The sequence below is a fragment of the Acinetobacter sp. LMB-5 genome (genome assembly GCF_001541635.1).
GTDB classification, from domain to species: domain Bacteria; phylum Pseudomonadota; class Gammaproteobacteria; order Pseudomonadales; family Moraxellaceae; genus Acinetobacter; species Acinetobacter pittii.
This window is the reverse complement of sequence record NZ_LRDR01000014.1, coordinates 1-57,276: the sequence shown is the minus strand read 5'-3', so window position 1 is coordinate 57,276 and position 57,276 is coordinate 1. Positions and strand designations below refer to the sequence as shown.

58 protein-coding genes and 2 pseudogenes are annotated in these 57,276 nt (G+C 40.1%); 35 read left to right on the top strand and 25 right to left on the bottom strand.

Annotated elements, in window-relative coordinates:
* Positions 1-39: 39 nt before the first annotated feature.
* The gene (locus AW165_RS16565) at positions 40-906 is read left to right on the top strand and encodes a cysteine ABC transporter substrate-binding protein (protein WP_024433324.1); all 867 of its coding nucleotides are present in this window, start codon (positions 40-42) and stop codon (positions 904-906) included.
* A gap of 50 nt (positions 907-956) precedes the next feature.
* Here the strand turns inward: AW165_RS16565 and AW165_RS20180 are convergent.
* Both AW165_RS20180 and AW165_RS16560 read right to left on the bottom strand, forming a co-directional pair.
* A pseudogene (locus AW165_RS20180) lies at positions 957-1,077 on the bottom strand (hypothetical protein).
* Between the two features lie 76 nt (positions 1,078-1,153).
* A complete protein-coding gene (locus AW165_RS16560; RefSeq protein WP_013198198.1) occupies positions 1,154-2,089 on the bottom strand; it encodes a LysR family transcriptional regulator in 936 nt (311 codons plus the stop codon).
* Between the two features lie 91 nt (positions 2,090-2,180).
* Between AW165_RS16560 and AW165_RS16555 the strand changes: the two genes are divergently transcribed.
* Entirely contained in the window at positions 2,181-2,819 is a 639-nt protein-coding gene (locus AW165_RS16555; protein ID WP_060466456.1) for a LysE family translocator, read from the top strand.
* Between the two features lie 88 nt (positions 2,820-2,907).
* Positions 2,908-3,028 (top strand): annotated as a pseudogene (locus AW165_RS20175) (hypothetical protein).
* A 423-nt stretch (positions 3,029-3,451) separates the two neighbouring features.
* Here the strand turns inward: AW165_RS20175 and AW165_RS16550 are convergent.
* The 5 genes from AW165_RS16550 to AW165_RS16530 all read right to left on the bottom strand — a co-directional run bounded on the left by AW165_RS16550 (position 3,452) and on the right by AW165_RS16530 (position 9,005).
* On the bottom strand, positions 3,452-5,413 hold the full coding sequence (locus AW165_RS16550; protein ID WP_060466455.1) for a family 2A encapsulin nanocompartment cargo protein cysteine desulfurase: 1,962 nt from the start codon (positions 5,411-5,413) through the stop codon (positions 3,452-3,454).
* Positions 5,388-6,320 carry a family 2A encapsulin nanocompartment shell protein gene (locus AW165_RS16545; RefSeq protein ID WP_001107594.1) on the bottom strand — a complete coding sequence of 311 codons (933 nt, stop codon included), beginning with the start codon at positions 6,318-6,320 and terminating at the stop codon, positions 5,388-5,390. Before AW165_RS16545 ends, AW165_RS16550 begins: the two co-directional genes overlap by 26 nt.
* A 240-nt stretch (positions 6,321-6,560) precedes the next feature.
* Positions 6,561-7,502, bottom strand: coding sequence for a serine O-acetyltransferase EpsC (gene epsC / locus AW165_RS16540; RefSeq protein ID WP_081410703.1), 942 nt, complete (start codon positions 7,500-7,502; stop codon positions 6,561-6,563).
* A gap of 18 nt (positions 7,503-7,520) precedes the next feature.
* A complete protein-coding gene (locus AW165_RS16535; protein WP_000992236.1) occupies positions 7,521-8,030 on the bottom strand; it encodes a rhodanese-like domain-containing protein in 510 nt (169 codons plus the stop codon).
* Between the two features lie 237 nt (positions 8,031-8,267).
* The gene (locus tag AW165_RS16530; RefSeq protein ID WP_060466453.1) at positions 8,268-9,005 is read right to left on the bottom strand and encodes an SDR family oxidoreductase; all 738 of its coding nucleotides are present in this window, start codon (positions 9,003-9,005) and stop codon (positions 8,268-8,270) included.
* A 125-nt stretch (positions 9,006-9,130) separates the two neighbouring features.
* On the opposite strand from AW165_RS16530, the gene AW165_RS16525 reads away from it, so the two are divergent.
* Positions 9,131-10,051, top strand: a complete 921-nt coding sequence (locus AW165_RS16525) for a LysR family transcriptional regulator (RefSeq protein WP_060466452.1) — start codon at positions 9,131-9,133, stop codon at positions 10,049-10,051.
* A 37-nt stretch (positions 10,052-10,088) separates the two neighbouring features.
* On the opposite strand, the gene yghU is transcribed toward AW165_RS16525, so the two are convergent.
* From yghU to AW165_RS16510, 3 genes are all read right to left on the bottom strand, one after another.
* Positions 10,089-10,949: a glutathione-dependent disulfide-bond oxidoreductase gene (yghU, locus tag AW165_RS16520; RefSeq protein WP_060466451.1), complete on the bottom strand. Its 861-nt coding sequence runs from the start codon at positions 10,947-10,949 to the stop codon at positions 10,089-10,091.
* Between the two features lie 33 nt (positions 10,950-10,982).
* Positions 10,983-11,609: a glutathione transferase gene (yfcF, locus tag AW165_RS16515; protein WP_060466450.1), complete on the bottom strand. Its 627-nt coding sequence runs from the start codon at positions 11,607-11,609 to the stop codon at positions 10,983-10,985.
* A gap of 120 nt (positions 11,610-11,729) precedes the next feature.
* Positions 11,730-12,635: a LysR family transcriptional regulator gene (locus AW165_RS16510; protein ID WP_029424439.1), complete on the bottom strand. Its 906-nt coding sequence runs from the start codon at positions 12,633-12,635 to the stop codon at positions 11,730-11,732.
* Between the two features lie 110 nt (positions 12,636-12,745).
* On the opposite strand from AW165_RS16510, the gene AW165_RS16505 reads away from it, so the two are divergent.
* Entirely contained in the window at positions 12,746-13,177 is a 432-nt protein-coding gene (locus AW165_RS16505) for a CidA/LrgA family protein (protein WP_060466449.1), read from the top strand.
* Between the two features lie 12 nt (positions 13,178-13,189).
* Positions 13,190-13,879: an LrgB family protein gene (locus AW165_RS16500; protein WP_002157453.1), complete on the top strand. Its 690-nt coding sequence runs from the start codon at positions 13,190-13,192 to the stop codon at positions 13,877-13,879.
* A gap of 7 nt (positions 13,880-13,886) precedes the next feature.
* Here the strand turns inward: AW165_RS16500 and AW165_RS16495 are convergent, their stop codons facing one another.
* Complete coding sequence (locus AW165_RS16495) at positions 13,887-15,377, bottom strand: PLP-dependent aminotransferase family protein (RefSeq protein ID WP_060466448.1); 1,491 nt, start codon at positions 15,375-15,377, stop codon at positions 13,887-13,889.
* A gap of 114 nt (positions 15,378-15,491) precedes the next feature.
* Between AW165_RS16495 and AW165_RS16490 the strand changes: the two genes are divergently transcribed.
* Both AW165_RS16490 and AW165_RS16485 read left to right on the top strand, forming a co-directional pair.
* Positions 15,492-16,127 carry an FMN-binding negative transcriptional regulator gene (locus AW165_RS16490; RefSeq protein ID WP_060466447.1) on the top strand — a complete coding sequence of 212 codons (636 nt, stop codon included), beginning with the start codon at positions 15,492-15,494 and terminating at the stop codon, positions 16,125-16,127.
* A gap of 42 nt (positions 16,128-16,169) precedes the next feature.
* Positions 16,170-16,763, top strand: coding sequence for a GNAT family N-acetyltransferase (locus AW165_RS16485; RefSeq protein WP_060466446.1), 594 nt, complete (start codon positions 16,170-16,172; stop codon positions 16,761-16,763).
* A gap of 3 nt (positions 16,764-16,766) precedes the next feature.
* Here the strand turns inward: AW165_RS16485 and AW165_RS16480 are convergent, their stop codons facing one another.
* The 3 genes from AW165_RS16480 to AW165_RS16470 form a co-directional block, all read right to left on the bottom strand.
* Positions 16,767-17,759: an AraC family transcriptional regulator gene (locus AW165_RS16480; RefSeq protein ID WP_060466445.1), complete on the bottom strand. Its 993-nt coding sequence runs from the start codon at positions 17,757-17,759 to the stop codon at positions 16,767-16,769.
* A gap of 39 nt (positions 17,760-17,798) precedes the next feature.
* Positions 17,799-18,629 carry an oxidoreductase gene (locus AW165_RS16475; RefSeq protein ID WP_060466444.1) on the bottom strand — a complete coding sequence of 277 codons (831 nt, stop codon included), beginning with the start codon at positions 18,627-18,629 and terminating at the stop codon, positions 17,799-17,801.
* Positions 18,630-18,789: 160 nt separating this feature from the next.
* Positions 18,790-19,977 (bottom strand): MFS transporter, encoded by a 1,188-nt coding sequence (locus tag AW165_RS16470; protein ID WP_060466443.1) that lies wholly within the window; start codon positions 19,975-19,977, stop codon positions 18,790-18,792.
* A gap of 406 nt (positions 19,978-20,383) precedes the next feature.
* Here AW165_RS16470 and mdcA point away from each other — a divergent pair, with 406 nt between their 5' ends.
* Genes mdcA through madM form a run of 9 tightly spaced genes read left to right on the top strand, consistent with a single transcriptional unit; the run spans position 20,384 to position 27,689 of the window.
* Entirely contained in the window at positions 20,384-22,063 is a 1,680-nt protein-coding gene (gene mdcA / locus AW165_RS16465; protein ID WP_060466442.1) for a malonate decarboxylase subunit alpha, read from the top strand.
* The gene (locus tag AW165_RS16460; protein WP_060466441.1) at positions 22,063-22,947 is read left to right on the top strand and encodes a triphosphoribosyl-dephospho-CoA synthase; all 885 of its coding nucleotides are present in this window, start codon (positions 22,063-22,065) and stop codon (positions 22,945-22,947) included. The genes mdcA and AW165_RS16460 overlap by 1 nt, the downstream gene beginning before the upstream one ends.
* Positions 22,948-22,949: 2 nt before the next feature.
* Positions 22,950-23,249 carry a malonate decarboxylase subunit delta gene (locus AW165_RS16455; RefSeq protein ID WP_060466440.1) on the top strand — a complete coding sequence of 100 codons (300 nt, stop codon included), beginning with the start codon at positions 22,950-22,952 and terminating at the stop codon, positions 23,247-23,249.
* Complete coding sequence (locus AW165_RS16450; RefSeq protein ID WP_060466439.1) at positions 23,242-24,093, top strand: biotin-independent malonate decarboxylase subunit beta; 852 nt, start codon at positions 23,242-23,244, stop codon at positions 24,091-24,093. The genes AW165_RS16455 and AW165_RS16450 overlap by 8 nt, the downstream gene beginning before the upstream one ends.
* On the top strand, positions 24,090-24,917 hold the full coding sequence (gene mdcE, locus AW165_RS16445; protein ID WP_060466438.1) for a biotin-independent malonate decarboxylase subunit gamma: 828 nt from the start codon (positions 24,090-24,092) through the stop codon (positions 24,915-24,917). The genes AW165_RS16450 and mdcE overlap by 4 nt, the downstream gene beginning before the upstream one ends.
* Positions 24,908-25,516, top strand: coding sequence for a malonate decarboxylase holo-ACP synthase (locus AW165_RS16440; RefSeq protein ID WP_060466437.1), 609 nt, complete (start codon positions 24,908-24,910; stop codon positions 25,514-25,516). The genes mdcE and AW165_RS16440 overlap by 10 nt, the downstream gene beginning before the upstream one ends.
* Positions 25,517-25,528: 12 nt before the next feature.
* Positions 25,529-26,467, top strand: coding sequence for a malonate decarboxylase subunit epsilon (gene mdcH, locus AW165_RS16435; protein WP_060466436.1), 939 nt, complete (start codon positions 25,529-25,531; stop codon positions 26,465-26,467).
* Positions 26,468-26,515: 48 nt separating this feature from the next.
* Positions 26,516-26,932: a malonate transporter subunit MadL gene (gene madL / locus AW165_RS16430; RefSeq protein ID WP_060466435.1), complete on the top strand. Its 417-nt coding sequence runs from the start codon at positions 26,516-26,518 to the stop codon at positions 26,930-26,932.
* Positions 26,925-27,689 carry a malonate transporter subunit MadM gene (gene madM, locus AW165_RS16425; protein ID WP_033849713.1) on the top strand — a complete coding sequence of 255 codons (765 nt, stop codon included), beginning with the start codon at positions 26,925-26,927 and terminating at the stop codon, positions 27,687-27,689. Before madL ends, madM begins: the two co-directional genes overlap by 8 nt.
* Before the next feature lie 37 nt (positions 27,690-27,726).
* On the opposite strand, the gene AW165_RS16420 is transcribed toward madM, so the two are convergent.
* The 5 genes from AW165_RS16420 to AW165_RS16405 form a co-directional block, all read right to left on the bottom strand.
* Positions 27,727-28,659 carry a LysR family transcriptional regulator gene (locus tag AW165_RS16420; RefSeq protein WP_060466434.1) on the bottom strand — a complete coding sequence of 311 codons (933 nt, stop codon included), beginning with the start codon at positions 28,657-28,659 and terminating at the stop codon, positions 27,727-27,729.
* Between the two features lie 100 nt (positions 28,660-28,759).
* Positions 28,760-30,178 carry a PLP-dependent aminotransferase family protein gene (locus AW165_RS16415; RefSeq protein ID WP_060466433.1) on the bottom strand — a complete coding sequence of 473 codons (1,419 nt, stop codon included), beginning with the start codon at positions 30,176-30,178 and terminating at the stop codon, positions 28,760-28,762.
* Positions 30,179-30,276: 98 nt separating this feature from the next.
* The gene (locus AW165_RS19465; protein WP_005076466.1) at positions 30,277-30,411 is read right to left on the bottom strand and encodes a hypothetical protein; all 135 of its coding nucleotides are present in this window, start codon (positions 30,409-30,411) and stop codon (positions 30,277-30,279) included.
* A gap of 14 nt (positions 30,412-30,425) precedes the next feature.
* A complete protein-coding gene (cydB, locus tag AW165_RS16410) occupies positions 30,426-31,433 on the bottom strand; it encodes a cytochrome d ubiquinol oxidase subunit II (protein WP_060466432.1) in 1,008 nt (335 codons plus the stop codon).
* On the bottom strand, positions 31,426-32,871 hold the full coding sequence (locus AW165_RS16405; RefSeq protein ID WP_005076460.1) for a cytochrome ubiquinol oxidase subunit I: 1,446 nt from the start codon (positions 32,869-32,871) through the stop codon (positions 31,426-31,428). The genes cydB and AW165_RS16405 overlap by 8 nt, the downstream gene beginning before the upstream one ends.
* Before the next feature lie 643 nt (positions 32,872-33,514).
* Here AW165_RS16405 and AW165_RS16400 point away from each other — a divergent pair.
* The 4 genes from AW165_RS16400 (at position 33,515) to AW165_RS16385 (ending at position 38,994) form a co-directional block, all read left to right on the top strand.
* Positions 33,515-34,333, top strand: coding sequence for a hypothetical protein (locus AW165_RS16400; protein WP_002114561.1), 819 nt, complete (start codon positions 33,515-33,517; stop codon positions 34,331-34,333).
* A gap of 134 nt (positions 34,334-34,467) precedes the next feature.
* A complete protein-coding gene (locus tag AW165_RS16395) occupies positions 34,468-35,763 on the top strand; it encodes an acyl-CoA dehydrogenase family protein (protein ID WP_060466431.1) in 1,296 nt (431 codons plus the stop codon).
* A 177-nt stretch (positions 35,764-35,940) separates the two neighbouring features.
* Positions 35,941-37,332: an LLM class flavin-dependent oxidoreductase gene (locus tag AW165_RS16390; protein ID WP_060466430.1), complete on the top strand. Its 1,392-nt coding sequence runs from the start codon at positions 35,941-35,943 to the stop codon at positions 37,330-37,332.
* Between the two features lie 195 nt (positions 37,333-37,527).
* Positions 37,528-38,994 carry an MFS transporter gene (locus AW165_RS16385; protein WP_060466429.1) on the top strand — a complete coding sequence of 489 codons (1,467 nt, stop codon included), beginning with the start codon at positions 37,528-37,530 and terminating at the stop codon, positions 38,992-38,994.
* A 61-nt stretch (positions 38,995-39,055) separates the two neighbouring features.
* On the opposite strand, the gene AW165_RS16380 is transcribed toward AW165_RS16385, so the two are convergent.
* Positions 39,056-40,240, bottom strand: a complete 1,185-nt coding sequence (locus tag AW165_RS16380) for a hypothetical protein (protein ID WP_060466428.1) — start codon at positions 40,238-40,240, stop codon at positions 39,056-39,058.
* A gap of 441 nt (positions 40,241-40,681) precedes the next feature.
* Here AW165_RS16380 and tauA point away from each other — a divergent pair, with 441 nt between their 5' ends.
* From tauA to tauD, 4 genes are read left to right on the top strand one after another with little or no spacing between them, the layout of a single operon-like run.
* Positions 40,682-41,722, top strand: coding sequence for a taurine ABC transporter substrate-binding protein (gene tauA, locus AW165_RS16375; RefSeq protein WP_081410701.1), 1,041 nt, complete (start codon positions 40,682-40,684; stop codon positions 41,720-41,722).
* Positions 41,723-41,731: 9 nt separating this feature from the next.
* Complete coding sequence (locus tag AW165_RS16370) at positions 41,732-42,526, top strand: taurine ABC transporter ATP-binding protein (RefSeq protein WP_060466426.1); 795 nt, start codon at positions 41,732-41,734, stop codon at positions 42,524-42,526.
* Positions 42,523-43,392 (top strand): taurine ABC transporter permease TauC, encoded by an 870-nt coding sequence (tauC, locus tag AW165_RS16365; RefSeq protein ID WP_057062502.1) that lies wholly within the window; start codon positions 42,523-42,525, stop codon positions 43,390-43,392. The genes AW165_RS16370 and tauC overlap by 4 nt, the downstream gene beginning before the upstream one ends.
* An 8-nt stretch (positions 43,393-43,400) precedes the next feature.
* Positions 43,401-44,282, top strand: a complete 882-nt coding sequence (tauD, locus tag AW165_RS16360) for a taurine dioxygenase (protein ID WP_060466425.1) — start codon at positions 43,401-43,403, stop codon at positions 44,280-44,282.
* A gap of 67 nt (positions 44,283-44,349) precedes the next feature.
* On the opposite strand, the gene AW165_RS16355 is transcribed toward tauD, so the two are convergent.
* Positions 44,350-45,084 (bottom strand): aspartate/glutamate racemase family protein, encoded by a 735-nt coding sequence (locus tag AW165_RS16355; protein WP_060466424.1) that lies wholly within the window; start codon positions 45,082-45,084, stop codon positions 44,350-44,352.
* On the bottom strand, positions 45,081-46,550 hold the full coding sequence (locus AW165_RS16350) for an NCS1 family nucleobase:cation symporter-1 (protein WP_060466423.1): 1,470 nt from the start codon (positions 46,548-46,550) through the stop codon (positions 45,081-45,083). Before AW165_RS16350 ends, AW165_RS16355 begins: the two co-directional genes overlap by 4 nt.
* A gap of 398 nt (positions 46,551-46,948) precedes the next feature.
* Between AW165_RS16350 and AW165_RS16345 the strand changes: the two genes are divergently transcribed.
* Positions 46,949-47,689 carry a GntR family transcriptional regulator gene (locus tag AW165_RS16345; RefSeq protein WP_060466422.1) on the top strand — a complete coding sequence of 247 codons (741 nt, stop codon included), beginning with the start codon at positions 46,949-46,951 and terminating at the stop codon, positions 47,687-47,689.
* A 50-nt stretch (positions 47,690-47,739) separates the two neighbouring features.
* On the opposite strand, the gene AW165_RS16340 is transcribed toward AW165_RS16345, so the two are convergent.
* A complete protein-coding gene (locus AW165_RS16340; RefSeq protein WP_005802433.1) occupies positions 47,740-48,630 on the bottom strand; it encodes a LysR family transcriptional regulator in 891 nt (296 codons plus the stop codon).
* Positions 48,631-48,827: 197 nt separating this feature from the next.
* On the opposite strand from AW165_RS16340, the gene AW165_RS16335 reads away from it, so the two are divergent.
* The 3 genes from AW165_RS16335 to AW165_RS19455 all read left to right on the top strand — a co-directional run bounded on the left by AW165_RS16335 (position 48,828) and on the right by AW165_RS19455 (position 51,716).
* Positions 48,828-49,514 carry a hydrolase gene (locus AW165_RS16335; RefSeq protein WP_001043290.1) on the top strand — a complete coding sequence of 229 codons (687 nt, stop codon included), beginning with the start codon at positions 48,828-48,830 and terminating at the stop codon, positions 49,512-49,514.
* Positions 49,515-49,623: 109 nt separating this feature from the next.
* Positions 49,624-51,498, top strand: a complete 1,875-nt coding sequence (locus AW165_RS16330) for an amidohydrolase (protein ID WP_002114254.1) — start codon at positions 49,624-49,626, stop codon at positions 51,496-51,498.
* Between the two features lie 56 nt (positions 51,499-51,554).
* On the top strand, positions 51,555-51,716 hold the full coding sequence (locus tag AW165_RS19455) for a DUF1427 family protein (protein WP_000784879.1): 162 nt from the start codon (positions 51,555-51,557) through the stop codon (positions 51,714-51,716).
* Positions 51,717-51,785: 69 nt separating this feature from the next.
* On the opposite strand, the gene arsC is transcribed toward AW165_RS19455, so the two are convergent.
* Positions 51,786-52,214: an arsenate reductase (glutaredoxin) gene (gene arsC / locus AW165_RS16325; RefSeq protein WP_060466421.1), complete on the bottom strand. Its 429-nt coding sequence runs from the start codon at positions 52,212-52,214 to the stop codon at positions 51,786-51,788.
* 84 nt (positions 52,215-52,298) lie between these two features.
* Here arsC and AW165_RS16320 point away from each other — a divergent pair, with 84 nt between their 5' ends.
* The 3 genes from AW165_RS16320 to arsB are packed head-to-tail and all read left to right on the top strand — an operon-like array spanning position 52,299 to position 54,151.
* Positions 52,299-52,628, top strand: a complete 330-nt coding sequence (locus tag AW165_RS16320) for a metalloregulator ArsR/SmtB family transcription factor (protein WP_060466420.1) — start codon at positions 52,299-52,301, stop codon at positions 52,626-52,628.
* 4 nt (positions 52,629-52,632) lie between these two features.
* The gene (locus tag AW165_RS16315; protein WP_060466419.1) at positions 52,633-53,106 is read left to right on the top strand and encodes an arsenate reductase ArsC; all 474 of its coding nucleotides are present in this window, start codon (positions 52,633-52,635) and stop codon (positions 53,104-53,106) included.
* A gap of 10 nt (positions 53,107-53,116) precedes the next feature.
* Complete coding sequence (gene arsB, locus AW165_RS16310) at positions 53,117-54,151, top strand: ACR3 family arsenite efflux transporter (protein ID WP_060466418.1); 1,035 nt, start codon at positions 53,117-53,119, stop codon at positions 54,149-54,151.
* A 73-nt stretch (positions 54,152-54,224) separates the two neighbouring features.
* Here arsB and AW165_RS16305 read toward each other — a convergent pair whose 3' ends face one another.
* Positions 54,225-55,142 (bottom strand): LysR family transcriptional regulator, encoded by a 918-nt coding sequence (locus AW165_RS16305; protein WP_060466417.1) that lies wholly within the window; start codon positions 55,140-55,142, stop codon positions 54,225-54,227.
* A gap of 101 nt (positions 55,143-55,243) precedes the next feature.
* Here AW165_RS16305 and AW165_RS16300 point away from each other — a divergent pair, with 101 nt between their 5' ends.
* From AW165_RS16300 to AW165_RS16290, 3 genes are all read left to right on the top strand, one after another.
* Positions 55,244-55,804 (top strand): chromate transporter, encoded by a 561-nt coding sequence (locus AW165_RS16300; protein WP_032006700.1) that lies wholly within the window; start codon positions 55,244-55,246, stop codon positions 55,802-55,804.
* Positions 55,804-56,325: a chromate transporter gene (locus AW165_RS16295; RefSeq protein WP_060466416.1), complete on the top strand. Its 522-nt coding sequence runs from the start codon at positions 55,804-55,806 to the stop codon at positions 56,323-56,325. Before AW165_RS16300 ends, AW165_RS16295 begins: the two co-directional genes overlap by 1 nt.
* 180 nt (positions 56,326-56,505) lie before the next feature.
* Positions 56,506-57,276: thioredoxin family protein (locus tag AW165_RS16290; RefSeq protein ID WP_155859646.1), on the top strand; the 771-nt coding region annotated here is incomplete at its 3' end.

Below are 57,276 nucleotides of genomic sequence, written 5' to 3'. Positions count from 1 at the left end.
TTTTAAATAAGACTTTTACAAGAACGATAGGGTGAAATAATGACAACATTAACATTTCAAAACGTGAAGCATATTTTAGCTGCATCTTTCCTGAGTTTGGGTTTAGTTGCATGTGACAAAGGAACTCAATCTACTGAAAAAACGGCCGATACCACACAAACTACGTCAAGTATTGAACAGATCAAAAAGAATGGTGTGGTACGAATTGGTGTATTTAGTGATAAACCGCCGTTTGGATATTTAGATGCTCAAGGTAAAAATCAGGGTTTTGATGTAGAGATTGCTAAGCATGTCGCTAAAGATCTGCTGGGTGACGAAAACAAAGTTGAGTTTGTTTTAACTGAAGCGGCTAATCGTGTTGAATATTTAAAAGCCAATAAAGTGGATATTATTTTTGCCAACTTTACCGTTACACCAGAACGTAAAGAAGTAGTCGATTTTGCTAAGCCTTATTTAAAAGTTGCTTTGGGGGTGGTTTCTCCTAAAAGTCATCCGATTACCGATGTTGCTCAACTTAAAGATAAAACTTTGTTGGTGAATAAGGGTACAACGGCTGATTCATTCTTCACCAAGACTCATCCTGAAATTAAACTACAAAAGTATGAGCAAAACACTGAAACTTTTGATGCTTTAAAAGATGGTCGTGGTGCTGCGCTTGCACATGATAACTTGCTGGTTTTAGCTTGGGCTAAAGAAAATCCAAATTACACCGTTGGCATTACCAATTTAGGTGAACAGGACTTAATTGCACCAGCAGTGAAAAAAGGTGACAAAGAGTTATTGGACTGGTTGAACCAAGATTTAGAGAAACTGGCTAAAGAAGGCGTGATTCATCAGGCTTATGAAAAAACGTTAAAACCAGTCTATGGCGATACGATTAATCCAAAAGATTTATTGGTTGAGTAGTTGTGCTCATAGCCTCTAATGATTAGAACTCTAGATAGTATTTGCTTGAGCTAGGATTCATCTACAGCCTGCCCATAATTTATAAAGATAATATTTTTGCAATATTTTTTTATAGATGGAAACAGTGGTCAGGTTCTGTAGATGAGAAAGTTTTTTGGTTACTTTTTTCAAAAAAAGTAACAGAATTAACTGAGTGCTTTAGAGGTTAAAAGGTAGGATTCCATCGTGCTAATTCCTTGACTCTATATTACTTTAACTTAAATAAAGTCGGCTCTGCTGCTAATTTATCAGCCAAATATTGAATCAATACACTCAATTTAGGCGGGACATGCCGTGTCGGTGGGTAAAGTAACCACAGCCCGCCACTATAATAGGTTTTAAAATACCAATCTGGTAAAACCTGAACTAAGCTACCTTGTTGTAGTGCATGACGTGCAACGAAGTACGGCAAGCTCGCAATACCTAAATGCTGTAATGCAGCACTCAAACGCACACCTGTATGGTTTGCAGCATAACGACCACGCACAGCCACACTGATCGATTTGTTTCCTTGTTGAAATTTCCATTTTGAGTCACTGGCTTGTTCGCCCAAGTAAATACATTCATGCTGCTTTAAATCATGAGGGTGGTTCGGTGTGCCATGCTTTGCCAAATATTCAGGCGTAGCACAAACCAAGTGATCAATATCAATCAGCTTTCGACCCATAAGGCCACCCGGTGGTTGCTCTGTAATTCGAAGTGCTAAATCGACTCCATCATCAATGAGGTCTACATAGCGATCTTCTAAAAGCATCTGTATATCAATTTTCGGGTAGCGTTCTAAAAATTCGGGTAAATGCGGATGAATCATAAAATGCCCCACAGCTTTCGGAACACTCATGCGAATAATACCTTCTGGCTCGACATGAAATTGCCCAGAACTTTCCATGACTGCTTGCGCCGCATTTACCATATCTAAACAACGTTGATAAACCTGTTGTCCGCTTTCACTTAAACGAAGTTTCCGTGTGGTCCGATAGAGTAAGCGGGTGCCTAAAGCACGTTCTAAACGGGCAATCGCGCGGCTCACAGCAGAAGGCGTAGTCCCGAGTTGCCTTGCGGTTTCAGAAAAGCTTTCCGACTCGACAACCTTAACGAAAGTCGCCATTTCATTTAACAGAACCAGACTTTGATTTGTGCTCATGAGGCAAAAGTTATTTGGATTTTAATTGGATTATCGCGTCTAAAAAATCGCAATACAATCTTTTAGGTGATTTTCAGGAAACTAAATTGTTATGTGGCAGTTGTATGGACATGAGTTTTTAACGCTAGCTCTTATTCACTTTATGGCAGTGATTTTACCGGGACCAGATTTTGTAGTTACAGTAAGACAAAGTATACGTTATGGCTACTTAATTGGATGTCTGACCGCAATTGGTATTGGCGTTGGGATTTCAGTGCATGTGTTTTATACACTGGTTGGTATTGGTTTTTTAATTCAACAAAGTGAATGGCTCATGTCACTTATCAGAACAGCAGGAGCAGCTTACTTGCTATATTTAGGATGGCAGTGTTTACGTAGCCAGCCGAATACCACTATTGAGATTAATGGCCAAGCAGACAGTGATACACCGAGTTTATTTAAAGCGTTTACAATGGGTTTTCTTACCAATGCGTTAAACCCCAAAGCCACCATCTTTTTTCTGGCAATTTTTACGACGATTGTAAGTACGACCACACCAATGAAAGTTCAGGTTTTTTATGGTGTGTGGATGTGTATGGTCAATGCCATCTGGTTTATGGTGGTGAGTGTGCTGTTTGCTCAGCCTATCGTACGTAAAAGATTTTTGGAGTTTGGGGTTTATTTTGAGCGAGTGATGGGAGTTTTATTAATTGGGATTGCGTTGAGATTGATTTGGGGTTTGTTTAATTAAGTTGGTTTTATTTATAAGTGGATGGACTGTCGCGACGGAGTCTTACCGTTTATACATCAGAAGAACGTAGTTAATTCTGTTACTTTTTTTGGAAAAAGTAACCAAAAAACTTTGTCATCTACAGAACCTGTTCACTGTTTCCATCTATCAGAAAATATTGCAAAAACATTATTTTTATAAATTATGCGCAGGCTGTAGATGACTCTTAGCTCGAGCCGAAGGCTAACCTAGAAATCGAATTTTAAATAATAAGACTCCGCCGTTATAACCACTAATGACTTTTAGTTTAACCTAAAGCTATTCACAAGCTCTTAGATAGCACGACAGAGTATTATCGCTTAAAGTTTTAATTTCTTCAGTCGCCTTCGGCTGGACTTACTTTGGTTTCGCTCAAAGTAAGCAAAAGCATTGTCATCTGCAAAACCTGTCGACTTATTTCATTTAACTAGTATTTCACAGAAACAGAATCTTTTTGATGCTACGCAGGTTGCAGACGACTTTTGCTCGAGTACATGTAGTGCTAGAACTATTTGAGTTTTAATAGTTTCCTTATTGAAAAATTGAATTTTAATGATGGCAAATTAATTATAAAAAAAGACCGCTCGAAAGCAGTCCTTTTTGCAAAAATAGATTTAACTGGTACGCTTGTTACGCGTAAGTTGATGTAAAACCGACACCAATAAATCAATTTCTTCAGTCGTATTATAAAAAGCCAAAGATGGACGAACAGTCTGTTCGACGCCAAAGCGACGTAAAATCGGCTGAGCACAGTGATGACCTGAACGTACGGCAATACCATGTTGATTTAAAGCTTTACCGACTTGTTCAGTTGAATAGCCTTGTAAAGTAAAGGACATAACACTGGCTTTGTGATGTGCGGTTCCGATCAGGCGTAAACCTGACACACTACTCAGCGCATTTTGACCATATTCGAGTAGATCATGTTCATAGCGAGCAATGTTATGAATGCCTAGACTTTCGACATATTCAAGTGCAGCACCTAAACCAACAGCATCGGCAATGTTTCCAGTTCCAGCTTCAAACTTGTTTGGTGCAGGTTGGTAAACTACTTGTTCGAAGGTCACATCCTGAATCATGTTACCGCCGCCTTCCCAAACAGGCATGCTTTCTAACAACTCTGGTTTTGCATAGACCGCGCCAATGCCTGTCGGCCCAAACACTTTATGTCCAGAAAACACAAAAAAGTCTGCATCAAGGGCTTGTACATCGGTAGGGATGTGCGAAACAGATTGCGCGCCGTCAACTAACACACGAACACCTTTGGCATGCGCAATTTTAATGACTTCAGCAACAGGTGTGACTGTTCCTAAAGCATTCGAAACTTGAGTAATCGACAGCAGTTTAGTGCGTTCATTAATCAGTTTTGGTAACTCTTCTAAAATAATCTGACCTGTGTCATCCACAGGAATGACTCTTAATTTAGCTCCAGTTTTTTTAGTGAGTTGATACCAAGGCACAATATTGGCATGGTGTTCTAAATGAGAAACAATAATTTCATCACCTGCGCCAATATTTTGCTCACCCCATGTTTTTGCAATCAGGTTAATGCCTTCGGTTGTTCCTCGAACAAAGATAATTTCTTTAGAAGAGGGTGCACCAATAAATCGGGCAACTACATTTCTTGCATGCTCATAGGCATCAGTTGCACGAGCCGCTAACTCATGTGCAGCGCGGTGAATATTTGAGTTTTCATGCTGATAAAAATAAGCAATCCGGTCAATCACGCGCTGCGGTTTTTGTGTGGTCGCAGCATTATCCAACCAAACTAGAGGGCGACCATTGACGCGTTCCTGTAAAATTGGGAAATCACGACGTATGGCATGCACATCGAGTGGTTGAGCACCGCTTGCTACAAAAGTGGGTTGCGATGGTTGATAGTGACTATAATTTTGTCCAGTTTGAGGCAAGTCTAAAAAATAAAATGCAGAGCTTGCCGAGCTTTGGGGAGGCTTGTTCGTTGCAAAACGATCTTCCGTCAGCAATGATTTCAGTTGGTCACCATGTGGCAATTGAAAAGACTGTGCAACTGAATAATTATCTTCAACACCTTTAACAGACGGTTCTGCTGTATTGGGAGCAGAAAAATCATTTAAAAAATAATAAGGTGATTCACCTGCACCAGTGGGTAAGCTGGGTTCAATGCGTGGCACGTTGGGTTCACTATGAGCAGCTTGTGGCAAATGTGGTTCAAATGGTGGGCGTGGCAAATTAGCTCCACCAACCACAGGCGCAGACGCTACAATTCGACGTTCAGGGTAGTCTGGCAAATTTGGAATATGCTCAGGATATTCCGGATTGAGACTTTTCTGAAAGGCGATATTGGGCGCACGACCACTGAGAGCAGAGAATGGTTCACCCGGTTGTGGAGGGTGCGGTGGCGCTCCGACAGGTAAGTCCAAGTTAAGGCCCGATGAAGAAGTCGAACTGCTTGAGCTTGGTAATGCTGAAAAAAACTCATTAGCAAGTCGAGCAATTGTGGACTCATCAGGGAAGTTGGCTGGTGGGTTAACACCAGTCACTTCAGGCCCCGTTGGACTACCTTGCAGATTACTTGTAGTTAACTGGGTAGTCATGATATTTGTCCACCTCCACATCATCTAATACTGCCAACGCATCATCAGTGAGTACTGCAAGTGAGCAATATAACGAGATTAGATACGACGCAATCGCGTTACGGTTGATTCCCATAAAGCGTACTGAAAGCCCTGGTGACTGTTCACCAGCAAGACCTGGTTGGAACAAACCAACAATCCCTTGACGCTTTTCACCTACACGAAGCAGCAAGATTTTAGTTTTGCCATCTTCTACAGGAATTTTATTTGATGGAATGAGTGGAATACCGCGCCATGTAATGAATTGCGAACCGAACAGACTAACCGTTGGAGGCGGTACACCACGGCGTGTACATTCACGTCCAAATGCTGCAATCGCATCAGGGTGTGCTAGGAAAAATCCCGGTTCTTTCCAGACTTTACGTAGCAAATCATCAAGATCATCTGGAGTAGGTGGGCCATTTAAAGTCGAAATACGTTGGTCATCTGTCACACTTGCCAGTAAACCGTATTCAGGGTTATTGATAAGCTCACTTTCTTGACGTTCTTTAATGGTTTCAATCGTTAAACGGAGCTGTTCTTTAATTTGGTCGTGTGGGCTGCTGTAAAGGTCAGCAACACGTGTATGCACATCTAAAACAGTAGATACACCATTTAAAAAGTATTCGCGTGGCTCAGGGTCATAATCGACAAAAGTTTGCGGTAAAGTTGCTTCATCACGTTGTGTACAAGCCACCTGAATATCATCGGTATTATTGACACGGTTTAGGCGATAAATACCTGCTTCAACAGGAATCCACTGAAGTAAGTGAGTCAGCCAGCGGGGAGTAATTGTAGAAAGCTGGGGAGCTGTTTTGGTTGCATTGGCCAGTTGACGGGCCGCATGGTCCCCAAGTGCAAGTTGGGCTTTATCTGTATTTTTCGCCATGAATCATTTTTCCTTATTACATTGGCTTTTTGAAAATAAAAATTCTAGGATGCATATAAACTAGAATTAGTTCTGGTTTTAAAATTAAAATCGCGTTATAAATTTTTTAAATACTGAGCTTATTAATGAGTTATCTATTTTTTAAATAAAAATATATTTAAACTAGAAATAAGCATTTAATTAATACATAAGTTTTTTGTTTATTCATCTCCTTATCTATTTATTTCACATCTATAGTTTTTAACTGGCAATATGATTTTTTTGATAAGACTCATTCGGTGACTGTAAAATCTGGCTACCTGCGGCCACACTATGTGTTAGCCAAACATTTCCCCCGATAATTGACCCTCGACCAATGGTAATACGGCCTAAAATAGTTGCACCTGCATAGATCACGACGTCATCTTCAACAATCGGATGGCGTATATAGTCTTTTTTCAAAGCACCATCATCATTGGTTTCAAAGCGTTTTGCTCCAAGGGTCACGGCCTGATAAATACGAACGCGTTCCCCAATCACACTGGTCTCACCAATCACCACACCCGTACCATGATCGATGAAAAATCCTTTACCAATTTGCGCACCCGGATGAATATCAATACCCGTAGCAGAATGGGCCAATTCCGAAATAATGCGAGACAATAAAGGCACTTGGGCATAGAGTTGATGCGCAATTCGGTGATAAATGATCGCAAATATGCCCGGATAGCAGAGTAATACTTCATCTACACTATGTGCTGCCGGATCACCTTCATAAGCTGCTCGCACATCGCCGTCTAAAAGGCGTCGTATAGAGGGCAAAGTGTTGGCAAAATACTGCACAATAGTCTGAGCAAGTTCTTGTGGCTGCTGCACTGGGCTTGAATGACTCAAATGACGTTTTGCTTCATAATTCAAAGCCAGTTGTACTTGAGCATGTAAGGCTGTCAGCACCCGATTTAAAGTATAGGCAATATAAGAATCTTCAGTTTCCTGACGTAAGTCAGCAGGGCCTAAACGCATTGGAAATAAAATGCCGCACAGGTCATCTAAAATGGCTTTTAATGCTTCTTTAGATGGAAGTTCGCGGCCCCCAAATTCTTTGGTCCTGTGTTGCTGTTGACGCCAGTCATGCCTTGCTTGTTGTAAACCTTGTACAACAGCATTAATGTTCCATTGAGTCACAAGCTTTCCTTGATTCACTGAAAATTGATTAAAATATTAGTCTTGTTGCCAAGGAAGTTGATGGATGCGCCAGCCATTTTTCTGATTACGCTGTTGCTGATCATTTAGATCGCCTTCGAAGCCTTCAAGAACGTTATAAATATGCTCAAAACCTGCATTAAATGCGGCTTCGGCAGCTTGTGCTGAACGGTTGCCACTACGGCATAGCAAAAGAATGGTTTTGTCTTTGCCAACTTTTGATTCGAGTTCTTTTAAAAAGCGTGGATTACGGTTAAACGATGTGCCTGTTGCCCAAGCGACATGAACACTTTCAGGGACATAACCTACAAATTTACGTTCTTCATTGGTACGTACATCAACTAAAACGGCTTCTCCTTGTTGTACGAGTTGCCATGCATCAACAGGTGATAAACTGCCACTAAAATTTAGTTCGTGTTCTTGTGCATATTGCTGTGCTTTATAAAGAATTTCTTCGGTTGAAAAGGATGCATTTGAACCATTTGAGATAAAGCTTTGCGGAGCTTCTGTATTTAATTTAGCATTCATTGAATATATCCTTATCTTTGATTCAGATTGTTAAGATTCAATTTACGCGTTTTTAAATATAAGCAAAAATAAGGAATATCTATTTATATATATTATTTTTATAAATAAGAGCGGCGAATATTTTATATAAAACAGTATTAGTTAATCTTATAAAGTTATTAAAATTAAATAGATTTAAGAAAATTTATTATTTATTAAAAAACGTGCAGATTAAAATAAACCACACGGTTTTAAATATTAAGCAAACCCACCATTTACCCGAATGACTTGAGAGTTTACCCAGCCCCCATCTGGACCAGTCAGCATGGCCACTACGCCAGCAATTTCTTCAGGTGTTCCGATTCGTTCCAATGGAGCAAGTTTTGCAATAGCTTCCACTTGCTCGTCAGTTTTTCCATTATAAAAAAGGTCAGTGCCTGTCGGGCCGGGTGCAACGGCGTTTACGGTAATGTTGCGCCCGCGTAACTCATTTGCTAACACATGTACCAAACCTTCGACACCTGCTTTTGAAGCAATATAAGGACCATATGCCGGAAAAGATTTGGCAATTACACTGGTTGAAAGCGCAATAATCCGACCACCATCTGGCACTGTTTCGGCCGCATGCGCCAATATTAAAAACGAGCCACGTAAATTGGTATGAATCACTTTATCGAAATCTGGCAGGCTTTCAGGTGTAATTTTTGCCATAGGCATAATACCGGCACTATGAACTACCACATCTACTTGACCATTAATGGCCTTTGCCTCTTGAAATAAACGGCTCACCTCATGTTCATTTGCAACGTCCGCTTTAATAGCTGAGGCTTGACCACCTTGCTCAATAATATGTTCTACAGTGGCTTGGGCATGCACTTTATTGCCCGCATAGTTAACAATCACATAAAAACCATCTTGAGCTAAACGTTCTGCAATAGCACGGCCAATACCACGTGATGCGCCAGTAACCAGAGCTGTTTTTCTTGAAATATTCATTTTTAGATTGCCTGTTTGAGTAGGTATGGCTTATTTTAATAATATAGAAATATGGGATAAATCTTCATGATTGGATAAGATAATTCCATATACATTAATAATGGATAGGGTTAAAAGCGAGCACCATGGACAAATTTGATACCTTGCAACTTTTTACCCGCATAGTAGAGCTGGGTAGTTTTAGTCAGGCAGCTGATCAGCTAAATATCCCACGCGCTACAGCAAGTAATGCCATTAAAGAGCTAGAGAATAATTTACAGTGTCGTTTGCTAGAGCGGACGACTCGGCATGTAAGACCATCACTAGATGGACAGGCATTTTATGAGCGTTGTACACAAATATTATCGGAACTCGATGATGCCGAATCGTCTTTACGCAATGTAATTGCACAGCCCCGTGGTTTGCTACGTGTCGATTTATCCGGTGCGCATGCGACCAAAATTGTTTTACCTAATATTGATCAATTTCACGAGTTGTACCCCGACATTGAACTGGTAATCAGTACGGGTGATCGCTTGGTTGATCTGATTAGGGAAGGGATAGACTGTGTGGTGAGAGCAGGACGTTTGGATGATTCAACTTTAATTGCTAGACATTTGGTGGATATGCCACAAGTCATTTGTGCAAGTCCTGACTATTTAAATAAATATGGAACACTACAACAACCAGAGGATTTGTTATCACATTATTGTGTTAATTTCTTTTCGACATCAGGCGGGCGGAATTATCCATTTGAATTGATGGTGAACGGTAAAAAACAAGATTATTTTTTAAAAAGCTGGATCGCGGTAAATGATGCTGAAAACTATGTATTATCTGCTTTACGTGGGGCAGGTTTAATTCAGGTCCCGCGCTACCATGTGGCAAATGAATTAAAAAATGGGCAACTGGTTGACGTTTTATCTGAGTGGGAAATCCCGAAGATGTCAGTCTCTGCACTATATCCGCAGCACAGGCAGCTCTCGCCACGCGTACGGGTTTTTGTCGCTTGGCTGAGTGAGTTATATACGAGTTATTTTGCCAACATTGAATACCCGCAAAAATGAAATATCTTGCGGGTAAGTCAAAAACTAAATGATATTTTTAAGACTGATTCTGCAATTTATCTTGAGTCTTGGTCTCAAAATCACTCGCATCATGGCGTTCATGCAACTGGGTTGCTAAATCACCAAAAGTACGATTTACCATACGACCACGTTGTACCGCAGGGCGCGCTAAAATCGCATCTGCCCAACGTTGAACATTTTTATATTGATCGACACCTAAAAACTCCGCGCCGTTATATACCCAGTTTTTAACAAGACCGCCATACCAAGGAAATGCCGCAATATCAGCAATCGAATATTCAGAACCAGCCAAATATTCATGCGTTGCCAGATGCTGATCTAACACATCAAGTAAACGTTTTGTTTCCATGGCAAAGCGGTTAATCGCATATTCAATTTTAACGGGTGCGTAGGCATAAAAATGCCCAAAACCACCACCTAGGTAAGGTGCGCTGCCCATTTGCCAGAATAACCAATTGAGGCATTCGGTACGTGCAGCAATATCAGTCGGAATGAATGCTTTAAATTTTTCAGCCAAGTAAAGCAAAATTGAGCCAGACTCGAACACTCTTAATGGTGGGTTTTGGCTATGGTCAACCAATGCTGGAATTTTAGAGTTGGGATTAATTTCGACAAAGCCACTGCCAAATTGCTGTCCTTCACCGATTTTAATCAGCCAAGCATCATATTCAGCATCCTGATGCCCTAACGCTAAAAGCTCTTCAAGCAAAATAGTGACTTTTTGTCCATTAGGTGTTGCTAAAGAGTAGAGCTGGAGCGGATGTTTACCGACAGGAAGTTTATGTTCGTAACGCGCACCTGAGGTGGGTTGGTTTAAATCGGTTTTCTCTCCAGTCCATTGCCAAACTTGTGGAGGAATATAGTTTGAATCACTCATTTTTTATCTCATGTTTGGTGTAAATATAAGGATTTATTTATGTCGCAAGGCAAGCCATTTTTGTACGGTCGGACGTTGCCATTGCTGTAATGCATAGTTTTTTAAGCGTTCTGGTACAGAATCACCATTTTGAATAAGGCGTTGCAACATCAGGGCAAGTTCAGCATCCACAATGCTCCATGAACCAAAAAGAAATTCGGCATCAGACGCAAGAAGTTTTTCTGCAACAAAGAAAAGTTTCTCCGCAGCTTTTAGACCTTCTTCTGAAAGTGGAGTGGAGGTGGGCTGAATAAAAATAACATCGGTTGGACGCTCAGTTCTTAGTGCAACTAAGTCCGATCGGAGCCATGCCTGAATTTGTCTTGCTCTTGCGCGTGCTTGAATATCTTTTGGAAAAATAGCTGTGTTTGGATAAAGCTCTTCTAAATATTCCAAAATGGCAGAAGATTCTGATAAGGCAAAATCGTTATGTTCAAGTACAGGCACTTTGGCAGTTAATGACTTTGCTACATAAGATTTTTCAAACTGGCCTTGCTGGCCTAAGTTGATGGTCGCTATTTCAAATGGAATTTGTTTTTCATGTAGCCCTACAAAAACTGTAAACGCATAGGGGCTTAGAAATTGTGAATCTGTGTACAGCTTAAAATGTTCATTATTCATTGTTATTGTCCATGTCATAAAACAATCGGATCTAGTCTAAGTGAGCTGATCCAAGATTGGGTAGCTTTTTTGTGGAAAAGCTTTATCGGTTTTTGAATTAAGCCATTTCAGTTTTCAACGTTAGGGCTTAATGTGCTGAAAATGTTGACGAACAATACTAAGCCACGCCTGTACAGCTGGTGAGACAGGAAGATTCTTTTTCCAAGCCATCACTAAGTGCCACTGAATATTTGGTTTTTCGAGTGGCACTGCTGCAAATAAAGTCGGGTCAAGCATGTCAGTATAATACTGTGGGAGAAGTGCAATCCCCATTCGTTGTAATACCATATCTGCTAAGAGGTGCCATTGGCTGGTCCGGCAAGCAATGGTCGGGTAAAAACCATGCTGCTTACAGGCATCGAGAATAATACTGTTTAAAGAGAAATTTTCTGGAAACATCAAAAATGATTGGTGTTGTAGCTCTTCTAGATTTATTTTTTTACGGGTTGCCCAAGTGGCATCACGACGTAAAAGAACCATTAAAGGGTAGTTACATAGCTCAATGCTATTAAAGATTTGCTTATCAAAAGGCTGCAATAAAACGCCAACATCTAGTTCATTGTTAAGCAAAGCTTGTTCAATACCACGTGAACCCACTTCCATAAAAGCCAATTCAATATCTGGCAATTGCTGATGATAATCAAATAGAGCAGTCGTTAAGAGCTGCGAGCCTAAAGGCGGAACGCCAAGTTTTAAAGTTCCTGTTTTTAATTGTTGGTAGTTTTCAATTTCAAGAAAAATGTTTTGTTCTGCCTGAAGAAGCTCAATTGCATGTTGATAAATGCGCTCTCCAATTTCCGTTAACTCGATTTGTCTTTTACGGCCATGATCAGGTTTAACCAAAAGCTGTACCTGAAGCTGCTCTTCAAGCTGCTGTAATATTTTACTAATAGTGGGTTGAGTCAGATACAACTCTTCAGCAGTACGGGTAAAACTTTTAGTTTTTACCAATGTAACGAAGCACTGTAATGATTTTAGAGAAAGCATAATAGAGAATAGATTATTCCATTTTAGAATAATATTAACATGAATAATTCATATTTAGCAGCTTTAACCAAGATAGCATAATGGTGTAGTTAACCATTTAATTTCGCAAAATGAGTACTGAATCTGCTTCTGGAACACCCACACAACCTTCACTATTCGTGTTAGTTAAACAAATTTTGATTTTGGCTGGATTTTGGTGGATCGGATATCTCTTACATCAAAAACTCGGCGTCCCTGTCTCGGCGGGTATTTTAGGTATGTTTTTATTGCTTTTATGCCTGTTCTTTAAAATTATTAAAATAGATCAGGTGGCAATCGGAGCAACTGTAGTTTTAGGTGAACTGTTGCTGTTTTTTGTGCCCGTTGTGGTCACTGTAGTGCAGTATAAAACCTTGTTTATGACCGAAGGATGGCAAATTGTCTTGAGCATTGCGGTTGGGACCATTTCGGTCATGCTCAGTACATGTCTGACGATTCACTATTACAATCGTTTGAAAGCTTATTTACAGGCTCGAAAACGTCTTCAACATAAGCATATCTAAAGAGCAAACGACATGAATATTTGGTCAATTCTTTGTCTGATCTGGACTTTGGCAGCCTATGTTGTGGCAAAGCGAATCTATCAGAAAAATCCAAAACTTTGGTTGTCACCTGCGATTAGTGTGCCTGTACTCACCATTATTTTGATGACGATTTTTGGAATTTCATATCAAACTTATGCTGAAGATACGCAGTGGATTGTTAATTTATTAGGGCCTGCAACAGTTGCGTTTGCTGTACCGATTTATCGTTATCGAGAAACGATTCGTAAAAACCTTGGGGTCCTTTCGATTGCGATTATTGTGGGGATGAGTGTAGGTGTGATGTCTGCCTATGAAATGGCACAGTGGTTCCACTTTAGCCCGGAAGTGACCAATAGTTTAATGGCACGCTCTATTTCCACGCCGTTTGCCATGATTTTAGCGGAAGATATTCACGGTTCGGCAGCTTTGGTTTCACTATTTACGGTCATTACTGGTTTGGTCGGTATGATTTGCGGCGATGCAATTTTAGCGATTACTAAAATCCGTTCTAATGTAGCAAATGGGGCAGCTTTCGGAAATGCAGCCCACGGTTTTGGTACAGTTAGAGCACAGCAGCGCAATAGTGAAGAAGGTGTAATTGCCAGTTTGACCATGGTCATTGCAGGTATTTTAATGGTACTGATTGGGCCATTTGCGATTCATCTATGGTTGCTGTTGTAGGTTATATCTAAGTCGGCTTGTCATGTTGTTGAATAATCTTTGATAGTTTTTTGATAGCTTGTTGCATCAGTTCGGGTTCAAAATCGCCTAAGCCGACAATTAAACCTGGACGTTGTTGCTCTTTTGAAAATGTCGGTGAAATTGCTTTGATGGCAATACCTGCATCGACTGCCGAGCTTGCAACGTCAATATCATTAATATGGTGAGCAAGCCATAACACCATATGCATGCCTTGATCGCCCGGTTGTAACCAAGCCAGTTCTTGAGGTATATATTTTTCAATCAAGCCAATAATGTATTCTCGAACTTCTGCATAGACATTTCGAGTACGTCGAATATGTCGTTCCAAATAACCCTCTTGAATAAAAGCAGCCAAAACGTGCTGGTCAGCTGCAGGTGGATGTCGATCAATTAAGACTCTAAGCCCACAAAAAGGTGCTACCAATTCTTTAGGTAATACTGCATAGCCAAGTCTAAGGGAAGGAAATAGTACTTTGCTGAAAGTACCGAGATAAATCACTTGGTCGGGTGCCATGCCTTGTAATGATGGGAAGGGCTGTCCGTTATAACGAAGTTCACTGTCATAGTCATCTTCAATGATCCATGCATTTTGCTGTTTTGCCCAAGCCAATAAAGCAGTACGTCTTGCTAGACTCATCGGCATGCCAAGTGGATATTGGTGAGATGGGGTTACAAAAGCAGCACGTGCATGTTTAGAAAGCTTAATTCCGGTTTCAACTTGAATACCTTCTTCATCGACAGGAACACGCACCATCCGAATGTTTTGTACAGCATGCTCAAAAATGGCTGTTGTACCCCGATAAGCTGGATCTTCAATCCAAACTTCATCTTTTGCTTCAAATAAAATCTGGCTACAAATATAAAGTGATTGCTGAATACCGGGAGTAATCACAATTTGTTCAGGTTCACAGTGGACAGAGCGTGATCGGCGTACATAGTCTGCTATAGCAACTCTTAGTGATAGCACGCCTTGAGGTTCACCATAACCCGAAGGAGCACCTGCACCTCGTGATCTAAATTTATTACCAAACTTGCGCCAAATATCACTCGGTTGGGTGCGGGCAATGGGAACAGATACTGCAAAAGGGGCATGAGGAAGCGGTTTAAACTCTTTAAGCACTTGAGCATAGGAGAGTGCCGACTTCGTTAAAGGGATTGAGTTAGGTGTGGTCTCTTTTTGAGAATGTTGCAGCACAGTTTTTTTAGCTAAAGCATGAGACACATAGGTGCCCGTTCGTGCTTGAGAGTCAAACACACCTTCGGCTAAAAGCTGATCGTAAGCTTCGATAATCGTTCCGCGAGCGACCCCGAGTGTTTGAGCCAGTTCACGTGAAGAAGGCAACGGATCGCCAGGCTGTAAATCACCACTTTGTACAGCTTCACGCAAAGCTTGGGTTAGTTGAGCACTTATCTTTCCTTGGCTTTTATTAATCTTTGCAATCGACGGAAGTTCAACAACTTTTGCCATTCTTGCCATAATTCTGGTCTACTTAAAAAAATACAAAGTGGTTCTTTTTAATAAACCACAGAAACCAGAAAATTTACAACACAAAATATAAATAACCCTGATATCTACAGTGAGGTTTTAGCCATGTATATCCCCGATGATTATGCAGAAAACCGTTTGGACGTATTGCATTCTCTTATTACCGAATATCCATTTGGTGTGCTTTTTACTCATGGAAGTAATGGCTTAGATGCAAACCATCTTCCATTCGAATTACAGGCAGGTGAAGGGGAATTTGGTTTACTACGTGCGCATGTGTCTAGAGTTAATCCTGTCTGGCAGGACATTAAAAATGGAGATGAGGTACTGGTCGTATTTCAAGCAGGTGATGCTTATATTTCACCAAACTGGTACCCATCCAAACATGAACAACACAGACAAGTACCGACATGGAACTATAGGGTTGTGCATGCTTATGGCAAAGTAATCATTCGAGATGATGAACGTTACGTCCGTGGTGTTGTGGCTCGTTTAACCCGTACCCACGAAGCATCTCAACCTGAACCATGGAAAATGTCCGATGCACCAAAGGACTATCTTGAACCGATGTTAAAAGCCATTGTAGGTATTGAGATTGAAATTACCAAGCTGCGAGGCAAATCAAAACTTGGACAAAACAAAGAACGTCGAGACATTTTAGGTGCGGCAGATGGCCTATCGAAAGCTGGTCATCAAACTATAGCGGACGCTATGTATAGTGTCGCTGAGTTAAATAAATAATTTCGAAAATATACAACTTTAATATCAATTGAGGAGACAAAGATGTCTTTTACTACACCTGTTGAGTTGGTAGGTGAGCACGTTATTTTAAAGCCCTTAGACTTAACTCAAGCTGAATCACTGGCGGAGGCTGTTTACGATGGGGAACTCTATAATCTTTGGTATACCCGTGTGCCAAGACCTGAACAAATGGCTGCTGAAATTGAAAGACGTCTCGGTTTGCAAAATTCTGGTTCTATGTTGCCTTTTTATATTGAAGACCGAAAAACAGGTCGGGCGTTAGGTATGACAACACTAATGCATATTGAAGAAGCCCATCGCCGTGTAGAAATTGGGTCGACGTGGTACCGCAAGTCTGCACAGCGTTCGCCTGTAAATACTGAATGTAAAAAGCTATTGCTGGCCCACTCATTTGAGACTTTAAACTGCATTGCGGTTGAGTTACGTACATCTTCTTTAAATGTTCAAAGCCAAGCTGCGATTGTACGCTTAGGTGCAAAGCTTGATGGTGTGCTGAGGAGCCATCAAATTGTGAAAGATGATATTTTGCGAGACACCCACGTTTACAGCATTTTAAAACATGAGTGGCCTGCGGTTCGCCAAAACTTGGAATGGATGTTGAACAAGCCGCGTTAGGAATTAATGCATAAGTCTATATTCTTGCGGAGTATTACCCGTCCAGTTTTTAAATGCTCGGCTGAATGAGTTGTGCTCTTGAAAGCCCAATAGAAATGAAATTTCACCCGTGCTCATTGATGATTTTTCTAAATAATGTTGGGCAAGAGATTGACGTGTCGCATCCAAAAGCGTTTTAAAATTAGTTCGCTCTTCTAAAAGTAGCCGTTGTAGTGTACGTTTGCTCATCGCGAGTCGTTGAGCAACATCTTCTATCGTACATAGTCCAGCAGGTAGGTTTTCTAAAAGTATTGCTTTAACTTTTTCACTAACTGTTGCATCTTCATCAAGTTGTATAAGACTACGTTGCAAGTTTGGCTCGAAAAAAGACCACATGGTTGGGTTGGCTGTTAAAAAAGGACGTTCAGCATCTTGGCGTGAAAAGACAATCGAAATGTGTTCACTTTTTTGTGGAAGTACGCCAAAAAATGTTTTGTATTCTGCCAGATTATTAGGTAAATCGGGCAGTGTAACTTTCAAAGGTATAACCTGATGCCTGGTACATATTCTTGCTAATTGAGCAAAAAAGACCAGTTCTGACATGGCAAGACTTTGTGGCGTTGGCGTAGATACATTATAAAATTTGAGTTCTAGCGTTGTTGTGTCGTTATCAATTGCTACTTGTAACTGCATTGGCCCAACGAGTCTTTTAAATTCAGATAGACGCTGTATCGCAATATTGAAGTTAGGACTACAAATACAGGCAAAAATCGCTGGATCAAAAAGCTCAACTGTAATCATTTGACCAATTTTTAAAGGTAAGTCATTTATTCCAGCAAGTTGTTCAATTGCGTGCCAAAAATTGAAATATTGAACGGGCGTAAGGCTTGCATCTTTACGATTAAACAAATCAAGCGGTAGAGATGCCAAACGTAATGCATCTTCAAGATTTATGCCTAGGTCGTTCAGTAATAACTTCCAGTTGGTATTTAGGGCAAAATTTGAAGCATATTTCATTTGAGCATCTCAACATTAAACTTATATGGGTCACTTCATTTATTTAATAACTGACATCACCATACGATCAAACATACGGTCGCCAAACCATTTACGTACAAATATCATCAGTTTGGCATATTTGCCACCCACATAACGTGTTTTAGGTGAGGATGCATGAACAGCTTTCATTAGCATATCGACGACAACTTGCACGTCTGAAAGTTCACCTTTTTCTACTGTAGTTTTTGTTGAGTTAGCAACCGCGGCTGCCATATGGCTATACGCACTTTGTCCTGAACGTTCCAGCATAGGTTGGACCATTACATCTGCAAATTCAGTTGCGATAGCACCCGGTTCAATGACAACAACATCAATATTAAATGATTTTAACTCTAAACGTAGACAGTCAGACCAGCCTTCAACTGCATGTTTACTCGCATGATACCAACTACCAAGTGGGGTATAAATTTTCCCACCCATTGATGAAATATTGATAATACGCCCCTGCATTTTTTTACGCATACTAGGCAGAACCTTTTGGGTTAAATAGGCCATACCAAACAGATTCACTTCAAATTGATAGCGTGCATCGGCAAGGGTGGTATCCTCCATAGCACCATACATACCAAAGCCTGCGCAGTTAACTAAAATATCAACACCATGGGTTTCTTTTTCAATGGTTTTCACAACTTGGTCGATATCATCCTGATTGGTAATATCCATTTTTAATGTATGAGCACCAAGTGTTTTTAGTTCTTGCATAGCATCAACGCGACGGGCAACGGCATAAACCGTTGCACCTTCTTTGAGTAATGCTTTGGTAAATGCTTTTCCCATACCAGATGATGCGCCTGTGATGAGAACGATTTTTTCTTTAACTGTATTCATATTCTGTCTCTCAACTAAAGTTTTAAGGAACTTGCTTTTCGATAGAGACATCATAGGAATTTGAACAATATTTATCCAAATCGAATGGCGACAATGTTTAATCAAAGTGCGCCAAATTTTTAAAATATCATTTTCTGGAAATAAGAGCAGATACACAAAGTTAAATTAAAGCTTCTGGTCGTCTTTTGCTTAACCATAGTAATGAGCATGCTGCAATTACTAGCCACGGGATTAAAGCAATATTCATTGCTTCCCAGCCAAATAAATCGAGTAAAGCACCTGCGCTAAAAGAACAAATTAAGCCGACAACAAAAACCGTCATGTCGTTAATTGCTTGCGCCTTGGCTTTTTCAGCCGCTGTATACGTTCCGGTAAGCAAAGACGTGCTACCAATAAATAAAAAGTTCCATCCCACACCTAATAAAATGAGTGAAATTGCAAAAGATGCGAACTGAATACCCGAGAGGGAAAAACCAATATAACTAGCAAATAATATAAGACCGGCAAACATGATTTTAAGCACACCAAATCGAGCGATTAAATGTCCAGTAAAGAATGATGGTAGGAACATACCAAGCACATGAAGCTGAATGACGGTGGTAATTGATGCAAGTTCATGGTGTGAATATCGCATGGCAATGGGTGTTGCGGTCATACCTAAAATCATGATGCCGTAGCCTGTGACTGCACCAAACAGAGCAACTAGATAGGTAGACTGAAAGACAATCTGTTGCCATGGGCGACCAGCAGTAAAGTTAGATTTTTGCTCAACTGTATTGGAAATATGTAGGCTAGATAAAATGCCCATTGCCACAAGTGAAATGATACTAATAATTAAAAATGAACCGATATATTCTAAATGTTGAAATAATGGGCCACCAAAGCGCGCCAAAGTCGGACCAATCAGTGCGGCAACAATTCCACCTGCCATAACCCAAGAAATGGCACGTGAACGGAACGCATCATCTGCTACTTCACTGGCAGCAAAACGATAAAACTGGGCAAAGGATTGATAGGCCCCGACACATAGCGTGCCTAAAGCTAAGAGAGTAAGTGAACTATAAAAGATACCGATTGATGCAATAATGCCACCAATTACGCCTAAAAAAGCGCCGAATAGAAAACCGTTACGCCTTCCCACATGTGCCATTAACATTGAGGCTGGGAACATCATTAAGGCTGTACCCAAAAACATAGATGCGATGGGTAAAGTTGCAAGTATCGGTGTATTAGAAATATTTGCCCCAGCCAAACCACCAATCGTCATGACCATGATCGATACGGTTTGGTAAAGTGACTGAGAACTCGCCAAAATAAGAACTTGGCGATGCATCATATTTTGAAGCATGAGAGCCTTTAATTATATGTGTTAATTGATGAATTTGGGTGCTGAGTTTTTATAGAGCAAGAAAGTATTAACAGCTCAGCTTGAAAATGTTGAAGTGTTTTTTGGTGGCAGGCATAACAATATTTTTTTGGCATAAACTATTTCTTATCAAGTAATTGTAGCTGAATAATCAGGCTTAATATTCTATCATCTGATAATTTGATACAAAACAGTTGCAGTACCAGTTTTCTAAATAAGTCTATTTATCTAAGACATTTAATGTGTCTATTCTCTCAAATTCTTTTTCAGCCACCTTAAAATAAATCATTAACCTGAAGTTAATAACAGCTCATCTAGGTTGATTGATCGAAACTCCATAAAGCGTTTTTATAGATTCAGAACAAAACTGCGATCTATAGGTAAGCACATGGAAGGATCAGTTCAGAATAAAGAACGGTTATGGACAAAACGGCGTCATGCCAAACAACTAAAACTAGAGATGGCAAACCAATATACCGATGGTGTGGTGATTCAAACTCAAGACATTATTAAAGTTTTGGAAACCTTGATTACTCCGGGTGACAGAGTTGTACTCGAAGGAAATAACCAAAAACAGGCTGATTTTTTATCGCGCTCTTTGGCTCAAACCAATCCAGATATTTTGCATGATCTACATATGATCATGCCAAGCGTAGGGCGTTCAGAACATCTTGATCTGTTTGAAAAAGGCATTGCGCGTAAACTCGATTTTTCTTTTGCTGGCCCACAAAGTTTACGTATTAGCCAGTTAATTGAAGATGGTTTGTTAGAAATCGGTGCCATACACACTTATATCGAATTGTATTCACGTTTGGTGGTCGACCTCATTCCAAATGTGGTGCTCTCGGCGGGTTTTATGGCAGACCGTCAAGGCAATATCTATACAGGTCCAAGTACTGAAGATTCACCAGCACTTATTGAACCTGCGGCTTTTAGTGACGGTATTGTGATTGTTCAGGTCAATGAACTGGTCGATGATGTCTCAGAGTTACCACGTGTCGATATTCCTGCTTCTTGGGTGGATTATGTGGTGGTTGCAGATCAGCCATTTTATATCGAACCGTTATTTACTCGTGACCCAAAACACATTAAGCCTGTGCATGTGCTCATGGCGATGATGGCAATTCGCGGAATTTATGAAAAGCATAATGTGCAATCGTTAAACCATGGTATTGGTTTTAACACTGCGGCAATTGAACTCATTTTACCGACCTATGGTGAGTCTTTGGGTTTAAAAGGAAAAATTTGCCGAAATTGGACACTAAATCCGCATCCAACCTTAATTCCAGCGATTGAAACAGGTTGGGTTGAAAGCGTGCATTGCTTTGGTACCGAACTCGGTATGGAAAAATATGTTGCAGCTCGTCCTGATGTTTTCTTTACAGGTCGTGATGGCGCTTTACGTTCTAACCGCATGATGTGTCAGCTCGCCGGTCAGTACGCCGTTGATCTATTTATTGGCGCAACTTTGCAAGTTGATGGCATGGGGCATTCTTCGACTGTTACCAAAGGTCGTTTGGCTGGTTTCGGTGGTGCACCGAACATGGGACATGATCCGCGTGGTCGTCGTCACGATACGCCAGCATGGTTAGATATGCGTTTGCAAGGTGCCAATGAAACTGAAACCTATTTGGCACGTGGTAAAAAACTAGTTGTACAAATGGTTGAAACTTTCCAAGAGGGTGGCAAGCCAACTTTTGTGGATCGTCTCGATGCAATTGATGTTGCTAAAACAGCAGGCCTACCTTTAGCACCGATCATGATTTATGGCGATGATGTCACTCACTTACTGACCGAAGAAGGTATTGCTTATCTATATAAAGCAAGCAGCCAAGAAGAGCGTCAAGCCATGATCGCTGCGGTGGCAGGTGTGACCAGTATTGGTTTAACTCAAGACCCTAAAACAACAGCACGTTTAAGAAGCGAAGGCTTGGTGGTATTCCCTGAAGATTTAGGTATTCGCCGCACCGATGCAACACGTGAGCTTTTAGCTGCAAAAAATATTGCCGACTTGGTGACATGGTCAGATGGTTTATATCAACCACCTGCAAAATTTAGGAGTTGGTAATGATGGCACAAGTTCAATATCAAGCACTTAGCGATAGTCAGATTTTGGCAAGTTTAGCAGTCGAAGCGTTAATTGATGAAGTTAATCTGACACCGAAACCAGCTTTGGTTGATCGTCGCGGCAGTGGTGCACACAATGACCTGACTTTGGAATTAATGGAGCGCTCTGCGAAAAGTTTAGGGCCCATGTTTGAAGCGATGGCTCAAGCTGCAAAGCATCATGGAAAAGTCTGTTTGGCCTTGCGTGAAGACATTGGCGAAATTGGTCGCCAAGGTGAAAAGACCATGATGTTGGCAACAGATGGTGTTAACACACACCGCGGTGCAATTTGGGCCTTGGGTTTAATGGTTACGGCAGCAGCATTGGCGCGCACCAATCAACAGTACTTATCGGCTGTTGAGCTATGCCATTTAGCAGGCCAGATTGCTCAGCTTGAAGATCGTTTTATTCCAGAGCAGGCTTTAAGTCATGGTCAGCAAGTCCAAAAGAAATTAGGCGTCTTAGGTGCAAAAGAACAAGCTCAACAAGGCTTTCCAACTATTGTGAATTTGGGCTTAAAGCAACTTTATCAAAGCCGTAGTAAACCCATGAAAGAAGAGTTCGCTCGCTTAGATGCCTTACTTGCCATTATGACCGATCTGAACGATACCTGTGTGCTTTATCGCTCTGGCACATCTGGTTTAAAGCGTATGCAACAAGGCGCACAGCAAGTATTGGATTTGGGTGGTAGCTCAAGCTTAGAAGGCCGACGTGCTTTGCATCTTTTAGAGATTGATCTGCTTCGGATGAAAGCTTCAGCTGGTGGTGCCGCAGACTTATTGGCAGCAACATTGTTTATCGATCGTGCTCAGCAGTCATCTTTAAAAAATAAAGAGGGATTTTGATGATGGAAACACTTCATTTTGAATTTGTGGCGACAAAGCCACCTGTAAAAAAAGCATTGGTAGGATGTGTAGGCTCTGGCGATTTAGAAATTTTGATGGAACCCGGTGAAAAGGGAAAGACCTCTATTCAGGTAGTGACTTCGGTAGATGGCAGTGCAGCACGTTGGCACAATCTTTTTGAACGAATTTTTACTGCGCAAATACCACCAGCGGTCAATATTGATATTCATGACTTTGGTGCAACTCCCGGTGTTATTCGCTTACGTCTGGAACAAGCATTAGAGGAGATTGCTCATGACTGATATCGAGAGCTTGTTAAATAAACAAGATTTTATTGAACTCAGCGCAAGAGAACGTGCCAAAGCATTGTTAGATGAAGGGACTTTTCGAGAGTTACTCGACCCATTTTCACGTGTTATGTCACCTTGGCTCGTTAAACAGAATATTGTGCCGCAAGCAGATGATGGTGTAGTGATTGCCAAAGGATCTATTCAAGAACGCCCAGTGGTTCTAATTTCTATTGAAGGCTTATTTCAAGGCGGAAGTTTAGGTGAGGTAGGCGGAGCTAAAATTGCGGGTGCCTTAGAACTTGCAGTTGAAGACAATCTGAAAGGTATTCCAACAGCGGCAATTTTACTGTTGGAAACGGGCGGCGTTCGCTTACAAGAAGCAAATTTAGGTTTGGCTGCAATTGCTGAAATTCAGGCTGCCATTGTGAACTTACGTCAGTACCAACCTGTGATTGCTGTGGTTGCAGGCAGTGTAGGATGCTTTGGGGGTATGTCAATTGCGGCTGGCCTATGTAGCTATATTGTAATGACACAAGAAGGACGTTTAGGCTTAAATGGCCCGCAAGTAATTGAACAAGAAGCTGGTGTCCAAGAATATAACGCCAAAGATCGTCCATTTATATGGAGTATTACTGGTGGTAATCAGCGCTTCGCTAGTGGTTTGGCAGATGCTTATGTTGACGATGATCGTCAGAAAATTCGTCAGCAAGTCACCGATTATTTAACTGAAGGCGTACCTCATCAGCATCGTAGTTCAAACTACTCATTTTATTTAGCGAAGCTACAACAAGTCGATACTGCTGAGCAGATTACCCCAGCACAGGTTCAAGCTTTGTATCAAGGAGAGCAAGCATGAATATCGCCGTTGATACATTAAAAGCATCTACACGTGGTGCACATTGGTTTAAAGCATTTACACAGGGTTTTAAGACAGTTGAAGGTTTTCCAGCTTCTGTTTGGGTGGCTGATGGTCAGATCGATCAGCAAGAGGTGCGTGTGATTGCAGTTGTGCAAGATACCAATAATCTGTTCCCACGGGCAAAACAAGGTGAAGTTGGACTGCTAGAAGGCTGGAATGTAGCAAAAGCAGTTGATGACGTGATTCAAGCCGATGCACAGACTGAAAATAAACGCGGCATTTTATGCTTGGTTGATGTGCCAAGTCAGGCCTATGGGCGCCGTGAAGAATTATTGGGTATTCATCAAGCTTTAGCGGGTGCAGTAGATAGCTATGCTAGAGCCAGATTAGCAGGTCATCCTATTGTGAGTTTATTGGTTGGTAAGTCGATGTCAGGTGCTTTCTTAGCGCATGGATACCAAGCCAATCGTATTATTGCCTTAAAAGATTCAGGTGTTATGGTGCATGCAATGGGTAAGGAATCTGCTGCACGCGTTACCTTACGATCGGTTGATGAGTTAGAGCAATTGGCATCAAGCATTCCGCCAATGGCCTATGACATTGAAAGTTATGCAACGCTGGGTTTGTTATCTGAACTGTTATCTGTTGAAACCCCTGAACAACCGACAAACGATGATCTTTTGTTAGCAAAACAGGCAATTGCTAAAGCGTTTAAAGAAATTAATGCTGATCAATCGAGAGGGTTGGAACAAAGACTTCACGGCCAAAACCGTCAAATGTCTAAAAAAGTCCGTGAATTATTGCGCGAGCAATGGTCATGAAACTTAATCTCGAAGCCCATGATTTACTGTGGGGCATGACGGTCGATTGCTTGGCCGCTGATGCTCCGCATTGGGTGAGAGAGGTATTGCAACGAGGTGATCCTGTTGTGGTTCGACGGGCAATTACTCCTGAAAATCAGGTGGCTGTGGGTGTAAGAGGACAATTTCGCTATCAACGATATGCAGCTCAAATACCACGATCAGCAATCAGCAAACAGCTTAAGCCAGAAGCGCTGACTCACGTAGATACGCAACACTTTGAGCACTTAGCAGAACGTTTACAGAGCATTTCTAGCATCATGAAAAAATTTTCAGGATGTTGGGGATATACAGGAAGTTTCGGGTTTGAACTGGCAACGGGCATTAAAACAGTAACCGAGCAAAGTGACATAGATCTGTTGATTCGAGCTGAACAGCCTTTTGCCAAAAAGCAGGCGGTTGAGCTACTCGTAAATTTTCAGCAAGCAGCGCTTAATGTGGATATACAACTGCAACTTCCGCAAGGTGGGTTGGCCTTAAAAGAATGGGCTGGGAATAGCGGAAAAGTTCTATTGAAACGTCCTGATGGTGCTGTTTTAGTAGAAAACCCATGGAATTAGGGAAAAGATATCATGGCTTCAATTTGGGTATATCCGGGACAAGGTGTGCAACGAAGCAATATGTTGCACGACTTACCTCAAATCGCTCTAGTTAAAGAATATCTTGAGCGTGCATCGGATGCACTCAAAGAAGATGTCTTGATGCTAGATAGTCCGGCTGCATTGCAATCGACACGTGCAGTACAGCTTTGTTTACTTATTTCAGGTGTGGTGAGTTCTGCACTATTAACTGAGGAAAACTTAACACCTGATTATGTAGCTGGTCTATCGATTGGTGCATGGTCTGCTGCGGTTGTAGCGGGAGTTTTAGCCTTTGAGGATGCTGTTCGTTTGGTTGCCTATCGAGGTGAACTCATGCAAAACGCCTATCCAACAGGCTATGGTATGACTGCCTTGATTGGTACAGACTGTGCAGCTGTTGAAACATGGGTCAAACAGATTTATGAAATAGCGCCAGAGGTGTTTGTCGCAAATATTAATGCACATAACCAGATCGTTATTTCAGGAAGTTTTGAGGCCATGAACCAAGTTGCTGTTTTGGCAAAGCAACAAGGCGTGGTGGCAAAAAAATTAGATGTATCGGTGCCATCACACTGTGAATTATTAAGTCAGCAAGCAACGCAACTTGCAGCGTCTATGGAGGGAGTGACTTTAAAGCAGCCTAAAATACGTTATTTAAGTGGTACAACGGCTCGTACGCTTAGTAAGCCAGAACAGATTGGTGATGACTTGGCTTTTAATATGAGTCGACCTGTAGATTGGGAAAGTACCATCCAAGCTGCATGGGAGCGAGGTGTGAGGTTACAGATCGAAGCTTTGCCGGGAACGGTGCTTACTACACTTGCACGCCGAACATTTAAAGAAGGAACCGTGTTGTCATTTCAAGGGACACGCATAGACACTATTCAGATGGCAATGCAAAAAGAACAGGCAAATAGTTTTTCTTTTTGAGTCAGATTTTACAAAAGCATAAATGATCCAAGGATATGAGGGATTGTCATGATTATATATGGAGTTGGTTTACTCGCACTTTGCACCTTGGTGGGTGTTATTGTTGGCGATTTGTTGGGCGTTTTATTGGATGTAAAGTCCAATGTTGGTGGCGTGGGTATCGCCATGATTTTACTCATTTGTATACGGTTATGGATGGAAAAACGTGGTGTTATGACAGTTGAAACCGAAAAAGGCGTTTCATTCTGGGGCACCATGTATATTCCTGTTGTTGTTGCCATGGCAGCACAACAAAATGTGGTTACAGCATTATCTAGTGGACATATGGCACTCTTCGCTGCGGTAGTTTCGGTTATCGTTTGTACACTCACCATTGCGGGCTTAAGCCGTTATAACAAGGCAAGCCCTTTACCGAAGGAAGAAGACACCACATTAAACCGCATTGGAGGCAAAGTTCATGGTTGAATTATTATTAAAGGACTTAACCCATTTAGGTTTAATTACAGCTTTCGCTTTAATTGCTTTAATTATGTGGTTGTCGACTAAGCTATCTAAATATTTAACCAAGGGACGAGTGCATGCTTCAGCAATTGCGATCGTGATTGGTTTAATCTTGGCATGGTTTGGCGGAAAAATGACAGGCGGTGAAAAAGGGATTACCGATCTTGCACTCTTTACCGGTGTCGGACTCATGGGCGGTGCAATGCTTCGTGACTTTACCATTGTCGCAACTGCATTTGAGGTACAAGCGACTGAGGCGAAAAAAGCCGGATTTATTGGTGCCTTCTCTTTATTTCTCGGAACCATTTTGCCATTTATTGTTGGTTGTATGTTTGCATGGATTTTTGGCTATCGTGATGCAGTAAGTATTACCACAATTGGCGCAGGTGCAGTGACCTACATTGTGGGACCAGTGACGGGAGCTGCAATTGGTGCAAGTTCTGATGTCATGGCCTTGTCAATTGCAACGGGACTGGTGAAAGCAATTTGTGTAATGGTTTCAACACCACTTACCGCAAAATTTATGGGATTAGACAATCCACGTTCTGCCATGATTTTTGGTGGCTTAGCTGGAACTGTAAGTGGTGTATCGGCTGGTTTAGCAGCGACAGACCGTCGTTTAGTGCCTTACGGTGCGCTTACAGCAACGTTCCATACAGGTCTTGGCTGCTTAATGGGGCCGACTGTTTTGTTCTTTGCTGTTAAAGCTTTAGTCGGTTAATCAGTATTTAATACTCAGTCAAAAAAGGCCGTTGCTACTAACAGCGGTCTTTTTTATTTTTGAAATTAGAAGCAAACATTCGACATTCAGCAATCAGAGCAAGTAAGTTTGGATCGCGCTCTTTACTCTTTAGAAAGACCAAGCCAATTTCTTGTTGCATGTGATATTGCTGTTTGAGTGGAATAAGTTTTACTGAACTTTCATAAACTGCAGAAATACGGCCAGGTAGTAGAGCAAAACCGACACCTGAGCTGACCATACTAATTAAGGTAAAAATATCATTGACCTGTAAAGCAACTTTTGGTGAAAAACCTGCTTTTTTAAAAATAATGTCGCTGTCGTTATGAGTTGCAAAACCCTTAGTTAAAGTTAAAAAAGTTTCTTCTTTTAAAAGGCTTAAATCAATATCTTTAAAATCGGCATATTTTGAATCTTTATTGACTGCCAGAAAGATATCGTCTGAAAACATCGGCAAAATTTCAAAGTCATTATCTTGAGTGGTTTCATTTAAAGCCACGATAATGGCATCAAGCTCAGTTGCTTTAAGCTTTTTCACCAAGTCCTGATTTGAACTCAGCAACAGTTGAATATCAAGCTCACTACGTCTGAGCTTAAGACCGCTAATCACATTTGGAATCGTATTTACCGTCAAAGAATAAAGAGATCCTAAATGTAAAACCTTAGCTGCAAAGCCCGCGGCTTCTCTAGTTTTATTTACGGTAATAAAAATGTCTTGTACGATTTTCTGTGCCCGTTCTTCAAAGACATAAGCACTTTTTAAAGGAATGAGGTTACGGCCTTCATTTTTAAAAAGAGGGCAACGTAAAGCACTTTCTAAAGAATGTAAGGCTTTATGAACACTGACATTGCTCAACTGCATTTCTGTGGCTGTTTTAGACAAATTTCCGCAGCGCATGAAAGCTAAAAAAATCTGTATTTTTTTAAGGGTGAGTTCTTCATCAATTTCCATATTAATCCTTTGAACCTGCTTCCCTAAAACCAATAGATTTGAGCTATAAAGTTACCACAAAATAAAGTCTATAAAATTGTGCTTAGGTCGAAGCATTTCTTTAGAGACTTGCTTCAACTCTTTGTTGAATGGTTTTGATAACCTGATCTAATGCGCTTTGAATTTTAGTGTTCCATTCAAAAGAACAGTTAATTCTCAAATAATGTTGTTGTGCGGGTAAAACACTAAACAGAGGGCTTGGTGCAACGCCAATATCTTGCTGAATCAATTCTTCATAAACTTGCATACTATCTAGCGTACTAGGAAGCTTGACCCATAGAAAATAGCCACTTGGGTAGTAATACACTTCGCAAGAGCTAGGTAAATGCTGCTTTAAATAGTGATAAAACTGCTTTTTATAACGCTCAAGTGAAAGTCTAAGTGTACGCAAGTGCTTTTCATAATGATGATGAGACAAAAACTCAACCAATGCATTTTGAATGAGAGCATTTACTGAAATGGTGCTCATGAGTTGCAAGTGTTGAATATGGTCTGAAAATTTACCCGCATAGACCCAACCGACCCGAAAACCTGCACCTAATGTTTTAGAAAAAGACGAGCAGTGCAGTACCAGATTTTGTTGGTCAAAATACTTCATTGAAAGTGGTTTTTGCCCACCGTAATAAAGCTCTTCATAGACATCATCTTCAATTAAATAGATTTGATGTTCGTGAAGCAACTTGGCAATTTTATATTTAATGTCATCACTGACTGTAAAACCAATCGGGTTATGGGCGTTGAGCATGAGCCAGCACACTTTGATTGGATAGGTTTGAATGACTTGTTCAAATGCCTCTAGGTCAAAACCATGTTGTGGATGTTCAGGAATGGTGATCACTTTAAGTCCTAAACGCTCGGCGGCTTGCCAAGCCCCATAAAACACAGTTTGCTGTAATAAAATATAATCGCCGGGTTGAGCGACAGCTTGTAGCGAAAGGTTCAGTGCATCTAAACCTCCAGATGTAATGACAATGTCATCTGGATCGGTCTGTATGCCTTGCATACAGTAGCGCTGAGCAATCAGTTTTCTTAAGGCTAAATTACCGGGAGGTAGGCTTGTGGTCTGGTCATAACTTTGTCTTTGGCGCGCAAGTTGCCCCATAATTTGAATAAGTTTGGGTGCTGTTAAAAGCTGACTGTCCGGAAAAGCTGAACCAAAAGGTATGACGGACTCATGTTGAATTGACTTAAGATATTTAAAAACTAAGGAATTAATTTCAATTTTAGAGTTCAGTGAAACAACTGAATATTGTTCGAGTGGCTTTAGTGCAATTTGCTCGGCAACAAAGTACCCAGATTTTTCTTTTGAATAGATCAGTCCTTGTGATTCAAGCTCCTGATAAGCATTCATTACGGTCATTAAACTAAAGCCAGACCGTTGTACCTGATCTCTCAATGACGGTAATTTTTCATGCGCACTTAAAGTGCCACTTTCAATGAGTTGGCGAATGCTATGAGCGAGTTGTTCTGATTTATACATGTATGAGCTGCACGAAATAACAAAATGAAAGAAGCACTTAATCAATAATAAATGCCGTTTGCAGAATCTACAAACGGCATTTGTTTAGAACAATAGATTTACTTTAAGTAAGGGGCTGCATAAATCAAGATAACTTTAAACAATCCCGCAATCACAGCTAAGGCTAAAAAACCACCGATCCATAGCAGAATAAACCATTGGGTTTGATTGAGTTTAACGGATGACTTTTTCATAAAACCCTCCATACTTAATGATAGCCTTCATCACCTACACGGACTTTGTCTCTAAATACCCAGTAAGACACAATGGTGTAAGCAATAATGATTGGAATCAAAATAAGTGCACCGACCAAAGCAAACATCTGGCTTGAATGAGGCGCTGCTGCCTGCCAAATGGTGACTGATGGCGGAATAATATAGGGCCATAAACTAATCACAAAACCAGTAAATGCAAGGAAAACGAGAGCCAATGTATATGCAAATGGTTTAAGGTCATGATCCTGCTTTTTACAAGCCGATAAAATCAGGCCAACAAACAATAAGACCAAAATAGGTACAGGACTAAAATAGAACAGATTTGGTAAAGAGAACCAGCGATCTGCAATTTCAGGATGAGTCAGAGGCGTATATAAACTTACGCCACCAAAAATAATGAGCAGTGCAATAATCAGCTTTGGCATAAGCTCATACATACGTTGCTGCAAACCTTTTTCGGTTTTTAAGATCAGCCATCCACATCCTAAAGTGGCATACATCGCAACTACACCAATACCTGTAAAGATCGTAAATGGAGATAACCAGTCAAATGGACCACCAGCATAAATACCATTTTCGGTTTTAATCCCTTGGATATAGGCACCCAGAATAATCCCTTGTAGGAAGCTGGTTAAAACTGAACCCCAAATAAAAGCCAAGTCCCAAAGGTGTTTGGTGCGATGAGCTTTAAAACGGAATTCAAAAGCAACGCCACGGAAAATCAGGGCAATCACCATGAAAATGATCGGTAAATATAGTGCTGATAAAACTGTTGAATAGACCAGTGGGAAGGCAGCATATAGACCAGCGCCACCGAGTACCATCCACGTTTCATTACCATCCCAGACAGGGGCCACGGTATTCATCATCACGTCACGTTCTTGGCTGTTCTTAATGAAGGGGAACATAATCCCGATTCCTAAGTCGAAGCCATCCATGACCACATAAATCATGACACCTAAACCAATAATACCGACCCATATTAAAGAAAGATCAATCATGATGTTTCTCCCCAGATTTTTGATTATCGTCAATGTTTTCATCGACAGCACTGAGTGGACGCATTGGTGTTTTAAAGTGTCCAACGCCACCAGTTTCAATATTTGGTGTATCGATAAATACAGGGCCTTTATTAATGAGTTTTAAGGTGTAGTAAATACCGCTACCAAAAACGATGGTATAGACCACCACAAAAATAAACAGGCTCAGTCCAACCTGATCTGCCGAAACGGTATGTGAAAGCCCGTCTTTAGTGCGCATAATCCCGTATACAACCCACGGTTGACGGCCTACTTCGGTAGTAATCCAACCAGCCAGCATTGCCACATAACCCGCAGGCCCCATCACTACAGCAAATTTATGAAACCATGATGTTTCATAGAGTTTTCCACGCTTACGTAACCAAAGCGCAATTAAAGACAGAGTGACCATGAGCACACCAAGACCCACCATCACACGGAAGCTCCAGAAAACGATGGTTGAATTTGGACGGTCTTCAGGTGCGAAATCTTTTAAACCTGTCACTTGGCCATCTAAGCTATGCGTTAAAATTAAGCTACCTAAATATGGAACACCCACTTCGAAGTGGTTACGTTCTTCTTTCATATCGGGAATTGCAAATAGCAATAATGGCATAGGCTCATTGTGATTGGTTTCCCAGTGACCTTCCATTGCCGCAAGTTTGGCTGGTTGATGTTCACGGGTGTTTAAACCATGGTTATCGCCAATCACCACTTGCAAACAAGAAGTGACAAGTACCATCCAGAGACCCATCGAGAACGATTTTTTCACCAACTCATCGCGACGGCCTTTTACTAAATGCCATGCAGATGTTCCGACGACCAATAATGATGAAACTAAGAAAGCGGCTGCACCCATGTGGGCAAAGCGGTAAGGGAAGGATGGGTTAAAGACAATTGCAAACCAGTCTTTTGGCACAATAATGCCATTTTCGATGGCAAAGCCTTGAGGTGTCTGCATCCAACTATTTGAAGATAGAATCCAGAACATGGAAATACATGTTCCGATGGCAACCATAAGTGTTGCGAAGAAATGGGCTCGAGGACCAACACGTCCCCAACCAAACAGCATAATGCCTAAGAAACCTGCTTCTAAGAAGAAGGCACTCAAGACTTCATAGGTAAGTAAGGGACCAGTAATACTTCCGGCGACACGTGAAAATTCACTCCAGTTCGTACCGAACTGGTAACTCATGACTACGCCCGAGACCACACCCATACCAAAGGCAACGGCAAAGATCTTAATCCAGTACTTAAATAGATCTTTATAAATCGGGTTTTGGGTTCGTAACCATTTCCACTCTAACACTGCTAAAAAGCAGGCAAGACCGATGGAAGTGGCCGGAAAAATAATATGGAAGGATACTGTAAAAGCAAATTGTATTCGCGCTAATTCTAGAGCGGTTAGACCGAGGCTCATAAACTTTCCCCCTGTGAACTAGCTGATGATGGTTAAATGAGTTAAATACTTATTTTCAGGCAACAAAGTATTCTGACGATTAAACTTGCTTCTGTGATAGATCTTCTTAGCAAGTAAAATGCCAACAGGGTTAAGCAACATAATTGCTTGATATTTCAAGAGAATATACTGATTGATTGTTCTCAATCTGTTAACAAAGTTTATGCTTGATGTTGCATTTGTAAAAATGCATGTTGCATTGAAACATTGATGAAATATCTGGCGATATGCAATAGATCGTCTCATGAAAACTACCTACCTTAAGAAGTTTCCTTAATCATGCACTTACTAATTTTGTATATGTAGATACAGAAATTTTTTATAAAACTATAACAGTCTGGAGCAGTCACGAGGTGTGCTATAGTTTTTTTTCAATTATCTGTAGCTATGTATCCATTCTTCAAAAGTCCAAAATAAATGAACAAGATTTACGAATGGCCAAAATCACTCTCCAAAATACAGCGAATGCGACTTTGGGTAATAAGCGCAGAATAGTTTCTTCTCTTTTATTCCTTTGTTGTTTTGCGTGAGGTCTGGTTGTTACGTAGGTTATTAAAGACCTGATTTAAGTGTAGCTCTTCTAAAATAGCTTGGATGTTAAAAAATGTTTATTACTTCTCAACTCAATGTCCTGCATAAAATTATTAAAAATCAGCCTATTCCTGTTTCTATATTGGCTCAGTTAGAGCAAACCTATGTTAATTTTGAAGCTACTTTATTAAGAGCGAAAGTACTCAGAGACTTTTCTAAATCTGAAACTGTATATTTAATCCAAGCTCATATTGAACCACAGCAAAGTAGTGTGGCTTATCTATTTTCACCATTTATTTTTGCTAACTTAAATAAGGCCGCTATTTATACAACGCCTGCAACTGCGCCTGTGCTTTCTATTCTTAATAAATATTACCAAGCTGAGAAGAAAGTACTCTTTAAAGTAGATGACGTTTTAGAAAGTCTAAAAATTTATATAGATTTGGAGCTTGCAGAGCTTAATGAGGTTGAGTTTATTTATTTAAGCCTAATCAAGGCACTGTGCCGAAGTGATCTCTCTACAGTTTTTTTAATTACGAGTTTAGACGTAGATGTCGAGCATTTAAAAGCACTGGAGCAATTTTTAAAGATCAAAATTTATTGGATTAAAAACACAAAAGATGATGACTTAAAAAACCTAAATGGCTTAGAAATGCGGAAATTATTATTCAAAAATAAAGATGAAACTTATGTAAAACTATGCGCGAAATTCGCTCAAATGAATGCTGAGTTGGTAGGACTCTGTGACACTTTCACGACGCCTCAAATGACGCATTTAATTGACGACATGTTTTATTCAGAGCATATTTTCGAAAAATTATCTGTCTATTCAGAATATATACAAACACTTCTACAAAGCCAGCAGAGCATTAGACAAAAAGAACTATCTTAGGGCTTGGGAGATGGGCTTTTTATGTTTGTGTGTGGGTTCTTATATAAAGAATGAATACAGTTATAAAAAAATAATCGTTTTCATGTGAAATAAATATTTTATGGTAAAAGCAAAGCAATATTGGTTTTACTTACATGACAAATTTAAATTTTGAGCATCATCTCGGTTCACTAACGCATGCAGCACTTAGTCAGGCTTCAATCATTTCTCGCGTGTGGGGTGAAGGGCCAACTGAGCGTTATGATGAATTGGCAAAAAATTTCAGACCGACTTTTGCCCGTATTAAAGAAGGGGCTTTAATCCGTGAGCAGCAGCATATTTTGCCCTATGAACAACTTCAGTGGCTCAAAGATATTGGTTTTACACGGTTAAGACTTCCCAAAGCTCATGGTGGCTTTGATGCAACCATTCCTGAACTATTTGCATTACTCGTTGAACTTGCAGAGGCCGACTCAAACTTACCGCAAGCTTTGCGTGTGCATTTTGGTTTCACTGAAGATGTGTTGGTGAGTAAAGACAAAGCGTTTCAACAGCGCTGGCTTAGCCGAATTGCAAATGGTGAAACGGTTGGCAGCGCGTGGTCTGAAGGCGGGAAAGAGTCAATTGATCAGTTTGAAACTCATTTGTATCGAGACAGTGACGGTAAAATTCGCGTTAAAGGTAAAAAATATTATACCACTGGTAGCCTATATGCAGACTGGGTTGACGTTGGTGTAACAGATTTAAAAGGTGAATCTGGTTCAGTCGTTGTCCGTCGTGAAGATGAAGGTGTCGAAATTGTTGATGACTGGAATGGCTTTGGTCAGCAACTTACCGCGAGTGGTACAGCATATTTCCATGATGTATTGGTCGATGAAACTGAAATTTTACCTGATGATGATCGTTTTAAATATTCAGCGGCTTACTATCAACTGGTCCAACTGGCAATCATTACAGGTCTAGGACGTGCTGCAACCTATGATGTTTCTCAAACTGTTGCTAAACGTACCCGAAACTATACGCATGCGAATGCTCAATTTGTAAAACAGGATCCGCAAATTTTACAAGTAGTAGGTCAAATCCGTGGTGCAGCTTACAGTGCAGGGGCGATTGTTGAAAAAGTCGCACAAAGCTTACAACGTGCTTACTTGGCTGCATTTCAAAATAATGAGCAGCTTGAAGAAGAACAAAATGCACTTGCCGAGCTTGAAAGTGCACAGTCTCAAACGGTTATTACCGATCTAATTTTAAATGCTTCTACCATTTTATTTGATGCTTTAGGTGCTTCTGCAACAGACAAAGATTTAGGCCTAGATCGATACTGGCGTAATGTACGAACTTTATCTTCACATAACCCGAGAGTATTTAAAAATCGAATTGTCGGTGATTTTAGCGTAAACGGCACATTACCTCCGTATCAATGGCGAATAGGGAATGTTGCTAAACAATAAATTATAGTTTTAGATATTAAGCTGCTATTTTAGCGGCTTAATATTATTTTGATTGTTTAGAAATAAATTATAAAAATCTATTAGAATAAAATCATATTTTGTTTGGGGTATATATTATAAAGAAAACATAAAAATTGCTTTAGTATAAAAATTAAATAAAATGCTGGCGAATATTTTATGACTAAGAAAATTAGTTTTAATGCTTTTGAAATGAATTGTATTGCCCACCAATCTCCTGGATTATGGCGACATCCTCAAGACCGATCTATTGAATATAAAGATTTAGAATATTGGACAGATTTAGCACAAATTCTTGAGCGTGGTTTTTTTGACGGTATTTTTATTGCAGATGTGCTTGGTATTTATGACGTTTATCATCAAAGTGCTGAACATGCCTTAACAGGTGCAGTACAAGTTCCTGTCAATGATCCACTACAGATTGTGCCAGCGATGGCAGCAGTCACAAAGCACTTGGGCTTTGGTGTCACAACTTCTATTTCCTTTGAACATCCTTATCCTTTTGCTAGGCGTATTAGCACGCTAGACCATTTAACCAAAGGGCGAGTTGGATGGAATATCGTGACGTCTTATTTAGAAAGTGGTTCGAAAAACTTGGGTCTAAAAACTCAGGTTAATCATGACAATCGTTATGATATTGCTGATGAATATTTAGAAGTCCTTTACAAACTTTGGGAAGGGTCTTGGGAAGAAGGTTCGGTACTTCGCGATCGTGAAAGCGGTATTTTTGCTGACCATAAAAAAGTGCATCCAATTCAGCACGAAGGCAAATACTTTACTGTACCGGGTATCCATATTTGTGAGCCATCACCGCAGCGAACACCAGTACTCTACCAAGCAGGTGCATCATCACGCGGCCAGAAGTTTGCGAGTCAAAATGCCGAGTGCGTATTCATAGCAGCGCCGTCTAAAATTGCCACTAAAAAAGTGGTACAGGGCATTCGTCAAAAATTGGCTCAAGAAGGCCGCGACCCGTACTCAGTTAAAATTTATGCGCTTTTGTCGATTGTCACTGATGAAACCGATGCAAAAGCACAGGCTAAGTTTAGAGAATATCAAAGCTACGGAAGCTGCGATGGGGCATTAACATTACTGTCTGGCTGGTCTGGTGTTGATTTTTCACAATATCAACCGACCGATAAAGTTGAATATATTCAAACCAACGCGATTCAATCTTTATTAGATTGTTATGTAAATGCAGATCCAGAGCGTGTTTGGACCATTGAAGAAATTGCAAATTGGAACAGCTTAGGCGGTAATGGACCTGTGTTAGTGGGTTCGGCAGAAACAGTTTCAGATGCTCTACAGCAATGGGTTGAAGATACCGATATTGATGGTTTCAACCTTGCCTATATTTTGGCGCATCAAACCTTTGCCGATGTAGTTGAGTTTATTGTGCCAGAGTTGCAAAAACGTGGGGTATATCAAACCTCATATGCACAAGGAACATTAAGAGAAAAATTATTTGGTGCTGGGCCATATTTGCCTGAAAATCACCGCGGTGCAAAATATCGTAATCTAAAGGAATTAAAACTTGCTGAAGCGAGTTAATATTTTGGAAAACCTTTAAAATAAATAGCTGGTTAAATACCAGCTTTTATTTTGTCTTTTTATATCGATTTTACTGCTGAGTTAATAATGAAAAGATAATTCTATAATTTAGATTAAAACATCAGATTAATTTGTTTTTGTATTATGTGAATAATCATTATTTTGTTCCTGTTATTAAAGTTTAGGAATTATTAAGTGAGCACACAAGAACTCGATCATAACCATCGTTATGAAATTAAATCTCCCGATGATGTTTCACAATTAATTTCAAAATTTGCAGGGAAGGGTAAATCGAATAAAGTTATTTGGTTGGCACTAATTGGGGTGTTTATTGATGCCTATGATTTAACAACGCTGTCCTTTGGTATTGAGCAAGTTATCTCAGAGTTTTCTTTAAGCCCTGTGATGACTGGGGTAGTGGCTTCAGCAATTGTCTGCGGAACCATTGTTGGTAACCTGATTGGTGGTTGGCTGACAGATAAAATTGGCCGTTATCGGGTCTTTATGGCGGACATGGTGCTCTTTGTCATTGCGGCGATTGTCGCAGGCTTTGCACCTAATGTCTGGGTTTTGATTTTAGCCCGATTTATTATGGGAATTAGTGTTGGTATTGATTTGCCTGTCGCAATGTCATACTTATCTGAGTTTTCCAAGTTTAACGGTAGTAGCAACAAGGCAGCGCGTTTAGCTGCATGGTGCCCAATGTGGTATGCCGCTTCTTCGGTCTGTTTTGGTCTAGTTCTGGCACTTTATTTTCTTTTACCCCCTGAGTATAGCAACTGGTTATGGCGAGCATCTTTAATTTTTGGGGCAGTGCCAGCGTTACTCATTATTTTTATTCGCGGTAAATATTTAACTGAATCACCAATCTGGCTGGCAAACCAAGGCGATTTAAAGGGGGCAGCTAAAGTTCTACAAGAATCCTATGCAATTAATGCAGTCGCTACAGTTGAAAAAGTAGAAAGAACTGCTGAAAAGAAAAAGCGCGAGGGTTTTGCAGTTTTATTTAATAAAACCTATTTGCCAAGAACGATTGTGGCAATTGTGATTCACATTTCGGTGGCATTTCAGTACACGACCATTGCCTTCTTTTTACCTTCTATTTTAACACGTTTCTTTCATACCGATGTCTTGACGACCATTACCACCACGCTTGGACTTAATTTACTATTTGCATTTACGGGTGGGTTGTTAGGGGTATTTGTTGCCAGCAGATTTAAATCTCGTCATGTATTGCTTACAGGCTTTTTACTCCAGTTTATTGCCCTGATTGCCTTAGCATTCATTGGTGAACCGGGTAATAGCTTTTTACTATATACCGCAATTGGCATGCTAGGTTTATGGCTTTTTGCCGAAGGCTTTGGGCCTGGGGCACAAATGATGGTCTATCCAACTATGGCTTATCCAGCTTCGATTCGTGGCGTTGGGGTCGGCTTTAACCGTGCAGTAACGGGCGTTGCTCAAGCAATTGCTTTGTTTGTTTTACCAATCTGGATGGCGGGATATAAAACTGATGTTTATCTGATTATTTCTATCTTTGCGTTTATTCCTTTAATTGTGATTGGACTACTGATTAAGTTTGAGCCTACCGCTCAAGATGTCGATGTGATTGATGAAAATAAAACAGAACTTCCTCTCAATAATTCACCAGTAATCGACTAGAGTAAAAATAAATATCTAGATAAAAATAAAGGCCAACATCTGTTGGCCTTTATTTTTAGAATTAGAAGTAATAAGCAAAAATCACAAATGCTTTTTTATTCCATTTATCATTGCTTCCACCAGCCGCAAGGCCTTCACTGTCTCCTAGATATGGATCGTGTTTACCCATCAACAACTCGGCTTGTACTGTCAATTTTTGATAGTTAAAGGCAATGCCGGGAATAAAACGGGTTGAATCTTTAAAGCCATCTTGCTCTTTTCGATAAGAACTATAGTTTAGGTAGGGGCGAACAGAGGTAATTGGGCCAAACTGCTGAGGAAATAAATAGCTTAGTTCGGCTGAGTAAATCTGACCTTTGGTTGCAGAGTTAAATGAATAATCGAAACCGCCCAAAGTTAGGTGGTCTTTATATTCAGTGTCGGCATTATCAATGTCTTGATAACCAGCCAAAAGCTGTAAATTCCATTGATTGTAATTGGTATTGCTAAAAACTGAATAGACTTGGCGATTGCCATCTTGTCCTGAACGTTTATTTTCAATGGTGGAGTACCATGCAGAGGCGCCCAGTTGGGTAGAAAAATTTTCTTGGCCTAAGACATTTTTAAAGGTATGAGCACCGCGAACAACAATGGAGTCCTTTTCTTTAGTATTGGTGCCTTGTGGTACTGAGTCATCCGCATTGACAGGGTTGATACTAAATCGACTCGAGTCTTTGCTTTTACCTCTATAGGTGCCACCATCGGTAGGATAAAAGGCGAGTTGTGCTTCATTGATTCCATCATTGAAATCATATTTCACCCCAAGGTTGTGTACATCTTCCCAACCGGCACTATTGGCAATGCCTAAATAATAAGTATTTCCCCAAAAGCGACCCAAGCCAAAAGGAACGGGGTTTAAGCCAGCAATAATTTTACTGTTGTCATTAATTTTATAACCCATCCATGCATCGGTGAGCCAATTGGCATCGCCTAAATGCCCGTAATATTCATAAACCCGATAATCTAAGCGGCCAATCCATTTCGGGGAGTTGTAATCTAGCCATAATACGGCGTCATTAAAAGAAAATTTACTGGTAGAGGGTTCAGAGTCAAAATCATAAACATATTTAGCCCGAACAGTACCACTTACTTTAAGCTGACCTTCTTCAGCATTGCCAAAGGTAAGCGCTGCATGACTTGAGAGGCTGAATGTAATTAAAGACGTTGTAATTAATGTTTTTTTCAAAATTTGAGAATGTTTAAACAAAAGAATTTTTCTCCTCTTAAAAATAAAAATTAAATTTGCGTCATGTATAAACCAGAAAAAGATTTGCCCAAATCTCAATATTTGCAGAAGATTTAAGATAAAAAGATAATAAAATCTGAACTTTATATAAAAGAATGAAAATTAATTAGATGCAAAACTCTGGATGCAATATGCAAAAATAAAAATGATCAAATATGAGAGGATAAAATACTTAGAGGGCATCTGTCAGGTTTTCCTAATCATATGATTTGTGAATATCGTTTTTAGTTATTGATATATAAGTATTTTAATTTTTATTTTAATCTGTAAGTTTACTTAGAATTTGCTTTTTACCAAAAGATAAAAACTTATAAGGAAAAGTTATTTATAAAAATTAGATAAGCAACTCATATTTTTTTATTTTTCATTATAAAGCCGGCTGCATACCATGGGCTTATATTATTGAAAGATCATGAAATTATGAGCACAAAGACCAAACCGTTGATTATCACGGCAATTGTGGTTGTAGCAATTGTTGCATTTATCGTATGGCAAAATAAAAAAGACAATAATACAAGTGCTTCAGTTCGTGACAACAAACCTGTCGTGATTGCTTATCAAACAGGGGTGGACCCAAGCAAAGTTGCACAGGCTAACGGAGATTATGAAAAACATAGTCAACGGACCATTCAATGGAAAAAATTTGATGCGGGTTCAGATGTAGTTAATGCACTTGCTTCAGGTGATGTGGTACTTGGCAATATTGGTTCAAGCCCACTTGCTGCTGCGGCAAGCCGTGATTTACCGATTGAAGTATTCTTAATTACTTCAAAACTTGGTGGGTCTGAAGCATTAGTGGTGAGTAATAAATCAGGCATTAAAACCCCTCAAGATTTAATTGGCAAAACCATTGCTGTACCTTTTGTTTCAACAACCCATTACAGCCTTTTGTCTGCACTTAAACATTGGAACATTCCAGAAGACAAAGTAAAAATTATCAACTTGCGTCCACCTGAAATTTCAGCTGCTTGGGAACGTGGTGATATTGATGCTGCTTATGTTTGGGAACCTGCTTTAAGTAAAGCCAAAGCATCTGGTACGGTTTTAACCGACTCGAAACAAGTGGGTGAATGGGGCGCTCCAACTTATGACTTATGGGTTGTACGTAAAGACTTTGCAGAGAAAAATCCTGATTTCTTAAAAGCTTTTGTCCAAACCACGCTTGAGCAGCTTGAAAAATACAATCAAGACCCAACCGCTTACGTTAAAGATGCCGATAACGTGCAAAAAATTGCGCAGCTCACAGGTTCTGATCCAAAAGATATCCCGCTTTTATTAAGTGGAAATATTTACCTTGACCACGCTCAGCAAAAACAAACTTTAGATGGTGAATTTGCACAAAATATTTTTGATACGGCGAAGTTCTTAAAAGGTCAGGGCAAAGTCGATCAACTGAAAGCCGATTATAAAGGCAATGTGAATTCTTCATTTTTGCAGCCTTAAGGAGTTGTCATGAGTGTACTAGAAGCCAAACATATTCATCTGACTTTTCCTAAACAGCAAAAGCCAGTTTTACAAGACATTAACCTAACCATTGAAGAAGGTTCTTTAACCGTGATTTTAGGCGAGTCAGGTTGCGGCAAAACAACTTTACTTAATATCTTGGCAGGATTTCAAAAGCCGAGTTCTGGTGATGTGCTTGTAAATCATGAGGTCGTAACTGGTCCAGATGTAACCCGCGCTGTGGTGTTTCAGGATCATGCCTTACTTCCTTGGTTGAATGTTGCAGATAATGTTGGCTTCGCTTTGCAGTTAAAAGGTTTAAAGCGTGCAGAGATTGAGAAACAAGTGAGTGCAATTTTAAAAATTGTAGGTTTAAGTCACGTTGAAAAAGCTAATATTTGGGAACTTTCCGGTGGTATGAAACAACGTGTTGGTATTGCCAGAGCTTTGATCAGTCACGCGCCCTTTATTTTATTAGATGAACCTTTTGCCGCCTTAGATGCTTTTACGCGTGAAAACATGCAGCAATTAGTGCTCGATTTATGGATTCAACAGAATAAAAGCTTCTTTTTAATTACACATGACATTGAAGAAGCATTATTGCTCAGCAATCAGTTAGTTCTGATGACGGCGCATCCAGGCAAAATTGTAGAAACTCTACATCTCGATTTTGCTCAACGATATCGTCAGGGCGAGCCTATTCGTTCGATTAAATCTGACCCTCAGTTTATTCAGCTCAGAGAACAGCTATTTGAAAGTTTAAGGGCTCAAAAACAAAGCGGTAAGGAGGCGTTACCTACATGAACACTAAAGATAACGTCTATGAATATGACAAAGCAGAGCTAAAACTTAAGCCAGATGTGCAAACAGAAAAAGCTTCATTTTTATCGTCATTTTTTGAGAAACATCGCACTTTGGCAGTTAGCATAATTAGTGTGGGAAGTGTGGTTGCACTCTGGTTCCTCATTACTGCTTTGCATGTCGTACCCGAACTGTTTTTACCAAGCCCACAGGCAGTCTGGCAAAAATTTATATCGGTCAGCCAAGAAGGCTTTATGAAGGCGACTTTGTGGCAACACTTGGCAGCCAGTATCTCACGTGTATTTTTAGCTTTGATTGCTGCCGTAGTGATTGGAGTTCCGCTAGGCTTATGGATGGGTCTGAACAAATGGGTTCGCGCTGTTCTAGATCCTTTGGTTGAATTATTACGTCCAATTCCACCGTTAGCTTATTTGCCGTTACTTGTTATTTGGTTCGGTATTGGCGAAACCACAAAAGTACTTTTGATTTTTTTCTCGATATTGGCGCCTGTCATTATTAGTAGTGCGCATGGTGTGTTAAGCCATCAGCTAAATCGTGAACGTGCGGCATTGTCATTAGGGGCAAGTCAGTCACAAGTCTTTTGGCATGTCATTTTACCAACCGCTTTGCCTCATATTATTACCGGTATTCGTATTGGTCTTGGGGTGGGCTGGTCAACATTAGTTGCAGCAGAGTTGGTTGCAGCGGACCGTGGTATTGGTTTTATGGTGCAATCGGCAGCACAGTTCTTAATTACCGATACGGTGATTCTGGGCATTATTGTGATTGCGATTGTCGCAGTTAGTTTTGAGCTGTTTTTACGTTGGTTACAAAAACAGTTTTCTCCTTGGTATGGTCAGCAGTTGTAGTAAAGAAGATGAATACAGTAGTAGCAAACTTAAATATTGAAGTGATCAAGCCTACCATTGGCGCAATTATTCACGATATTGATTTGAATGCGTTAAATGAACAGACAACGCAACAAATCCAGCAGGCTTTGCTTGATCATCAGGTCATTTTTTTTCGAAAGCAACAATTAGCACCGCAAGCACAAGCAGACTTGGCACGTAGTTTTGGCACCTTACATGTGCACCCGATTTATCCTTCAATTGAAGATGTACCGGAGTTGATGGTACTCGATAGCTGGAAACAAGATTTGCGTGACAATGAACTTTGGCACACAGATGTGACTTTTAGTAAAACCCCGCCTTTAGGTTGTGTGTTGCAAGCCATTAAAATTCCACCTGTAGGCGGTGACACTTTGTGGTCCAGCAACACAGCAGCTTTTAAAGGGCTTCCGCTTAAGTTACAGCAAAAACTACGTGGCTTAACTGCAACCCACGATATTCGTAAGTCTTTTCCGCTTGAACGTTTTGCCCATAACGAAGAAGAACGTGAAAAGCTTTTGCAAACATTTAAGCGTAACCCACCAGTGGTTCACCCAGTGGTACGTACCCATCCAGTCACAGGTGAGCCTTTGTTGTTTGTAAGTGAGGGCTTTACCACTCGCATTAATGAGTTACCTGAACAAGAAAGTGAACAGTTACTTAATTTCTTGTTTGAACATGCGACCCAAGAGCAATTTCATTTGCGTTGGAAGTGGCAAGATGGTGATATCGCGATTTGGGATAACCGTTGCACACAACATAAAGCATTATTTGATTATGGCGATGCTCATCGCATCATGCACCGTGCAACTATTAATGGTGATGTGCCGTTTTATAAAGAAGAACAACAGCCAGAGTTAGCAGAGGCTTAATTCCTTTAATTATTCTTTGTTTCAATTCCAACGTAGCGTTTTGAGTTGGAATTGAAACAATAACTCTTTAGTTCATTCCAAATCCTGACAATATGCCAGTGTAATTTTTCACGGGAGGTGAGGCCCAATCGCCGACTTTACTGGTTTTTAAATTTAACTGAACTAACATTTCAGCTTGTTTAACGGCTGCTGCAACGCCGTCAATAACGATCACACCTAACTCGTTTTGCAGTTTTAGACATAAATCACTCATACCTGCACAGCCCAAAACAATCGCATCGCTTTTATCTTCAGCGAGTGCTTTTTTGCATTCATCTCGTACGGTCCGATAGGCATTTGAGTCAGGAAGCTCCAACTCTTCAACTGCAATATCACATGCCCGAACATTTTTGCAAAATGGCGTAGCTCCGTAGCGATGAGACAGATGCCAGCTCATATTCACTGTGCGTTGTAATGTCGTGACTACACTAAAACCAGTACTGACATAACTTGCAGTTCGCATAGCTGCTTCGGCAATCCCGATCACAGGTGCCGAAGTCATTTCACGGGCAGCGTAAAGCGCAGGATCCCCAAAACAGGCAATAATATAGGCATCTACACCTAGAAGTTCACCTTGGCGAATTTCCTCCAGCACACCTACTGCACTTAATGCTTCATCATAATAACTTTCAATCGTTGCAGGGCCCATTTGAGGACTCACTGCAATAATTTGAGTGCTAGAATTCGCGACTATCTTTGCTGATGTAGCAATTTTATTAGTCATGCTTTGAGTAGTATTGGGATTAATAATTTTAATTTTCATTGTACTTTTGCCTTAGTCATTGCCGATTTAGCATGGGCAAGCGGTTGATTAAGAAATCGGTAAATGACAAAACCGAATCCCATCCCAATAAACCATGTGAAATTAGCTAGCCCCGATAATTGTGGTAAAAGCACACAGAGAATAGGAATTAATGAAGCTGGAATTAAGGCATAAAAGGCAGAGTGGTTATAACCATTTTTGTACCAATACAAACCTTTGGTATCTAAGGTATATAAATCATCTACTTCGATTTTTTGTTTTTTAACAAGGTAAAAATCGGCTAACAATACACCAAAAAGTGGGCCAATAAATGCACCTAAAATATCAATGGTGTAATGGATCACTTGAGGGTTATTAAACAAATTCCATGGGGTAATGAAAATCGAACCAACTGCTGCAATCATTCCACCCATGCGCCAGCTAATTTTGCTCGGTGAAACGTTGGAAAAATCAAAGGCAGGTGAAACAAAGTTAGCGACAATATTAATCCCGATGGTGGCAATCATTAAGGTCAAGCTACCTAAAATCACCACAAATGTATTATCAAGTTTTCCAACCATCTCGACAGGGTCTGTAATGAGCTTGCCGTACACTGGAAGCGTTGCCGCAATACAAACCACAGTAAGTAAAGAAAAGCCTAAGAAATTAATTGGTAGTCCAAGAAAGTTGCCCATTTTAATAGCATTAAAACTTTTGCCATAACGAGAGAAGTCACCAAAGTTCAGCATCGGACCTGAAAAATATGAAACAACAAGCGCAATAGCACCAATCATGACTGGTACAACCGCAAAACCGTCGTATTGAACACCGCTCAAGTTTAAATCAATATTTTGCCAGCCAGCTTTCCAGATGAGCCATACTGCCATCGCAAACATCACAACGTAGACAGCTGGACCTGCCCAGTCAATAAACTTACGAATGCTGTCCATACCAGACCAAAAAACAATCGCTTGAAGTAGCCAAAGCAGCATAAAGCCAAACCATCCTAAATAGGAAAGCCCAAGAAAGCCGTAATTTGAAACATCGGCATAGACCGACCATTCTGGAAAGAACTTTAAAATGACCAATAAAAAGGCACTGGAGGCCAAATAAGTTTGAATGCCATACCATGCAACAGCAATAAGACCACGAATAACTGCAGGTATGTTTGCACCAAGCACACCAAAGGTTGCACGGCAAATAACCGGATAGGGCGTGCCAGTTTGTTGGCTAGACTTGGCAATCAGATTTGTAAAAAACTGAACTATTGCAATGCCGATGAGTAAAGAGAGAAGTACCTGCCAGCTGTTCAGCCCAAGAGCAAAGAGACTTCCGGCCATCACATAGCCACCAACACTATGAACATCAGACATCCAAAAGGCAAAAATATTATAAGCGCCCCAAGTTTGCTTTTTTAAAGGAGCTAGGTCTTGATTTGTTAGCTTTGCATCATAAGAAGGTTTAATTATTGCTTCGGTATTATTCATCTTGAACACTCACTTCCCTATGTTGGGCGGGCACGTTCTTCAGCAGCTTGAAACTCTGGCTAAAAGAAAGAAGTTAAAATTGTGCACAATATGTTATTTTGATTGTGCACAATTCTATTGAGCAAAAGTTGTGCCAAATTCGGGGGTAGCATTGATGAGATTGTTTAAACTGGTACGGAATTTGGATATAAAGAGACAGCTTTATAAAATGAGAAGAGATTAATTTTTATAAAAAGTACATAAACTTAGTTATATAAGCTGATATTTTAAGGTTTATTTTTGAATTGTTCAGTAGCACATAGATGCTGTGGAAATGAGAGTAATATTCCCAAAAGGTTAAGTTAAACTTACACTACAGTTATTAGATAAAGTTTTAAAAAGAGGAGGCGTTAATAAAAATGGAGAAATCAATGCCATCGAATGCACTAAAAAAAGCCGTAGAAATGAGCAATGATGAAATTGATGACCATATATATAACGCTATTGTTGATGCCATTTTAAATAGGCAACTTACACCTGGGGCGCGTTTGGTTGAAGCACCCCTATGTGAGGCATTCGGTGTAACGAGGGGAGTGTTAAGACGTGTTTTCGTAAAACTTGCCCATGATAAGGTCATCGAAATTCAGCCCAATCGTGGGGCACTCATCGCAAAACATAGTGCTCATGAAACAAAAGAGGTCTTTGAAGCACGCAGCATGCTTGAAATCGCCACTGTAAAAAAGCTCGCTCAAAAGTCACATAACCTAGATTTTAGTGAGCTTCGAGGCTTAGTAGATCAAGAGTCTCATGAGCGTTTAGCTGGCAATTGGGCCGAGTGGATTAAGCTATCGGGGCAATTTCATTTAAAGCTGATTGAAGCAAATCAAAATACGATTATGACCAGTTATTTGCAGACGCTTATTGCAAGGACTTCATTATTAATTGGCTTATATGAAATTCCAAAACATAATAATTGTTCGGCAGATGAACACCGTGCAATTTTAGATGCGATTGAACAAGGCGATGAAAAACGAGCAACTCAATTGATGGAAGAGCATTTAGAACACTACGCGACGACATTTATTGAAGAAGACAGCACAGCGTCAGCAGAACAAAATTTATTAAATTTATTTAAAAATAAGAAGATTGAATCCATTTAAACTAACTAAAAAATAATGGGGCCAATTCTTCTGGAAAAGGCCCAGATTAGTTATTTTATGGGAACGATTTGACGTGTTAAAAAATCAATAAATAGTTTTACTTTCTTCGATAAAATCTTACGGTTTGGCCATGTAACATATAGGTGAAGCGGCTGACTGGTGTAGTCCTCCAAACATTTCTGTAATTTGCCTTCTTTATAGTAAGGCTCTGCAATAAACTCTGGAAGAAAAACAATACCGTGATCTTTCAAGCACATATCTAATAATAGTTCACCATTATTACAGGTCATCACAGGGAAGCAATTAAAGGACACTTCTTTTTGATCTTTTTGGAAGATCAACTTCTTATGTCGACTATCCTGATAGTAAATTAGAAACTTATGTTCTTTAAGTTCTTCTAATGAATCTGGCAATCCATGCTGATTAAAATACTCAGGTGTTGCATACAAATATCGTTGATAGGTATTTAATATTTTACTATTTGCCAAATTAGGAGGAGAGCCATCTACACGAATGGTTAAATCAAATTTATTATTATTCATATCTAATAGCTGATCAGTCATGAATAAATCAATTTTGATGCTGGGATATTTCTCAATAAAGTCTGAAATGATATGTTGAAGAAAAATGTTGCTAAAAGACATTGGCGTATTGAGCTTGAGTTCGCCTTCTGGGTACTGCTGATTGTAGCTAATTTCATAGGCAGCCCATTCGAACTCACTTAAAATGACTTTGCTATGTTGATAAAACTTTTCCCCACAAGAGGTGAGGTTCATCTGTCTTGTTGTTCGAGTTAAAAGTGTGGTTCTGAGGTCATTTTCGAGGTAGCAAACACGTTTGGCAACTAAGTCGCGAGAAATATCGAGTGCTCTGGCTGCGCTACTAAAATTCCCATGTTCTACAACACTTACAAAAGTGGAAATACAGTCTAATCGATCCATGGATAAGCGAAAGGTAAAAAAATATATATCAATGATTAAACTATAAAAATTAAAAAGCAATCATTGTTTTGATTGTATTCGTACAGAATACAGATTCGTGCTGATTTGCTGTCTATGCTTTTACATTTTTATCTGTTTTCATAATAACCAGTAAGCAATTTTGATGCATTACTCATAAGGAATAATGGAGTTTACCCATGAATAAATCACTTTTAGAACAACTATCACCAACCAATTGTCAGGTTATTTTTATTGATCATCAGCCACAAATGGCTTTTGGGGTACAGTCAATAGATCGCCAAGTATTAAAGAATAATACTGTAGGATTAGCAAAAGCAGCTAAAACATTCAATATTCCTGTCACCATTACAACGGTTGAAACTGAAAGCTTCTCTGGTCATACCTATCCAGAACTTCTAGACGTATTTCCAGATGCTCCATTACTAGAACGTACTTCAATGAATTCATGGGATGACCAAAAAGTACGTGATTCGCTTGCAAAAAATAATCGTAAAAAAGTGATTGTTTCAGGTTTGTGGACTGAAGTGTGTAATAACACCTTCGCTTTTGGTGCGATGCTTGAAGGGGATTATGAGATTTATATGGTCGCGGATGCTTCAGGTGGTACATCGAAAGAGGCACATGATTATGCCATGCAACGTATGATTCAAGCTGGTGTTGTTCCAGTAACTTGGCAACAAGTCTTACTCGAATGGCAACGTGATTGGGCTCATCGTGATACGTATGATGCAGTTATGGCAATTGTCCGTGAACACTCTGGTGCTTACGGTATGGGTGTGGATTATGCTTATACGATGGTACATAAGGCACCTGAGCGTACAACATCAAAACATGAAGTACTTGCACCAGTTCCTGCAAAATAAAACACTACTGATTTAGGTAAAGGCATGTCTAGTATTCAATATTTAAGTGATATTAATACAGATATGCCTTTATTTTTTAGAACGATAATTCACAAGAATGGAGTTCAGAATGACCGAAATAAACCTCATACTCATAAACGGTAAAATCACAACATTAGACCCCAAAAGTCCAGAAGTACAAGCAATTGCGATTGCAGATGGTAAAGTGTTACGCACGGGTACAAATGATGAGGTTATGAAGCTCGCAACACCAACAAGCAAAGTTGTAGATTTAAATGGCCGTCGCGTTATACCAGGTCTAAATGACAGTCATTTGCATATTATTCGTGGTGGCCTAAATTACAATATGGAGCTGCGCTGGGAAGGTGTGCCATCCGTTGCCGATGCGTTACGCTTACTCAAAGAACAAGCAGACAATACTCCAGCTCCACAATGGGTTCGTGTCGTAGGCGGTTGGACTGAATTCCAGTTTGCCGAAAAGCGTTTACCGACTTTAGAGGAAATTAATAAAGCTGCACCAGATACTCCAGTATTTGTTTTACATCTATATGCCAGTGCTTTGTTGAACCGAGCTGCACTTGATGTATTAGGCTTTAACAAAGATACACCGGACCCACCAGGTGGCAAGATTGTACGAAATGAAAAAGGTGAGCCAACAGGTCTGTTGCTCGCTACGCCATCGGCTATGATTTTATATTCGACCTTAGGGAAAGCACCGAAATTGCCAGTTGAAGATCAAGTCAATTCAACTCGTCATTTCATGCGTGAACTGAACCGATTAGGCATTACTTCAGCAATTGATGCAGGTGGTGGCGGTCAAAACTATCCTGAAGATTATGATGTGATTAAGCAATTACACGATCAAAATCAAATGACAGTGCGAATTGCTTACAACTTATTTGCTCAAAAGGCAGGCCAAGAGCTTGATGATTATCGCCGTTGGACAGAAATGACATTTCCGGGTGATGGTGATGAGCTATTTAGAATGAATGGAGCAGGTGAGAATCTGACTTGGTCAGCGGGGGACTTTGAAGACTTCTATGAACCACGTCCAGATTTACCAGAAAAAATGGAAGGTGAACTCGAAGCTATTGTAGAGCACTTGGCTGAAAAGAAATGGCCATTCCGTATTCATGCAACCTATGATGAAAGTATTAATCGTCTGCTCAATGTATTTGAGCGCGTCAATTCAAAACAGCCATTTGCAACTCGATTTATTATTGACCATGCCGAAACTGTATCTGAGCGTAATATCGAACGTATTGGTGCGTTGGGTGGTGGTATTGCCATTCAACACCGTATGGCATATCAAGGTGAGATTTTCGTAAAACGCTATGGTGCTGAAGCCGCTCAGGCAACGCCACCAGTTAAGAAAATGTTAGAACTTGGTGTTCCTGTGGGTGCGGGGACAGATGCGACTCGTGTTGCTTCTTATAACCCTTGGGTGTGTTTGTATTGGCTAAGTACAGGTAAAACAGTCGGCGGTTTACCTCTCTATGATGAAAAAAATCTATTAGACCGTCAAACAGCACTTAAACTCTGGACTAAAGGTTCAGCTTGGTTCTCAGGTGAAAAAGATGTCAAAGGTTCACTAACAGCAGGGGAACTTGCCGACTTAGTTGTGTTGTCAGATGACTACTTCAAAGTTGAAGCAGAAGATATCCAGTGGATTGAGTCTGTACTCACTGTTTTAGGCGGCAAAGTGGTGTACGCAGGGGCAGAGTTTAAGCAAGATGATCCGCCGTTACCGCCAGCATCTCCAACATGGTCGCCGGTAAAACGCTTCGGTGGTCAGTGGCGTTTATCTGAAAACCGTAATGCTCCTTCCAATCAATCATTACAGTCACAAAGTGCATTGTGTGCATGTGCTAGCAGCTGTGGAATGCATGGACACAGCCACGCTTGGATGCTTGATGTTCCTGTAAATGATAAGGACAAAAAATCTTTCTGGGGCGCACTTGGGTGCTCGTGTTTTGCATTTTAAATAAAACAGTATGGGAACCTGCTGATTAAATGGCTTGATTCTCTAAGGTATGTACGATGAAAATGTACTTGTTATCTTTGGCTGTAGGGTTGCTTGTTGGTGTTTTATATTATGTTTTAAATGTTAAGTCACCAGCTCCACCTCTTGTTGCATTAGTCGGTTTATTAGGCATGGTAATAGGAGAGCAACTGCTTCCTTTTATTAAATCCTATTTTTAACCTGTTTAATTCAAAAAAAGCTAAATGGTGTTATGCCATTTAGCTTTTTATATTAATAAATATCTTTAATTACTTTATACGACGGCCTTGCTCATCAATGATTACTTCACCATCTTCTTTTGCGAAATAGCTTAAGTTTTGTGTATCTAAAATATCCAATACAATCTCAGAAGGGCGGCAAAGTCGCGTGCCTTTTAGTGTAACCACAAATGGGCGATTAATTAAAATTGGGTACTGAACCATAAAATCAATTAACTGTTCATCGGTCCAATGGTTTTGTTCTAACTCTAAATCTTTATAGGGATCAACATTTTTACGAATTGCTTCACGTACAGTTAAGCCTGAATCCTTAATGAGTTGAATTAATTCATCTTTACTCGGTGGAGTTTGCAAATATTCAATAACGATAGGCTCAAACCCAGCATGACGAATAAGCGCCAATGTATTGCGTGAGGTTCCGCAAGCAGGGTTATGGTAAATCTTCACTAGCTCAGTCATGGTAAATTTATTGTCAAATTAAGATATTGCATTTATATATGGATATCCGTATATTTGCAATAACGAATATATTCTGTTGAAGATATGATCAACCAAGTCGATTTCTTTAAATGTCTATCTGACCAAACTCGGTTAAACATTCTTAAGCTAGTTCTTAGCAAACAAAATATTTGTGTTTGTGAGTTAACTGAACAGCTTGAGTTGAGCCAACCGAAAATCTCCAGACACTTAGCTTTATTAAGAACTCATGGCATTTTACTTGATGCACGACAGGGGCAATGGGTTTATTACAGCGTCAATCCAGATTTACCCAATTGGGCTGTTGAAGTTTTGAAAACTATAGCAAGCCAAGATGAAAATTTAGTGAATCAATCATCTTCACAATTTTCTTCTATTTCTACCTATTGTGAGTAACACCATGAAATTTTTATTTTTATGTACTGGAAACAGTTGCCGTAGCATTTTGTCAGAAGTTTTATTTAACAGCCGTGCACCAGAAGGTTGGAAAGCTTATAGCGCTGGCAGTAAACCATCAGGACAGGTACATCCATTAACCATTGAAACACTTGAAAACTTAGGTCTTTCAACAGATGGGCTATGGAGTAAAACTATTGATGACTGCGAGCAGTATCAACCAGATGTTGTGATTACAGTCTGTGATTCTGCTGCACAAGAAGCATGCCCACTTTATTTAGGTGGCGCAATCAAAGCACATTGGGGTTTAAGTGACCCATCTCACTTAGACTTGCCGAAAGAAGAAAAGCTTAAAGCATTCCAAGAAACTGTAGCTCATATTAATCGTCGTTTAGATGCTTTGTTTGCACTTGATGTTGCGAACTTAAACCGTTCACATTTGATTGCTGAGATTAATAAAATCTCTCATATTGGGTAAGAGAGTCGAGATGACTAAGCAAAAGCTTTCTTTTTTAGACCGTAACCTGACGCTATGGATTTTTATTGCCATGGCTTTAGGCTTAGCGATTGGAGTTTTCTTTCCTCAGGCATCTGTGTCTTTAAATGAATTAAGTGTAGATAACGTTAATATTCCGATCGCAATCGGCTTAATTTTGATGATGTATCCACCTTTAGCAAAGGTTGATTATGCTGCGTTACCAGAAGTATTTAAGGATAAGAAAACCTTAACTTTATCGTTGGTACAGAACTGGATTATTGCTCCAGTTTTAATGTTCATTCTTGCGATTGTTTTTCTGCATAGTTATCCGGAATACATGACAGGCCTGATTTTGATTGGTTTGGCACGTTGTATCGCAATGGTTTTGGTTTGGAATGGTCTTGCTTGTGGTGATAACCAATATGTTGCAGCTTTGGTTGCCTTTAACAGTATTTTCCAAATTTTGTTCTTTAGTACCTATGCATGGCTTTTCTTAACTTTCTTACCTCCGTATTTTGGTGTAGCAGGGCAAGTCATTGATGTGAATTTTTGGACCATCACACACGCGGTTTTGGTGTACTTAGGTATTCCATTCTTAATGGGGTTCTTGACGCGTTTGATTTTAGTCAAGTCGAAAGGGTTGGAATGGTATCAAACTAAATTTTTACCAAAAATCAGCCCAATTAGTTTAATTGCTTTACTTTTTACCATCGTGGCGATGTTTAGCCTAAAAGGTGGCGATGTGGTGAGCTTACCTTTAGATGTATTACGTATTGCGATTCCACTGACGATTTACTTTGTGGTGATGTTCTTTATTAGCTTCTTTATGAGTAAACGTATGGGGAATAATTACCCGCGTACAGCGGCAATTTCATTTACCGCGGCAGGTAACAATTTTGAGTTAGCTTTAGCGGTTGCCATTGCAACATTTGGTTTGGTATCACCTGTAGCATTTACCACAGTGATTGGGCCATTGGTTGAAGTACCTGTGCTGATTTCATTGGTTTCAGTTTCGCTTTGGCTGAAGAAAAAGTATTACTCTTGAAAACATAGCAAAATTTAAACTATTTTTTGTTAAAAATGACTTTAAAAAAGTGTCTTTATATAGGCACTTTTTATTACTTTGCTTTTACACTCAGGCCATTGGGTAAAAGTTTTTGCAATAGTTCAATAAAGTTTGAAACTTTGGTAGAACTCTCATTTTCCCGAGTAATCAGGTAAAGAGGCGCATTTAGTTTCATTGAATCATCAAACTCGCGATAGACAATTTCATGTTCCCAAAAATTATGCATTGAGGCCGGCACAATCGTTATACCAATTCCAGCAGCGACTAAATTTAATGTAGCGGTAGGTCGAGGCGCTTCTTGAATAATGCGTGGACTAAAACCTGCTTGGTAGCAACTATATAAAATATTGTCATATAAACCTTGTCCTGAAGAACGACGGTATAAAACAAAATTTTCATCTGATAAGTCATTTGAACTAATTTTTTCTTTTCGTGTAAGTGGATGGCCTATAGGCAATGCCACCATCATTGGTTCATCTAATATATGGTGATGTTTTAACCCAATATCACGGCTGATCGGTGCTCTTAAAAAAGCAATATCAAGTTTCTCGGAGATTAATCGATCTAATTGTTTTTGGCTGCCTGCTTCTTCAAGTTTGGTTTGTACGTTTGGATATATTTCTCGATATGAGCGCAATACTAGTGAAATAAGCGGATGCAAACCTGCGGAACTTGTAAAACCAATATTGAGTTGTCCAGTTTTACCTTGGCTAACATCTTGGACTAATTTTGGAATATGGCGCGCATGTTCTAATAAAAGTTGTGCTTCTTTAAATAAGGCTAAACCAGCCTCAGTTGGTTCAATTCCTCGAGGCTGGCGAATAAGTAATTGTGTACCAAGTTCTTCTTCGAGTTTTTTAAGTAAACGCGTTAGGGGGGGCTGTTGAATAAACAATCGATTTGCGGCATGCGTAATATTCCTTTCTTCTATTACCACAACAAAGGCATGGAGCTTATGTAAATCGAGCATAGGAATACCTTTATGGTATGGTTAGTGAAAATAAAAGCATTTGTAGATATATCACAAAAGTATCATTCTATCTTGGTCAGATAAAGTGAAAAGTAACGAAAATGAACCATGTTGAGATTGCTGTGCAGAAGGAGAGTGTCCCGACCTGCACAGAGTTATTTTTAGGTTTTTTAACATTAGGTTTAATTGGATTCGGTGGCGTGCTGCCTTTAGCCCGTAAAGTTATTGTAGAGCAGAGACAGTGGTTAAGCCCTGAAAAATTCACTGAGTTACTTGGTCTGTGTCAATTTTTACCGGGTGGCAATATTATTAATTTATCGGTTGCGATTGGCATGGAGTTTCGCGGTGTTCGTGGGGCAGTGAGCTCACTCATTGGTCTGATCCTTGCACCTACGATAATTGTTGTACTTTTACATTATGTCTATGAGCAGTTCCAAGATAATTTAATGGTTAAGCATCTTTTCGAAGGTTTAGCGGCGGCAGCAGCAGGACTTCTGGTTGCAACAGGTTTGAAAATGCTTAAGCCATTATTACGTAATCCATTAGCGATTTGCGTAGTTGTTGCTGCAATTATCAGTATTGCTTTTCTGAAAGTTCCATTACTTGTGACCATGCTGATTTTGTTGGCATTCTATTCAGCTATTATTTGGAGACGTGTGTAATGGGTGCAGTTCTACTTACTTTAGCGATCATTTTTACTCAATTGTCTCTTATTGCATTTGGTGGCGGCAATACAATTTTGCCTGAAATGCAACGCCAAGTAGTTGATATTCACCACTGGATGACGGCACAAGAATTCAGTGCATTGTTCGCCATGGCTCAAGCTGCCCCTGGTCCGAACATGATGATTGTACCTTTGGTGGGATGGCATGTAGCAGGGTTGTCAGGTCTACTTGTAACGTCTACCGCTAAATTTTTACCTTCATCTCTTATTACTGTATTTGTGATGAGAGGCTGGTCAAAATTTAAAGATAAGAAATGGCGCCGTGTTTTACAACTTGCTTTACAACCTGTCACTGTGGGAACTGTACTTGCCAGTGCGTGGATTATTTCTGAGGCAGCTGCCATAAATACTTTACTCATTATTATGGTAGTCATTGCAACTTTATTATCTTTAATTAAAAAGGTTCATCCTTTACATGTCTTGATTGCTGGGGCTGTATTTGGTTTGGTCTTACTCTAGTTTAACCAGTTTGCCGACCTGCGCTGGATGAGTTCAGGTTGGCTTTTTTTAATTTGACGTAAATAATAATTAAATCTAAAAAACCGATCAAATATATAAAAACATACTGTTTTACCTATTTTATGTTTTAACGTACTATGCATCTATTGAAAGAATTTGGATGCATTGGAGTAAAAACAGATGTTAGATCAAAACATTAAAACTCAATTAAAAGCTTATTTAGAACGTTTAGAAAGTCCAATCGAATTAGTTGCTGCTTTAGATGAATCAGATAAAGCGGCTCAAATTAAAGAGTTAGTGACAGAAATTGCTGAACTATCTGACCAAGTCACTGCCCGTTTTGATGGCAACAATACACGTCGTCCAAGCTTTGGTGTGGCTAAAGCAGGTGAACAGCCTCGTGTATTCTTCGCAGGCTTACCAATGGGCCATGAGTTTACGTCTTTGATCTTGGCACTGTTACAGGTATCTGGTTATGCACCTAAAGTGTCTGATGAAGTACTCAACCAGATTAAAGGCTTAAACCTCAAAGCCAACTTTGATGTGTTTGTATCACTCAGCTGTCATAACTGTCCGGATGTGGTACAGGCACTCAACTTGATTGCGATTTATAACCCGAACACCACGGCAACCATGATTGACGGTTCATTCTTCCAAGACGAAGTCGAACAACGCAAAATCATGGCTGTACCGATGGTATTCCAGGACAATGAACACATTGGTCAAGGTCGTATGACCCTTGAAGAGATTGTGGCAAAACTTGATACCAACTCAGCTGAAAAAGATGCGGCAGCACTCAATGCCAAAGATGCTTTTGATGTATTGGTGATTGGTGGTGGACCTGCGGGTGCAACAGCTGCAATCTATGCTGCACGTAAAGGCATTAACACAGGTATCGTGGCTGAACGCTTCGGTGGTCAGGTCATGGACACCATGGACATTGAAAACTTC

What these genes read in the sequence shown, in the direction of transcription:
- AW165_RS16565 (WP_024433324.1), top strand. Translation starts at nt 40, where the DNA reads ATGACAACATTAACATTTCAAAACGTGAAGCATATTTTAGCTGCATCT.
- AW165_RS16560 (WP_013198198.1), bottom strand. Translation starts at nt 2,089, where the DNA reads ATGAGCACAAATCAAAGTCTGGTTCTGTTAAATGAAATGGCGACTTTC.
- AW165_RS16555 (WP_060466456.1), top strand. Translation starts at nt 2,181, where the DNA reads ATGTGGCAGTTGTATGGACATGAGTTTTTAACGCTAGCTCTTATTCAC.
- AW165_RS16550 (WP_060466455.1), bottom strand. Translation starts at nt 5,413, where the DNA reads ATGACTACCCAGTTAACTACAAGTAATCTGCAAGGTAGTCCAACGGGG.
- AW165_RS16545 (WP_001107594.1), bottom strand. Translation starts at nt 6,320, where the DNA reads ATGGCGAAAAATACAGATAAAGCCCAACTTGCACTTGGGGACCATGCG.
- AW165_RS16535 (WP_000992236.1), bottom strand. Translation starts at nt 8,030, where the DNA reads ATGAATGCTAAATTAAATACAGAAGCTCCGCAAAGCTTTATCTCAAAT.
- AW165_RS16530 (WP_060466453.1), bottom strand. Translation starts at nt 9,005, where the DNA reads ATGAATATTTCAAGAAAAACAGCTCTGGTTACTGGCGCATCACGTGGT.
- AW165_RS16525 (WP_060466452.1), top strand. Translation starts at nt 9,131, where the DNA reads ATGGACAAATTTGATACCTTGCAACTTTTTACCCGCATAGTAGAGCTG.
- yghU (WP_060466451.1), bottom strand. Translation starts at nt 10,949, where the DNA reads ATGAGTGATTCAAACTATATTCCTCCACAAGTTTGGCAATGGACTGGA.
- yfcF (WP_060466450.1), bottom strand. Translation starts at nt 11,609, where the DNA reads ATGAATAATGAACATTTTAAGCTGTACACAGATTCACAATTTCTAAGC.
- AW165_RS16510 (WP_029424439.1), bottom strand. Translation starts at nt 12,635, where the DNA reads ATGCTTTCTCTAAAATCATTACAGTGCTTCGTTACATTGGTAAAAACT.
- AW165_RS16505 (WP_060466449.1), top strand. Translation starts at nt 12,746, where the DNA reads ATGAGTACTGAATCTGCTTCTGGAACACCCACACAACCTTCACTATTC.
- AW165_RS16500 (WP_002157453.1), top strand. Translation starts at nt 13,190, where the DNA reads ATGAATATTTGGTCAATTCTTTGTCTGATCTGGACTTTGGCAGCCTAT.
- AW165_RS16495 (WP_060466448.1), bottom strand. Translation starts at nt 15,377, where the DNA reads ATGGCAAGAATGGCAAAAGTTGTTGAACTTCCGTCGATTGCAAAGATT.
- AW165_RS16490 (WP_060466447.1), top strand. Translation starts at nt 15,492, where the DNA reads ATGTATATCCCCGATGATTATGCAGAAAACCGTTTGGACGTATTGCAT.
- AW165_RS16485 (WP_060466446.1), top strand. Translation starts at nt 16,170, where the DNA reads ATGTCTTTTACTACACCTGTTGAGTTGGTAGGTGAGCACGTTATTTTA.
- AW165_RS16480 (WP_060466445.1), bottom strand. Translation starts at nt 17,759, where the DNA reads ATGAAATATGCTTCAAATTTTGCCCTAAATACCAACTGGAAGTTATTA.
- AW165_RS16475 (WP_060466444.1), bottom strand. Translation starts at nt 18,629, where the DNA reads ATGAATACAGTTAAAGAAAAAATCGTTCTCATCACAGGCGCATCATCT.
- AW165_RS16470 (WP_060466443.1), bottom strand. Translation starts at nt 19,977, where the DNA reads ATGCTTCAAAATATGATGCATCGCCAAGTTCTTATTTTGGCGAGTTCT.
- mdcA (WP_060466442.1), top strand. Translation starts at nt 20,384, where the DNA reads ATGGAAGGATCAGTTCAGAATAAAGAACGGTTATGGACAAAACGGCGT.
- AW165_RS16460 (WP_060466441.1), top strand. Translation starts at nt 22,063, where the DNA reads ATGATGGCACAAGTTCAATATCAAGCACTTAGCGATAGTCAGATTTTG.
- AW165_RS16455 (WP_060466440.1), top strand. Translation starts at nt 22,950, where the DNA reads ATGGAAACACTTCATTTTGAATTTGTGGCGACAAAGCCACCTGTAAAA.
- AW165_RS16450 (WP_060466439.1), top strand. Translation starts at nt 23,242, where the DNA reads ATGACTGATATCGAGAGCTTGTTAAATAAACAAGATTTTATTGAACTC.
- mdcE (WP_060466438.1), top strand. Translation starts at nt 24,090, where the DNA reads ATGAATATCGCCGTTGATACATTAAAAGCATCTACACGTGGTGCACAT.
- AW165_RS16440 (WP_060466437.1), top strand. Translation starts at nt 24,908, where the DNA reads ATGGTCATGAAACTTAATCTCGAAGCCCATGATTTACTGTGGGGCATG.
- mdcH (WP_060466436.1), top strand. Translation starts at nt 25,529, where the DNA reads ATGGCTTCAATTTGGGTATATCCGGGACAAGGTGTGCAACGAAGCAAT.
- madL (WP_060466435.1), top strand. Translation starts at nt 26,516, where the DNA reads ATGATTATATATGGAGTTGGTTTACTCGCACTTTGCACCTTGGTGGGT.
- madM (WP_033849713.1), top strand. Translation starts at nt 26,925, where the DNA reads ATGGTTGAATTATTATTAAAGGACTTAACCCATTTAGGTTTAATTACA.
- AW165_RS16420 (WP_060466434.1), bottom strand. Translation starts at nt 28,659, where the DNA reads ATGGAAATTGATGAAGAACTCACCCTTAAAAAAATACAGATTTTTTTA.
- AW165_RS16415 (WP_060466433.1), bottom strand. Translation starts at nt 30,178, where the DNA reads ATGTATAAATCAGAACAACTCGCTCATAGCATTCGCCAACTCATTGAA.
- AW165_RS19465 (WP_005076466.1), bottom strand. Translation starts at nt 30,411, where the DNA reads ATGAAAAAGTCATCCGTTAAACTCAATCAAACCCAATGGTTTATTCTG.
- cydB (WP_060466432.1), bottom strand. Translation starts at nt 31,433, where the DNA reads ATGATTGATCTTTCTTTAATATGGGTCGGTATTATTGGTTTAGGTGTC.
- AW165_RS16405 (WP_005076460.1), bottom strand. Translation starts at nt 32,871, where the DNA reads ATGAGCCTCGGTCTAACCGCTCTAGAATTAGCGCGAATACAATTTGCT.
- AW165_RS16400 (WP_002114561.1), top strand. Translation starts at nt 33,515, where the DNA reads ATGTTTATTACTTCTCAACTCAATGTCCTGCATAAAATTATTAAAAAT.
- AW165_RS16395 (WP_060466431.1), top strand. Translation starts at nt 34,468, where the DNA reads ATGACAAATTTAAATTTTGAGCATCATCTCGGTTCACTAACGCATGCA.
- AW165_RS16390 (WP_060466430.1), top strand. Translation starts at nt 35,941, where the DNA reads ATGACTAAGAAAATTAGTTTTAATGCTTTTGAAATGAATTGTATTGCC.
- AW165_RS16370 (WP_060466426.1), top strand. Translation starts at nt 41,732, where the DNA reads ATGAGTGTACTAGAAGCCAAACATATTCATCTGACTTTTCCTAAACAG.
- tauC (WP_057062502.1), top strand. Translation starts at nt 42,523, where the DNA reads ATGAACACTAAAGATAACGTCTATGAATATGACAAAGCAGAGCTAAAA.
- tauD (WP_060466425.1), top strand. Translation starts at nt 43,401, where the DNA reads ATGAATACAGTAGTAGCAAACTTAAATATTGAAGTGATCAAGCCTACC.
- AW165_RS16355 (WP_060466424.1), bottom strand. Translation starts at nt 45,084, where the DNA reads ATGAAAATTAAAATTATTAATCCCAATACTACTCAAAGCATGACTAAT.
- AW165_RS16350 (WP_060466423.1), bottom strand. Translation starts at nt 46,550, where the DNA reads ATGAATAATACCGAAGCAATAATTAAACCTTCTTATGATGCAAAGCTA.
- AW165_RS16345 (WP_060466422.1), top strand. Translation starts at nt 46,949, where the DNA reads ATGGAGAAATCAATGCCATCGAATGCACTAAAAAAAGCCGTAGAAATG.
- AW165_RS16340 (WP_005802433.1), bottom strand. Translation starts at nt 48,630, where the DNA reads ATGGATCGATTAGACTGTATTTCCACTTTTGTAAGTGTTGTAGAACAT.
- AW165_RS16335 (WP_001043290.1), top strand. Translation starts at nt 48,828, where the DNA reads ATGAATAAATCACTTTTAGAACAACTATCACCAACCAATTGTCAGGTT.
- AW165_RS16330 (WP_002114254.1), top strand. Translation starts at nt 49,624, where the DNA reads ATGACCGAAATAAACCTCATACTCATAAACGGTAAAATCACAACATTA.
- AW165_RS19455 (WP_000784879.1), top strand. Translation starts at nt 51,555, where the DNA reads ATGAAAATGTACTTGTTATCTTTGGCTGTAGGGTTGCTTGTTGGTGTT.
- arsC (WP_060466421.1), bottom strand. Translation starts at nt 52,214, where the DNA reads ATGACTGAGCTAGTGAAGATTTACCATAACCCTGCTTGCGGAACCTCA.
- AW165_RS16320 (WP_060466420.1), top strand. Translation starts at nt 52,299, where the DNA reads ATGATCAACCAAGTCGATTTCTTTAAATGTCTATCTGACCAAACTCGG.
- AW165_RS16315 (WP_060466419.1), top strand. Translation starts at nt 52,633, where the DNA reads ATGAAATTTTTATTTTTATGTACTGGAAACAGTTGCCGTAGCATTTTG.
- arsB (WP_060466418.1), top strand. Translation starts at nt 53,117, where the DNA reads ATGACTAAGCAAAAGCTTTCTTTTTTAGACCGTAACCTGACGCTATGG.
- AW165_RS16305 (WP_060466417.1), bottom strand. Translation starts at nt 55,142, where the DNA reads ATGCTCGATTTACATAAGCTCCATGCCTTTGTTGTGGTAATAGAAGAA.
- AW165_RS16300 (WP_032006700.1), top strand. Translation starts at nt 55,244, where the DNA reads ATGAACCATGTTGAGATTGCTGTGCAGAAGGAGAGTGTCCCGACCTGC.
- AW165_RS16295 (WP_060466416.1), top strand. Translation starts at nt 55,804, where the DNA reads ATGGGTGCAGTTCTACTTACTTTAGCGATCATTTTTACTCAATTGTCT.